Annotated in this window: 51 protein-coding genes and 1 tRNA gene (2 of these 52 running past the window's edge); 30 read left to right on the forward strand and 22 right to left on the reverse strand. The window is 47.4% G+C overall.

Annotated elements, in window-relative coordinates:
* Both ACXAFQ_RS08320 and gap read right to left on the reverse strand, forming a co-directional pair.
* On the reverse strand, window positions 1–72 hold the 5' portion of the coding sequence (locus tag ACXAFQ_RS08320; RefSeq protein WP_474819889.1) for a D-hexose-6-phosphate mutarotase. Its footprint begins 780 nt before the window's first position; the window shows 72 of its 852 coding nt (coding positions 1–72); the start codon lies at window positions 70–72; the stop codon falls past the left edge of the window.
* A 125-nt stretch (window positions 73–197) separates the two neighbouring features.
* The gene (gene gap / locus ACXAFQ_RS08325; RefSeq protein ID WP_474819893.1) at window positions 198–1,193 is read right to left on the reverse strand and encodes a type I glyceraldehyde-3-phosphate dehydrogenase; all 996 of its coding nucleotides are present in this window, start codon (window positions 1,191–1,193) and stop codon (window positions 198–200) included.
* 243 nt (window positions 1,194–1,436) lie between these two features.
* Between gap and malQ the strand changes: the two genes are divergently transcribed.
* The 13 genes from malQ to ACXAFQ_RS08390 all read left to right on the forward strand — a co-directional run bounded on the left by malQ (window position 1,437) and on the right by ACXAFQ_RS08390 (window position 19,029).
* The gene (malQ, locus tag ACXAFQ_RS08330) at window positions 1,437–3,644 is read left to right on the forward strand and encodes a 4-alpha-glucanotransferase (protein ID WP_474819897.1); all 2,208 of its coding nucleotides are present in this window, start codon (window positions 1,437–1,439) and stop codon (window positions 3,642–3,644) included.
* Between the two features lie 51 nt (window positions 3,645–3,695).
* Window positions 3,696–5,864, forward strand: coding sequence for a 1,4-alpha-glucan branching protein GlgB (gene glgB / locus ACXAFQ_RS08335; protein ID WP_474819901.1), 2,169 nt, complete (start codon window positions 3,696–3,698; stop codon window positions 5,862–5,864).
* 14 nt (window positions 5,865–5,878) lie between these two features.
* Window positions 5,879–7,954 (forward strand): glycogen debranching protein GlgX, encoded by a 2,076-nt coding sequence (gene glgX, locus ACXAFQ_RS08340; RefSeq protein WP_474819906.1) that lies wholly within the window; start codon window positions 5,879–5,881, stop codon window positions 7,952–7,954.
* Between the two features lie 138 nt (window positions 7,955–8,092).
* Window positions 8,093–9,640 (forward strand): NADP-dependent phosphogluconate dehydrogenase, encoded by a 1,548-nt coding sequence (gene gndA / locus ACXAFQ_RS08345; RefSeq protein ID WP_474819910.1) that lies wholly within the window; start codon window positions 8,093–8,095, stop codon window positions 9,638–9,640.
* A 21-nt stretch (window positions 9,641–9,661) separates the two neighbouring features.
* Window positions 9,662–10,063: a peptide-methionine (R)-S-oxide reductase MsrB gene (gene msrB, locus ACXAFQ_RS08350; RefSeq protein ID WP_474819914.1), complete on the forward strand. Its 402-nt coding sequence runs from the start codon at window positions 9,662–9,664 to the stop codon at window positions 10,061–10,063.
* Window positions 10,064–10,535: 472 nt separating this feature from the next.
* On the forward strand, window positions 10,536–11,981 hold the full coding sequence (locus ACXAFQ_RS08355; protein WP_474819916.1) for a glyceraldehyde-3-phosphate dehydrogenase: 1,446 nt from the start codon (window positions 10,536–10,538) through the stop codon (window positions 11,979–11,981).
* Between the two features lie 218 nt (window positions 11,982–12,199).
* On the forward strand, window positions 12,200–13,327 hold the full coding sequence (locus ACXAFQ_RS08360; RefSeq protein WP_474819918.1) for a M14 family metallopeptidase: 1,128 nt from the start codon (window positions 12,200–12,202) through the stop codon (window positions 13,325–13,327).
* A gap of 50 nt (window positions 13,328–13,377) precedes the next feature.
* Entirely contained in the window at window positions 13,378–15,042 is a 1,665-nt protein-coding gene (locus ACXAFQ_RS08365; protein WP_474819921.1) for an alanine/glycine:cation symporter family protein, read from the forward strand.
* A 119-nt stretch (window positions 15,043–15,161) separates the two neighbouring features.
* Window positions 15,162–15,491 (forward strand): hypothetical protein, encoded by a 330-nt coding sequence (locus ACXAFQ_RS08370; protein ID WP_474819925.1) that lies wholly within the window; start codon window positions 15,162–15,164, stop codon window positions 15,489–15,491.
* Window positions 15,488–15,778 carry a YeaC family protein gene (locus ACXAFQ_RS08375; protein ID WP_070124213.1) on the forward strand — a complete coding sequence of 97 codons (291 nt, stop codon included), beginning with the start codon at window positions 15,488–15,490 and terminating at the stop codon, window positions 15,776–15,778. Before ACXAFQ_RS08370 ends, ACXAFQ_RS08375 begins: the two co-directional genes overlap by 4 nt.
* On the forward strand, window positions 15,768–18,563 hold the full coding sequence (locus ACXAFQ_RS08380; RefSeq protein WP_474819930.1) for a DUF349 domain-containing protein: 2,796 nt from the start codon (window positions 15,768–15,770) through the stop codon (window positions 18,561–18,563). The genes ACXAFQ_RS08375 and ACXAFQ_RS08380 overlap by 11 nt, the downstream gene beginning before the upstream one ends.
* On the forward strand, window positions 18,563–18,781 hold the full coding sequence (locus ACXAFQ_RS08385; RefSeq protein WP_474819934.1) for a hypothetical protein: 219 nt from the start codon (window positions 18,563–18,565) through the stop codon (window positions 18,779–18,781). The genes ACXAFQ_RS08380 and ACXAFQ_RS08385 overlap by 1 nt, the downstream gene beginning before the upstream one ends.
* A complete protein-coding gene (locus ACXAFQ_RS08390; RefSeq protein WP_070124207.1) occupies window positions 18,781–19,029 on the forward strand; it encodes a hypothetical protein in 249 nt (82 codons plus the stop codon). The genes ACXAFQ_RS08385 and ACXAFQ_RS08390 overlap by 1 nt, the downstream gene beginning before the upstream one ends.
* 120 nt (window positions 19,030–19,149) lie before the next feature.
* Here ACXAFQ_RS08390 and ACXAFQ_RS08395 read toward each other — a convergent pair whose 3' ends face one another.
* Window positions 19,150–19,986 carry a DUF2797 domain-containing protein gene (locus ACXAFQ_RS08395; protein ID WP_474819942.1) on the reverse strand — a complete coding sequence of 279 codons (837 nt, stop codon included), beginning with the start codon at window positions 19,984–19,986 and terminating at the stop codon, window positions 19,150–19,152.
* Window positions 19,987–19,998: 12 nt separating this feature from the next.
* Window positions 19,999–21,009, reverse strand: coding sequence for an asparaginase (ansA, locus tag ACXAFQ_RS08400; RefSeq protein ID WP_474819946.1), 1,011 nt, complete (start codon window positions 21,007–21,009; stop codon window positions 19,999–20,001).
* Between the two features lie 247 nt (window positions 21,010–21,256).
* On the opposite strand from ansA, the gene ACXAFQ_RS08405 reads away from it, so the two are divergent.
* Genes ACXAFQ_RS08405 through ACXAFQ_RS08415 form a run of 3 tightly spaced genes read left to right on the forward strand, consistent with a single transcriptional unit; the run spans window position 21,257 to window position 23,992 of the window.
* Window positions 21,257–22,075, forward strand: coding sequence for an SAM-dependent methyltransferase (locus tag ACXAFQ_RS08405; RefSeq protein ID WP_474819950.1), 819 nt, complete (start codon window positions 21,257–21,259; stop codon window positions 22,073–22,075).
* Window positions 22,059–22,265, forward strand: a complete 207-nt coding sequence (locus ACXAFQ_RS08410; RefSeq protein WP_474819954.1) for a hypothetical protein — start codon at window positions 22,059–22,061, stop codon at window positions 22,263–22,265. The genes ACXAFQ_RS08405 and ACXAFQ_RS08410 overlap by 17 nt, the downstream gene beginning before the upstream one ends.
* Window positions 22,266–22,270: 5 nt before the next feature.
* Window positions 22,271–23,992, forward strand: a complete 1,722-nt coding sequence (locus tag ACXAFQ_RS08415; protein WP_474819956.1) for a GGDEF domain-containing protein — start codon at window positions 22,271–22,273, stop codon at window positions 23,990–23,992.
* A gap of 72 nt (window positions 23,993–24,064) precedes the next feature.
* Here the strand turns inward: ACXAFQ_RS08415 and lipA are convergent, their stop codons facing one another.
* The 13 genes from lipA to ACXAFQ_RS08480 all read right to left on the reverse strand — a co-directional run bounded on the left by lipA (window position 24,065) and on the right by ACXAFQ_RS08480 (window position 37,056).
* Complete coding sequence (lipA, locus tag ACXAFQ_RS08420) at window positions 24,065–25,027, reverse strand: lipoyl synthase (protein WP_474819960.1); 963 nt, start codon at window positions 25,025–25,027, stop codon at window positions 24,065–24,067.
* Window positions 25,020–25,604: a lipoyl(octanoyl) transferase LipB gene (lipB, locus tag ACXAFQ_RS08425; protein WP_474820367.1), complete on the reverse strand. Its 585-nt coding sequence runs from the start codon at window positions 25,602–25,604 to the stop codon at window positions 25,020–25,022. Before lipB ends, lipA begins: the two co-directional genes overlap by 8 nt.
* Window positions 25,605–25,676: 72 nt before the next feature.
* The gene (gene ybeD, locus ACXAFQ_RS08430; RefSeq protein ID WP_070124191.1) at window positions 25,677–25,940 is read right to left on the reverse strand and encodes a DUF493 family protein YbeD; all 264 of its coding nucleotides are present in this window, start codon (window positions 25,938–25,940) and stop codon (window positions 25,677–25,679) included.
* An 85-nt stretch (window positions 25,941–26,025) separates the two neighbouring features.
* On the reverse strand, window positions 26,026–27,222 hold the full coding sequence (locus ACXAFQ_RS08435; RefSeq protein ID WP_474819964.1) for a serine hydrolase: 1,197 nt from the start codon (window positions 27,220–27,222) through the stop codon (window positions 26,026–26,028).
* Between the two features lie 169 nt (window positions 27,223–27,391).
* On the reverse strand, window positions 27,392–28,243 hold the full coding sequence (locus tag ACXAFQ_RS08440; protein WP_474819967.1) for a septal ring lytic transglycosylase RlpA family protein: 852 nt from the start codon (window positions 28,241–28,243) through the stop codon (window positions 27,392–27,394).
* 3 nt (window positions 28,244–28,246) lie between these two features.
* On the reverse strand, window positions 28,247–29,362 hold the full coding sequence (rodA, locus tag ACXAFQ_RS08445; RefSeq protein WP_474819970.1) for a rod shape-determining protein RodA: 1,116 nt from the start codon (window positions 29,360–29,362) through the stop codon (window positions 28,247–28,249).
* Window positions 29,359–31,272: a penicillin-binding protein 2 gene (gene mrdA, locus ACXAFQ_RS08450; RefSeq protein WP_474819973.1), complete on the reverse strand. Its 1,914-nt coding sequence runs from the start codon at window positions 31,270–31,272 to the stop codon at window positions 29,359–29,361. Before mrdA ends, rodA begins: the two co-directional genes overlap by 4 nt.
* Window positions 31,273–31,274: 2 nt before the next feature.
* Window positions 31,275–31,745: a 23S rRNA (pseudouridine(1915)-N(3))-methyltransferase RlmH gene (gene rlmH, locus ACXAFQ_RS08455; protein WP_474819978.1), complete on the reverse strand. Its 471-nt coding sequence runs from the start codon at window positions 31,743–31,745 to the stop codon at window positions 31,275–31,277.
* Window positions 31,746–31,833: 88 nt separating this feature from the next.
* Window positions 31,834–32,151 (reverse strand): ribosome silencing factor, encoded by a 318-nt coding sequence (rsfS, locus tag ACXAFQ_RS08460; protein ID WP_070124181.1) that lies wholly within the window; start codon window positions 32,149–32,151, stop codon window positions 31,834–31,836.
* Window positions 32,152–32,215: 64 nt separating this feature from the next.
* Window positions 32,216–33,268 (reverse strand): DNA polymerase III subunit delta, encoded by a 1,053-nt coding sequence (holA, locus tag ACXAFQ_RS08465; RefSeq protein ID WP_474819985.1) that lies wholly within the window; start codon window positions 33,266–33,268, stop codon window positions 32,216–32,218.
* A 9-nt stretch (window positions 33,269–33,277) separates the two neighbouring features.
* Window positions 33,278–33,796, reverse strand: a complete 519-nt coding sequence (locus ACXAFQ_RS08470) for an LPS-assembly lipoprotein LptE (protein ID WP_474819987.1) — start codon at window positions 33,794–33,796, stop codon at window positions 33,278–33,280.
* Window positions 33,796–36,402, reverse strand: coding sequence for a leucine--tRNA ligase (gene leuS / locus ACXAFQ_RS08475; RefSeq protein ID WP_474819991.1), 2,607 nt, complete (start codon window positions 36,400–36,402; stop codon window positions 33,796–33,798). Before leuS ends, ACXAFQ_RS08470 begins: the two co-directional genes overlap by 1 nt.
* Before the next feature lie 117 nt (window positions 36,403–36,519).
* Window positions 36,520–37,056 carry an SRPBCC domain-containing protein gene (locus ACXAFQ_RS08480; RefSeq protein WP_474819996.1) on the reverse strand — a complete coding sequence of 179 codons (537 nt, stop codon included), beginning with the start codon at window positions 37,054–37,056 and terminating at the stop codon, window positions 36,520–36,522.
* Between the two features lie 276 nt (window positions 37,057–37,332).
* On the opposite strand from ACXAFQ_RS08480, the gene ACXAFQ_RS08485 reads away from it, so the two are divergent.
* Both ACXAFQ_RS08485 and ACXAFQ_RS08490 read left to right on the forward strand, forming a co-directional pair.
* On the forward strand, window positions 37,333–39,738 hold the full coding sequence (locus tag ACXAFQ_RS08485; RefSeq protein WP_474819998.1) for a Lon protease family protein: 2,406 nt from the start codon (window positions 37,333–37,335) through the stop codon (window positions 39,736–39,738).
* Window positions 39,739–39,757: 19 nt separating this feature from the next.
* A complete protein-coding gene (locus ACXAFQ_RS08490; RefSeq protein WP_474820001.1) occupies window positions 39,758–40,843 on the forward strand; it encodes a DUF2891 domain-containing protein in 1,086 nt (361 codons plus the stop codon).
* 47 nt (window positions 40,844–40,890) lie between these two features.
* Here the strand turns inward: ACXAFQ_RS08490 and ACXAFQ_RS08495 are convergent, their stop codons facing one another.
* Both ACXAFQ_RS08495 and yhbY read right to left on the reverse strand, forming a co-directional pair.
* Window positions 40,891–41,685 (reverse strand): SDR family NAD(P)-dependent oxidoreductase, encoded by a 795-nt coding sequence (locus ACXAFQ_RS08495; protein WP_474820004.1) that lies wholly within the window; start codon window positions 41,683–41,685, stop codon window positions 40,891–40,893.
* A 91-nt stretch (window positions 41,686–41,776) separates the two neighbouring features.
* A complete protein-coding gene (gene yhbY / locus ACXAFQ_RS08500) occupies window positions 41,777–42,073 on the reverse strand; it encodes a ribosome assembly RNA-binding protein YhbY (protein WP_474820008.1) in 297 nt (98 codons plus the stop codon).
* 459 nt (window positions 42,074–42,532) lie between these two features.
* Between yhbY and ftsH the strand changes: the two genes are divergently transcribed.
* The 7 genes from ftsH (at window position 42,533) to ACXAFQ_RS08535 (ending at window position 48,403) form a co-directional block, all read left to right on the forward strand.
* On the forward strand, window positions 42,533–44,482 hold the full coding sequence (ftsH, locus tag ACXAFQ_RS08505) for an ATP-dependent zinc metalloprotease FtsH (RefSeq protein WP_474820013.1): 1,950 nt from the start codon (window positions 42,533–42,535) through the stop codon (window positions 44,480–44,482).
* A gap of 97 nt (window positions 44,483–44,579) precedes the next feature.
* Window positions 44,580–45,422 carry a dihydropteroate synthase gene (gene folP / locus ACXAFQ_RS08510; RefSeq protein ID WP_474820017.1) on the forward strand — a complete coding sequence of 281 codons (843 nt, stop codon included), beginning with the start codon at window positions 44,580–44,582 and terminating at the stop codon, window positions 45,420–45,422.
* Between the two features lies 1 nt (window position 45,423).
* Complete coding sequence (gene glmM / locus ACXAFQ_RS08515) at window positions 45,424–46,767, forward strand: phosphoglucosamine mutase (RefSeq protein WP_474820022.1); 1,344 nt, start codon at window positions 45,424–45,426, stop codon at window positions 46,765–46,767.
* 94 nt (window positions 46,768–46,861) lie between these two features.
* Complete coding sequence (tpiA, locus tag ACXAFQ_RS08520; protein WP_474820027.1) at window positions 46,862–47,608, forward strand: triose-phosphate isomerase; 747 nt, start codon at window positions 46,862–46,864, stop codon at window positions 47,606–47,608.
* 10 nt (window positions 47,609–47,618) lie between these two features.
* Window positions 47,619–48,014: a preprotein translocase subunit SecG gene (gene secG, locus ACXAFQ_RS08525; RefSeq protein ID WP_474820031.1), complete on the forward strand. Its 396-nt coding sequence runs from the start codon at window positions 47,619–47,621 to the stop codon at window positions 48,012–48,014.
* Window positions 48,015–48,025: 11 nt separating this feature from the next.
* Window positions 48,026–48,110, forward strand: a tRNA-Leu gene (locus ACXAFQ_RS08530).
* A gap of 134 nt (window positions 48,111–48,244) precedes the next feature.
* A complete protein-coding gene (locus ACXAFQ_RS08535; RefSeq protein WP_070124117.1) occupies window positions 48,245–48,403 on the forward strand; it encodes a YqaE/Pmp3 family membrane protein in 159 nt (52 codons plus the stop codon).
* 10 nt (window positions 48,404–48,413) lie between these two features.
* On the opposite strand, the gene ACXAFQ_RS08540 is transcribed toward ACXAFQ_RS08535, so the two are convergent.
* Window positions 48,414–49,721: a DUF2254 domain-containing protein gene (locus ACXAFQ_RS08540; RefSeq protein ID WP_474820034.1), complete on the reverse strand. Its 1,308-nt coding sequence runs from the start codon at window positions 49,719–49,721 to the stop codon at window positions 48,414–48,416.
* 4 nt (window positions 49,722–49,725) lie between these two features.
* On the reverse strand, window positions 49,726–51,348 hold the full coding sequence (locus ACXAFQ_RS08545) for a diacylglycerol kinase family protein (RefSeq protein ID WP_474820038.1): 1,623 nt from the start codon (window positions 51,346–51,348) through the stop codon (window positions 49,726–49,728).
* 134 nt (window positions 51,349–51,482) lie between these two features.
* Between ACXAFQ_RS08545 and ACXAFQ_RS08550 the strand changes: the two genes are divergently transcribed.
* A complete protein-coding gene (locus tag ACXAFQ_RS08550; RefSeq protein ID WP_474820042.1) occupies window positions 51,483–52,019 on the forward strand; it encodes a DUF2878 domain-containing protein in 537 nt (178 codons plus the stop codon).
* Between the two features lie 4 nt (window positions 52,020–52,023).
* On the opposite strand, the gene ACXAFQ_RS08555 is transcribed toward ACXAFQ_RS08550, so the two are convergent.
* The gene (locus tag ACXAFQ_RS08555) at window positions 52,024–52,572 is read right to left on the reverse strand and encodes a hypothetical protein (RefSeq protein WP_474820047.1); all 549 of its coding nucleotides are present in this window, start codon (window positions 52,570–52,572) and stop codon (window positions 52,024–52,026) included.
* Between the two features lie 469 nt (window positions 52,573–53,041).
* Between ACXAFQ_RS08555 and ACXAFQ_RS08560 the strand changes: the two genes are divergently transcribed.
* The 4 genes from ACXAFQ_RS08560 to ACXAFQ_RS08575 form a co-directional block, all read left to right on the forward strand.
* Window positions 53,042–54,040, forward strand: a complete 999-nt coding sequence (locus ACXAFQ_RS08560; RefSeq protein WP_474820050.1) for a DNA topoisomerase IB — start codon at window positions 53,042–53,044, stop codon at window positions 54,038–54,040.
* A gap of 511 nt (window positions 54,041–54,551) precedes the next feature.
* Entirely contained in the window at window positions 54,552–55,661 is a 1,110-nt protein-coding gene (gene proB / locus ACXAFQ_RS08565; RefSeq protein WP_474820053.1) for a glutamate 5-kinase, read from the forward strand.
* On the forward strand, window positions 55,658–56,905 hold the full coding sequence (locus tag ACXAFQ_RS08570; RefSeq protein WP_474820058.1) for a glutamate-5-semialdehyde dehydrogenase: 1,248 nt from the start codon (window positions 55,658–55,660) through the stop codon (window positions 56,903–56,905). The genes proB and ACXAFQ_RS08570 overlap by 4 nt, the downstream gene beginning before the upstream one ends.
* Window positions 56,906–57,008: 103 nt before the next feature.
* Window positions 57,009–57,671, forward strand: partial view of a mechanosensitive ion channel family protein gene (locus ACXAFQ_RS08575; RefSeq protein WP_474820062.1) — the 5' portion only. 228 nt of this gene lie beyond the right edge of the window; the window shows 663 of its 891 coding nt (coding positions 1–663); its start codon is at window positions 57,009–57,011; the stop codon falls past the right edge of the window.

The raw sequence follows: 57,671 nt of genomic DNA on the forward strand, positions 1-57,671 counted from the left end.
AAAAGCGTTGTCTACCTGTAAAAAGGTGATACCCGATGATTCTTCGACAGAAATTGAGTCACAAATACTCACGCTTCGTCTCCTTGCCAATAATTAATTCCAACTTGCATTGTGCATGGTAAAAGAAAAAGGTGCGATAGTTAATCGCACCTTTTTTGCTTTTTATTTCATTGTTTTACCCGTCTAACGGGAAAGTATTACTTGGAAATGTGCTGAACCAGATCCAGAACTTTATTTGAGTAACCCCATTCGTTGTCGTACCAAGATACAACTTTCACGAAAGTGTCGGTCAGTGCGATACCTGCATCTGCATCGAATACAGAGGTACGTGCATCACCGAGGAAGTCATTCGATACCACGGCATCTTCTGTGTAACCTAAAATACCTTTCAGCTCACCTTCAGACGCCGCTTTCATTACAGCGCAGATTTCTTCGTAAGTCGCAGGTTTTGCCAGGTTAACTGTCAGGTCAACAACGGATACGTCAGGCGTAGGTACGCGGAATGCCATACCAGTCAATTTACCGTTCAACTCAGGGATTACCTTGCCTACAGCTTTTGCTGCACCGGTAGATGAAGGAATGATATTCTGGCCAGCGCCACGACCACCGCGCCAGTCTTTGTGAGACGGGCCATCTACGGTTTTCTGTGTTGCTGTGGTTGCGTGTACAGTGGTCATCAAACCGTCAACGATACCAAAGTTATCGTTCAGTACTTTAGCTACAGGTGCCAGACAGTTAGTAGTACAAGACGCGTTAGATACGATTTCCTGACCCGCGTATTCTTTGTGGTTAACACCCATAACAAACATTGGCGTGTCATCTTTAGAAGGCGCAGACATTACGACTTTCTTCGCACCCGCTGCTAAGTGAGCAGAAGCGGTTTCTTTGGTCAGGAACAGACCGGTTGATTCAACAACAACGTCAACATTTACATCATTCCAGGCCAGATCAGCTGGGTTTCTTTCTGATGTAACGCGAATTGTTTTACCATTTACGATTAACTGATTATCGTCTACCTTTATTTCACCATTAAAAATGCCATGGGTAGAATCATACTTCAGCATGTAAGCGATATAGTCTAAGTCGAGCAGGTCGTTGATAGCAACAACCTCGATGTCGTCACGCTGCTGTGCAGCGCGCATTACCAAGCGACCAATGCGCCCAAAGCCATTGATACCGATGCGTATAGTCATGTCATACCTCTGTTGTAAGTTGGTACAAGTGTAAATAAATTACGTAAAGTATGGATCAAAATGGCATAATTGGCAAAGCAAAATGCGCTATTTTGTTGCAAAATTACAACTATGAACTATGCAAACGTATTCAGTTTCTTCGAACACAGTCTTTATTTGATAATGCAAAAAAATGTGCGTTGACACGAATGTCCGGCATTTGCCGTACAAACCTCAACGCTAGAAAAACAGAAAAGGACACGAATGACAAATCCCGTTTTACAACGACTGGTTGAGATGCGAGGCATAGAAACCCACTATACCGATGCGTGGGGAAAGCCGGCCGCTATTTCAGCGTCAAGTCAGGCCAAATTATTGAATGTACTGGGTTACGACACCAGTAACGAACTCGCAATTGAAGAACAGCTTAAAGCAGAGGCCAGAAAGATCTGGCAAACACCGCTTAATCCTGTTCAGGTACTACGCCAATCTGAAACCTTATCTTTCTCAATTCGGTTACCCATAGAATTGGTAACCGACACTTATACTGTAAACCTCAATACAGAAGATGGGCAGACATTCGTCCACAGTTTTGTGCCGGTTGACGAAACACTGGCGCACGTGGCTGAGCTAGATGACGTTGAGTTCCACGAATACATTATTGCGTTACCGTTTGATGTGCCTCTTGGTTATCACGACCTTGTCCTCTTGGTGGAAGGGGATGACGAGCCTCTGTGTTCCATGCGAATTATCATGGCGCCGAACAAATGCTTTATTCCTGAAGCCATCGAAAAGGGCAAGAAAATCTGGGGCCTTAGTGTGCAACTTTACTGCGTGCGTAGTGAAAAAAACTGGGGCATGGGCGATTTTACCGATCTGGCAAACCTCACTGCTAAGGCCGCGGAATCAGGCGCCGAATTTATCGGATTGAACCCCATTCACGCGTTGTACCCGGCCAACCCTGATGCTTGCAGCCCTTACGGACCGTCTTCGCGCCGTTGGTTAAATTACTTATACCTGGATGTGACTGCATTGCCTTATTTCGATGACGAGCATGTTCAGGCGGTGGTAAACACTGATGATTTTCAGCAGCAACTGGCAGCAGCCAGGGCCACTGATTTTATTGACTACGCTGCCGTAGCCGGTTTAAAACTGCCTGCACTCAGTGCCGTTTTCGATATTTACTATGAAAAGCATTTAAAGACCAACACGAAGCAAAATCGCGAATTTAAAGCCTTTGTTGAAGCGGGTGGCGAAAGCCTAGATATGCTGGCGGTGTACGACACGCTACAAGAAAAATTGGCAGAAGAAGGTAAACCGTCTTGGGGCTGGCCTGTGTTCCCGGATGAGTTTAAGGAATACCATAAACCAGAAGTAGCCGCGTTTAAAAAGAAAAACAAAAAACGTGTCACTTTCTTCTTGTTCTTGCAATGGCAAGCTGCGATTCAGCTTCAAGCCGCCAGCGATGTGGCCGTAGCCTCGGGTATGTCAGTGGGCTTGTATCGTGACCTTGCAGTCGGGGTGAGCGAGGGAAGTGCGGAAATCTGGGGTAATAAAGATCTCTATTGTGTGGGTGCTTCTGTGGGCGCGCCACCAGACATTCTTGGTCCATTGGGTCAGAATTGGGGCTTGCCGCCAATGGACCCCCACAAATTATACGAGCAAAAGTACCAGCCATTTATTGATTTATTTGCCTCTAACATGGCAGGTTCAGGGGCATTGCGTATAGACCACGTGATGGCACTATTGCGCTTGTGGTGGGTTGTGAAAGGCGATCACGCGAAAGATGGCGGCTATGTGTATTATCCGGTAGACGATTTGCTGGCCATTCTGGCGCTGGAAAGCCACCGTAATCAAAGCTTAGTGATCGGCGAAGACCTGGGTACCGTACCTGAAGAAATTCGAGAAAAATTGGCAGATAACGGGGTACATTCATATCGCGTATTTTTCTTCGAACAGGCTGAAGACGGCGGCTTCTTCTCTCCCTCCCATTATCCGGTGCAATCAATGTCGACATTGACCACTCACGATATGCCAACACTCACCGGTTTTTGGCATTGTCTCGATTTAGAAATGGGCAAAGAGTTGGGGCTGTATCCTACCGATGAAATTCTGTCTCAGTTGTACACCGACAGACACGAGAATAAACAAGCGATACTGGATACCCTCCATGGTCATCATTCCATTAGCGAAAATATCAGTCGGGATGTGAACTATACCGGTATGAGCACAGAATTGAATCGTGGCATGCAATTGCATATGGCAAGTGGTTCAAGTGCGTTACTGAGTTTGCAATTAGAGGACTGGTTGGAAATGGATAAGCCTGTTAATGTACCCGGTACGTTTAATGAATACCCTAACTGGCGCAGAAAACTCACGCAGACGCTGGAAAGTATTTTTAATAATCAGGACATTACTCATCTTGCCCGTCAACTGACAGAAGTCAGAAAACAGGCCAGTACAGATAAGTAAAGCGGTCCGGGATCTGTCGGCTTTTGCCGGCAGATTTTAAAGGAGTAAGTAATGGTAGTAGAGCAGCAACTGGCACAGGCTCGATGTAATTCACCTTTTTCCGTACTGGGTCCACAGAAGACCGACAACGGTCTTATTATCACCGCTTTTATCCCCGATGCTGATAAGGTTGCCGTCCGCAGTATCAAATCAACTAAACTGCTCGGCACACTCGACCGGCAGGGCGATTCCGATTTATTTTCAGCGCCCATCCAGGGACTTAAAGAAGGGCAGCGCTATGAACTGGTGATCAGACGTACAGGCCAGGACCACATCGTAGCTGACCCTTATCAGTTCACCGATGAAGCGTATCACGCTGTTCATTTTATCGATCATGAGCCGGCAAACCTCTACAAACAGGCGGGTGCCCAGCTAAAAGTCATCGATGAAGTGGACGGTACGCGCTTTGCCGTATATGCCCCTAATGCAACTGCCGTTTCCGTCATCGGCGATTTCAATCGCTGGGATGGTCGTTGTCATCCTATGCAAAAAACAGACATCGGTTACTGGGTGTTGTTTATTCCAGGCGTAGGCGAGGGCGAACGTTACAAATATGAGCTTAAAGATGGTTGGGGCAACCCGTTACCACACAAGGCAGATCCACTAGGGTATTCTGCTGAGCAATATCCTTCACACGCGTCCCGAGTATTTAATCACGACAACTATGATTGGCAGGATGATGCCTGGATGCAGGCGCGTCAGAACGAGAAGTATCATTCGCCGATGAGTGTGTACGAAGTGCACCTGGGCTCATGGAAGCGACCAGCAGAGGACAGTGGTGAACGCTATCTGAGCTATCGCGAACTGGCTGAAACACTGATTCCTTATGTGCAGGACATGGGGTACACGCACCTGGAACTATTGCCTGTTTCTGAATTTCCTTTTGACGGTTCCTGGGGTTATCAGCCGGTTGGATTATATGCACCTACCAGCCGCTTCGGTTCCCCTGACGATTTCAAATTTTTTGTCGATAAATGCCATCAGGCAGGCATTGGTGTCATTGTCGACTGGGTGCCTGCGCACTTTCCTGAAGATGCCCATGGCCTGGCCCGTTTCGATGGTAGTCACGTTTATGAGTACGACGACCCGCGTAAAGGTTGGCATCCAGACTGGAATTCCTGCATTTACGATTTTGGCAAAGACACAGTACGCCAATTTTTGGTGGCGAATGCGTTGTTTTGGGCTGACAAATTCCATATCGACGGTTTACGGGTTGATGCGGTGGCGTCTATGCTTTATCTCGACTACTCGCGCAATGAAGGGGAGTGGATCCCTAACATTCACGGCGGCAACGAGAACTACGAAGCCATTAGTCTGCTGCGTTGGATGAACGAGGAAGTGTACAAGGCGTATCCTGGTATCATGACCATTGCTGAAGAGTCTACCTCGTTCCCGGGCGTGTCCAGACCGGTCTCAAGTGGCGGCCTGGGTTTCGGTTTCAAATGGAATATGGGCTGGATGCATGATTCACTTCACTATATCAGCAAGGACCCGGCTTACCGTCGATACCATCATGGCGAAATTACCTTTTCAATGGTGTACGCCTTCGATGAAAACTTTGTGCTGCCGATTTCCCACGACGAGGTTGTTCATGGCAAAGGCAGTTTGATTGGTAAAATGCCAGGTGATGAGTGGCAGCAGGCGGCCAACCAACGTTGTTATGCAAGCTTTATGTTCGGACACCCGGGTAAAAAGCTGAACTTTATGGGCAACGAAATTGCCCAATCTCGGGAATGGAATCACGACAGCCAATTGGATTGGTGGTTACTCGAGTTTGAGAAACACCGCGGTATTCAGTCGCTGTACCGTAAACTTAATCAACTTTACCGTCAGTATCCCGCTCTGCATGAACTCGACCACAGTCACGAGGGCTTTGCCTGGATTGACCATAATTATGCTGAACTGAGCATGCTGTCTTTTGTTAGAAAAGCAAAGTCGAGTTCGCAGAAGGTGTATGTGGTGAATAATTTCACGCCTTCACCTCGTGAAGCTTTTCGAGTGGGCGTGCAGGATGCGGGTGAATATCAACTTATTCTCAATTCAGACAGTAGTGCGTTTTGGGGAAGCGACTTCCCGGTGGCTGAAAAAGTAACAGCGCAAGCGGTGCCGTGGAACGATCAACCCTATTCAATTGAAGTTAACCTACCGCCACTCGCAACACTGTATTGGCTATTTGATTAGGAGAACCTGGCAAGGTGCAACAGGAATCTTTCGGCAGTAACACGGTTACAACAGGTTCACCTTCACCCTTAGGGGCGACACTTACCGGCAGCGGCTGCAATTTTGCCGTTGTCAGCCCAGATGCGCGGGCGGTGGTGCTGTGTCTTTTTCAAAGCGACACCGAAGAGCTTGTGGCGGAAATCCCCATGGCTGCGAAAACCGGACAGGTTTGGCATTGTGAGGTTGAAGGGATAGGTGAACATCAACATTATGCATATCGGGTAGAGCGGGGAGAAGATGCGCTGCATCACGTGACCGCAGAGAAGCTGCTCATCGATCCTTATGCACAAAAGCTGAGTCGTCCCATTCACTGGAATGCCAGACATTACGAGCATGACTCCCAGTTTATGGTGCCCAAATGTGTTGTGGTCAGTCACGATAATGGTGAACGGCCAGCAAGGCCGAGTTATCAGCCTCATGAGCGCATCATTTATGAAGCGCATGTGAAAGGGATGACAAAATTACATCCCAATGTGCCTGATGAAGATAAAGGAAAATATCCCGGCGCTGCGCACCCTGATGTCATACAACATCTTGTGGACTTAGGTGTGACTACGGTGCAGTTTATGCCCTTGTCTACGTTTATGCCTGAGCCTTACATCACCGAAAAGGGAATGACTAACTATTGGGGCTACAACCCGGTCAATTATTTTGCCCCTGAACCGCGTTATGGAAAAGCAGATGCGGTAAGAGAGCTCACAGCCATGGTCGATGCCTACCATAAAGCAGGTCTTGAGGTGATCGTCGACGTGGTTTACAACCACACTGCAGAAGGCGGAGACGGCGGCCCAGTGTTGTCGTTTAAAGGTCTGTTTCCTCATCAGGCGTATCTTTACGAGCAAACCAAAGCCGGCGCGATTGTATACAGTAACCATTCTGGTTGCGGAAACACGGTTAACACGTCAACGCCCATTATGATGACGATGATCATGGATGCCATGCGTTATTGGGTAGACGTTATTGGTATCGATGGTTTCCGTTTCGATTTAGCGGTTTGCCTGGGGCGTGACCCGCAAAACTTCTCGGCACAATCTGGTCTGTTAAAAGCCATGGCGCAAGACCCAATATTAAAAGATATCGTGCTGGTGGCCGAGCCCTGGGATATTGGTCCTAACGGCTATCAATTGGGCGCGTTTGCAGCACCGTGGCTGGAAGTTAACGACCGGTATCGCGACACCGTGCGCGCTTTCTGGCGTGGCGATCATGCGTTAACGGGAGAATTTGCCACCCGATTAATGGGCTCCAGAGATATTTTCCACAAAGGATTCCGCCCCATTTACACCTCGGTGAATAATGTCACTTACCACGATGGTTTCACGCTGCATGATATGGTGAGTTACGTTGAGCGGCACAATGAAGCGAATGGCGAAAATAACCGAGACGGTCACGGGCACAACCTGTCGGCCAACTATGGTGTAGAAGGGAAAACCAGTGACGAAGCCATTTTGCAACTGCGTGAGCGACAAAAGCGCAATTTGTTCGTCTCACTGATGTTGTCTCAGGGTATTCCGCATATTTTGGGCGGCGATGAGTTGAGCAAAACGCAAAACGGTAATAACAATGCCTATTGCCAAGATAACACCTTGAACTGGTACGACTGGGCACTCAACAAACGCCAGTCTGACTTTTTACATTTTTGTCAGTACGTCACCGGTCTGCGACGGGAAAGCACCTTACTGTCGAACTTGTTGTTAGATGACGATGAATACCAGCGTACCAGCAATGTATCGGCGATTCGCTGGTACAAACCCGATGGCCAGGATAAAGAGTCTGAAGACTGGCAGTCGCCAAACAGTCAGGCTTTCGGTGTGGAAATTCGCGGTACAACGCAAACCGATGACAGCGGCGAACACTGGTTCCTGTGTTTTAACGCCAGTACTCAAGACAAGCGCTTCAATTTGCCAACCCTTTCTCCCAAAATGGCCTGGGAATTAGCTGTCGATACACGCTATGTTTCTTTAGCGGAACAGCCTGATATTTGTATTCAGCGGGTGTTTCTGCAAGCGGCCCGAAGTGTGGCGGTGTTCAGAATGACACAAATTGTGCCGTGAACAGGTTTACTGGTGTTTAGGGAATAGGCAAACAGTCTTGTTTACACAATAAATCAACGAAAAAAGCGCTTCTTATAGTGTTCGTGCGTATAACGGGTGGTATGATCCGCAGCCATCTGTAACCTGAGGTGACACCCAATGCAAAAAGAAGATGGAAAACACACTGATCCTAAGTGTGATATTGGTTTTATTGGTTTAGGCGTAATGGGCGCCAACCTAACGCTTAACCTTGTTGATCATGGTTTTCGCGTAGCGTGCTTCGATCTGGATCAAACCAAAGTCGACGCCATCATTGCCAAAGACGAAGAAGAGCGTGGCGATTTGCCAGCCCGAGTTGAAGGTTGTAGCTCGTACACAGAATTACTCAGTAAGTTAAAGTCACCTCACATGGTAATTCTGTCTGTGCCTGCTGGTGAGCCGGTAGACCACGTTTGTTCGCACCTGATTGATGCGGGCATACAGGCCGATGACATTGTCGTCGATACGGGTAACAGTCTTTGGACTGATTCCGTAGAGCGGGAAGAGAAGTATAAAAGTAAATTCATCTTTTTCTCCACCGCTGTGTCAGGCGGTGAAGTCGGTGCCCGTTTCGGACCGTCACTTATGCCATCAGGCAATCCTTATGCCTGGACACGATTAGAACCCATCTTAAAAGCGATTTCAGCGAAGGTTGATGCACAAAGTGGTCTGCCTATCGAATCTTTCACGCCGGGTGAACCGGTAACAGAAGGCGAACCGTGTGCCACGTATATTGGCCCAGTGGGTGCTGGTCACTATGTGAAAATGGTGCACAACGGTATCGAATACGCCGATATGCAGCTCATTTGTGAAACGTATCAGGTTATGCGTACCGCTTTGCATATGTCTGCAGCAGAAATTGCTGAAGTGTTCCGTCGCTGGAATAAAGGGAAACTGAACAGCTACCTGATTGAGATTAGTGCGGAAGTGCTTGAACAGCTCGACCCTGAAACGGGTGAACCGCTGGTAGATGTGATCCTCGACAAAGCGGGTCAAAAAGGCACCGGCTTATGGACCGCAGTCAGTGCGCTACAAGTAGGTAGCCCGGCGCAAACGATTACCTCAGCAGTATTTGCTCGCAGCCTTTCAAGCCTTAAAGATGAGCGTGTCGCTGCCAGTAAGGTATTGCAAGGTCCCGATGTGAAGCCGCTTTCTGATGAAGAGAAATTTGTGGCCATCGATAAGCTGGAATATGCGCTGTACTGTTCAAAAATCTGTGCATACGCTCAAGGCTTCCAGTTAATGGACGTTGCTTCGAAAGAACATGGCTGGGAACTGGATTTTGGCGGTATTGCAAAAATCTGGCGCGCGGGTTGTATCATTCGCGCAGTATTCTTGCAGTCTATTGCCAAAGCGTACGAAAACAACGAAGAACTGGCTAACTTGCTGCTTGATCCATTCTTTGCCGAGCAAATCACTGAATATCAATCTGATTGGCGTGAATCACTGGCGCAGGCCGCCTTGGCAGGCATTCCATGCCCAGCAATGATGTCAGCATTGAGTTACTACGATTCTTACCGCACCGCAGTGCTACCTGCGAATCTACTGCAAGGCCAACGCGACTATTTCGGCGCGCACACTTATCAACGTGTTGATAAGCCGGCAGGTAAGAAGTTCCACCTTGATTGGAGTGATCCAGCAAGGCCTCAGGTTGCTATCAAAAAATAGATTAGCTAACCGGAGTGCATCATGACAGACAATACAGACTGGAAAAAAACGCTTACCGACGACGAGTATCATGTTACCCGTCAGGCGGGAACAGAGCGCCCGTTTACCGGTGTATTGCTGAATGAGAAACGCCCCGGTGAGTACTTGTGCAAGTGTTGTGGCGCAGTGCTATTTACTGCAGATGCAAAATTCGACTCACATTGTGGTTGGCCGTCCTTCGACCGACAATCTGATGATGAGAACGTTGAGTATCATCAAGACAATAGTCACGGTATGCGCCGCACCGAAATTGTTTGTAAGTCGTGCAAAGCCCATTTGGGCCATGTATTTCCCGATGGCCCTACCGAAACCGGCCAGCGTTATTGCGTGAACTCGTTGTCTCTTTCGTTTAAAACTGAAAAGGATGAGTTAATACGCGGCTAGCACACTTCACTTGTGGTTAAAAAATAAACGCCGCTTATATCATAAGCGGTGTTTTTGTTTATGGGATGTCCATAAATCTAAAAAATACAGAAAATTACCATGAAAGTTGTTTTCAGAAATTTTGTAACTGCTAGAACAGCCATTTTCTTTATAAATTGATCAATCAACGCTTTTCACGTTGTTTTCCTGTCTGTAATCCTACCGTTTTAAAACTGCTACCTAATTTGCTGGATGAAGATTCTTGCTGCCTGTTGGGAAGAATTCCATTTATTGTTGGAAACTTACCAAAGAAATTGACGAGAGAACAAAAAAATCTATATTTCTGAAATTTTTCAACAGTTTGGTTATCGGCACACCTTTCCATAGAATAGCTGTCGTTCATGCAGAGAACGAATTTAACACCTTGTGTACCCTACACCTTACACAGCCTGCATGAGCACTCTGGTTAAATTATATTGGCGAAGGCAAAGGCATGAATCAACAGTTTGAACAGGAATTGCAAAGCAGCTGGCAGGAGCGTCAGGAATACGCTGAAATGATGTTGCCACTGGTAGGTAAACTCTACAGAAACCATTCAGTGGAAGTATCAGTCTACGGTCGTTCATTACTGGGCGCGAGCGTGATTGATATCATTAAGGCTCACCGTAAGGTTCGTCTTCATGAAGGCATCAAGCTGCGTTTACGTGAGAGCTTTCCAATCCTAGAAGCCCTTACCACTATGTCTCTGGCGCCATCTCAAATTGACATTGGTAAGCTTGCATTCGATTTCAATTACGGCAGCGCGGTGGATCAAAAAGATCTCGATGCCTATCTGGCTGAAAAATTGGGTGACGTGGTCAATGAAGACGACGAGCAAGTGCCACAAGATGTGGTGCTGTATGGCTTTGGACGTATCGGTCGTTTACTTGCCCGTTTGCTTATCGAAAGACAGGGTAAAGCGAACAAATTGCGTTTACGCGCCATTGTTGTCCGTGGTGGTAAAGAGGGTGACCTTGAAAAGCGCGCCAGCTTACTGCGCCGTGACTCTGTGCATGGCCCATTCAATGGCAGTATTACCATTGACCACGAACGCCAAGCAATCAAAGCAAACGGCTCATTTATTCAAATTATTTACGCTAACAGTCCTGATGAAGTGGATTACACCAAATACGGTATCAACGATGCCATTGTTGTTGATAACACGGGTATGTGGCGTGACCGCGACGGTTTAGGTATGCACCTGAAGTCGAAAGGTGCGGCTAAGGCGCTACTGACGGCGCCGGGTAAAGGCGATATCAAGAACATCGTGCATGGCGTGAACCACGAAGATGTGTTGGCTTCAGATACCATTCTATCTGCTGCGAGTTGTACCACCAATGCGATTACGCCAGTACTGAAAGCACTGGACGAAGAATATGGTATTGAGTCAGGTCATGTGGAAACGGTACACAGTTTCACTAACGATCAAAACTTGATTGATAACTACCATAAAGCTGACCGTCGTGGCCGAGCTGCACCACTTAACATGGTTATCACCGAAACCGGTGCTGCAAAAGCCGTGGCGAAAGCCTATCCCAAGCTGGCTGGCAAACTCACAGGCAATGCGATTCGTGTACCTACCCCTAACGTATCGATGGCGATTTTGAATCTGAACTTGAAAACGTCTACCGATAAGTTAGCCGTTAACGAATTTCTTCGCGACACTGCGCTGTTTTCTACCTTGCAACATCAAATTGATTACACCGCAAGTAAAGAAATTGTCTCTACCGATTTAGTCGGTTCACGGGCTGCCAGTGTGGTGGATTCGCAAGCGACCATCGTGGCTGAAAATCGTTTAACCCTGTACGTATGGTACGACAACGAATTTGGCTACAGCTGTCAGGTTCTTCGCGTAGTACGTGACATGGCGGGGATCACTTTCCCAACGTTACCTGCATAAGTTGTAACGCAGGCGTTATTACCGGTGCTGCCATTTGGTTGCACCGGTTTTTTTATGCCTGGTGTACAAATGGCGAGGTATTCTTATTCCATGGTCTGCCCAATGAGCGAACTGCGCAAAACTCAGACAGAATAGTCGTTGCAGGGATGTTAAACGTGGTATTTACAAGGCCGTCTATGCTAAATTAAGCGGCAAAAATATAAGGGCACGACAGTACCATGCATATCTCCAGTCAATTCGACAGCGGCAACATTCGCGTAATCAAAGCCGACTCTCCAGACAACATCGTTCTGGGTATCAACAAAGACAATCAATCCGATTTCTACCAGTGGTTTCACTTCCGTTTGTTTGGTGACGTGTTTGAAACACACAATATTACTATCTCTGAACTAGCGAAGTCTGCGTATCCCGGTGGTTGGAAAGATTATGATGTACTGGCATCCTATGACCGTCAGACCTGGTTCCGTGTAAACAGTGTATTCGACGGCGATAACCTTACGTTCAGTTTCACTCCCGAACAGTCTTCCGTTTATTTCGCTTATTTCATTCCCTACAGCTACGAACGCCACCTCGATCTCGTTGGCGACGCGCAAATGTCGCTGCGCTGTGAACACCGTTTCCTGGGCGAAACCCTCGACGGTCGTGATATGAATCTGCTGGTTATTGGTGAAGAAGAGCCCACGAAAAAGAAAATTTGGATCACGGCCCGCCAACATCCAGGAGAAACCATGGCAGAGTGGTGTGCTGAAGCCCTTATTTATCGTTTGCTTGATGAACAAGACGGGCTTGCCAGACATTTGCTCGATGAAGCCGTTTTCTATGTTGTGCCGAATATGAATCCAGATGGTTCTGCAAGAGGCCATCTGCGTACCAATGCGGTAGGAACGAACCTGAACCGCGAGTGGGCCACGCCGTCGGCGGAAAAGAGCCCGGAGGTATTGTACGTATTGAATACCATGGCTGAAACCGGTGTGGACATGTATCTGGATATCCACGGCGATGAGGCACTGCCTTATAACTTTGTCGCTGGCAGTGAGGGTATTCCGTGTTACTCAGAGCGACTTGCGCATCTTGAAAATACATTCAAATACGCATTGCTGTTGGCCACACCTGAATTCCAGGACGAGTTTGGTTACGCGAAAGACCAACCTGGCCAGGCAAACCTGACTGTTGCGTCAAATGCGGTAGGCGAGAAATTCGACTGCCTGGCTTACACGCTCGAAATGCCTTTTAAAGATAATAAAAATTTACCGGACCCAGTTTATGGCTGGTCCGTGCAACGCTGTCGTCAACTCGGTGAAGATTTACTCGTTGCCGTGCGTGCGGTAGTGTCACAGCTGCGATAATAATAATCACGCAACATACATAACAACAAAAGTATTGAGGGGAACTCGTCTTGGAAGGCTTGTATAATTTTTTAACGTCACTTGATGGCATGCTTGGGGGCGCTCCATGGTTCCCCTTCGTACTGCTTGGGGTTGGTCTATTTTTTACGGTTTATCTTAAATTTCCACAAATCCGTTTCTTTAAACATGCTTGGTTGGTGGTAACCGGCAAGTATGACAAAGACGGCGAGGAAGGGGATACCACACACTTCCGTGCACTAACGACTGCACTGTCTGGTACTGTGGGCACAGGTAATATTTCCGGTGTGGCGTTTGCCATATTCTTGGGTGGTCCGGCAGCACTGTTTTGGATGTGGGCAACCGCCTTTTTGGGTATGACCACAAAATTTGTGGAAGTCACCCTGTCGCACAAATACCGTGTTAAAACGGAAGACGGCACCATGGCGGGTGGTCCTATGTATTACATGGACCGTCGTCTAAACATGAAATGGTTGGCAGTGGCGTTCGCTATCGCCACCGTTGTCAGTTCTTTCGGCACGGGTAACCTGCCGCAAAGTAATGGTATTGCGCAGAGTATTGAAGCGACATTCGGTTTTGACCCACTGGTAGTGGGCAGTGTACTGGGTATCTTACTGGCCTTGGTTATTTTAGGTGGTATTCAGCGTATTGCTGCTTTTACCTCTAAAATTGTTCCTATTATGGCGGTTATTTATCTGATTGGTGCCCTTGCCGTTATTTTCGCGAATGCGGAGAACATTGGGCCATCTTTCGCTGCGGTTATTGGTGATGCATTTTCCGGTTCAGCTGCTGCGGGTGGTTTCCTTGGGGCATCATTAGCCTATGCATTTAACCGTGGTGTTAACCGTGGACTGTTTTCTAACGAGGCGGGTCAGGGCTCGGCGCCAATCGCGCACGCCGCGGCACGCACCAGCGAGCCGGCATCGGAAGGTATGGTGTCACTGCTGGAGCCTTTCATTGATACCATTCTGATTTGTACTGTCACCGGTCTGGTTATTTTGTCGTCCGGTGTGTGGAAAGAAAAACACCAGAATGTCTTCGATCGCTCAGACATGTACTTTGTTCAAGGTGTTTATGCAGACGACAATCCAGCTGACAAAGAAGCGCTGTACAAGTACCTCAACGATATAGAGGGCAGTGGTGTTGAGAACTACACCGGCCCTATTTCGGTGGTTAACGGTACCGCGGTAAGTGAAGGTTTTACGCTCATTAATGCCCGTTCAATTGCTGAAGATGTGAGTTATTCCTTAGGCGATGAAGATGCCTATACGGGAACACTTCAAATTAAAGACGGCAAGCCAGTAAAAACCAACCTTGAAGTATCTGGTAAATCATTGGTGCATTCGGCAGCACTCACTACCATTGCCTTTACCCGTGGCTATTTCGGCAGCTTTGGTCAGTACATTGTGTCTATTGGCTTGATGTTGTTTGCCTTCTCTACAGCAATAGCCTGGTCGTACTACGGCGACCGTGCCATGACTTATCTGCTTGGGCCACGCTCTGTGATGCCATACCGAGTCATTTACGTGGCAGGCTTTGTGTGGGCATCGTTTTCAGATACCACACTGGTATGGGCATTATCGGCTGTAGCGATTGTTGTTATGACACTGCCTAACCTGTTTGGTATAGTAATGCTAAGCAAGGAAATGAAGCAGACGGTTGATGAATATTGGACGCGGGTCCGCGACGATAAGTAAAGTCAGCCAGATAACGAAAAAGGGCACGTTGGTGCCCTTTTTTGTACAATGCGTTTGTCATCGACGACTGAACAACATGACGAAGATGTAAGCAGCAAAATAAACGTACAGGAGCAATAATGGCATTAACAGATTGTCCAGCGTGTAATAAGAAGATTTCAGATAAATCCGACGTGTGCCCGCATTGCGGATTTCAGGTAGGCGATGCCTCTGCTGAAGATATTCTGAGAAAACAGAGTCTTCAGCGTTACAAAAAACATCAGAGTATTCAGAACCAGTCTTTGCTGGCCGTTCTGCTTTTTGTCGCAGGGTTCCTCTTTATGTATGTGGGGGGCACTAAACCGGGTGATATGCAGCATAACATTGCAATAACCGCCACGGTCATCGGCTTTGTGTGGTATGTTATCAACCGTGTCAGATTAGTTATTGTGAAACGATTTAATTCATGAATATAGATGCATTACTCTCAGCCATGACACCAGAGGTGTACACGCGCCTCCGTCAGGCTGTCGAAACCGGGAAATGGCCTGATGGCACAGTGTTGTCAGAAGAACAACGCGAAAGTTGTATGCAGGCCGTATTGCTTTATCAATCAAAAATTGAAAAATCCTCTGAGCACATGACGGTGAATGAAGCCGGTGAAATTGTGCACAAAAGCAAAAGAGAGTTCCGCGAAGCACTTCAGGCGGAACAAGATGAAAACACCATAGCCCGGTTCAGTCAGGATGATATTTAGTCGACTATTTTCACCCGCGCACAGCAGTCCCAATCCAGAGAAACGTATACAGGCTATCGCCAAATTATCACCGGAAAAAGCGACAGAACGCGCCACCTTGCACGAGCTTGCGTTTAACGATGATGACTGTGATGTCAGCCTGGCCGCATTAGAGAAACTGGATTCTTTTCCGCTTTGGCTAAAAATGTCGCAGACGGCGAATGATGCAAAACTTCGGCGTCGTGCTGTTAGTCGGGTTGAGGATGTGGTTGGCGACCCTACCAGTACCGAAATTTCAGCCGAGGAAAAAGCCGAGTACCTGATCAAGCAGGCACCGGTTGAACTTGTAAAAAAAGTGCTGGAATCCCAGCAGAATGCGTCACTCGGTGACGATCTCGTGTTGTCATTATTGGCAAAAATTGGGCGTAGTGATTTCACGCTACAATTTTACAGTCGTCATGCCTCTGCAGGTGTGCAACAGCAAATCATTAATGATGCAGCAGATATCCCATTTTTAAATAAGTTGTTGAAAAAAACCAATGATGCAGCGTTGAGTCAGCGCATTAATGACAAGCTTTCTTTGCTTACTGAAGCGGCAGACAAGCCGAAACAACTTGAACAGGCTTACACGCTGACATTATCCAAGCTGCAAGCCCTGACCGACCGACACGACTTCAACGATGTTGATGCACGTCTGTCTGCTTGTCGGCAAGAAATGGCAGCGCTGGATGAACACCTTGATGTGTTCAATGAGGACGTTCGTTCTACATTGATCGAAAAGCGGGAACGGCTGGAAGACAAAGTCAGTCGCCATCATCATAAACTGGAAGCTGTGTGGAAAGCAGAATCCGCTGCCCGTGAGGCCGAGGCGTCCCGTCAGGCATTCTTACAGCAGGTAGACGATGCTACAGCAAAGGTGAAATGGTTATATACCGAACGCCTGTGTGAAGCTAAGCTACAGGATGTTGAGTCGGTAAATGGTCAGGTACGCGACCTTGAGAGCACCTTAACCCATTTTGCGAGTAATCCTGATATGCGGGAATATCGTCAACTGCAACAAACTATCTCTGATCTCATTACCCAGCTAGACATGTTTTCTGCCCAGCAGCAAATTGCGAAACGTTTGCTGGATGTGCTTAAACGCGCAGAAGCACTTAGCACCGAAACCTCCGGGCCATTGCCTGCTGATGAATGGCAGGGGTTGAACAAGCAGTGGGCTGAATCAGACAATTTAGTCTATCCGGTCAGCGCTAGCTGGCGTAAGCGGTGGGGAGCGGTATCGCGTAGCCAAAAGCAACACGAAACAGCAGCCCGCGCACAGGCCGAGCAAGGCTTAAAGCAGTGTCGTCGGTTATTGTCGCTAATCACAAATCTTGTCGATTCTGGGCGTTTTCGTGCTGCCATGAGTCGTTTCAGTGAGCTGGAAACCGCTTACCAATCGTTAGACGCACGCGGGCAGGAACAACTCAGCCGACGCTATAGTCAGGTTAGCGAGCAAATTTCCCGTCTTGAAGGCTGGCAAAGTTATCTGGCCGCGCCACGTAAACCCGCCATGTTGGAACAGGCACAGCAGTTAGCAGCCAGTCCGACTGACGATATTCCAGCCCGTGCAGAAAATATCAGGCAGCTACGCCAACAGTGGCAATCACTTTCTGTTGGACAGCCAAAAGACGAGCAGGACCAGGCTTTCGATAACGCACTTGAAGCAGCCTTTGCGCCGTGCCGTGAATTCTATGCAGAACAAGAGCGTCAACGGGCTGAAGCTGCTGAAGTCCGTGAAGTATTAATTCAGTCGCTTAGCGCGCTGTCTTCACAGGAAGATGATATTGCCGCTATGTCCAGGCAGCTTGAAAAGCTGAAACAGCGCTGGCGAGATGCCGGTACAGTAGAAAAAGGTAAATATACCCGCCTTAAAAAGCGTTGGGATAAGGCACTTGCGCCGATTAACGAACGTGTAACCGCTTGGTTTGCTGATAACCGCAGTAAAAAGCAGGCGGTGATCGATGAAGCCAAAGCCCTTGCCGAGAGTGATGATTTGCAACAAAGTGCAGCCAGAGCACAGGAATTGCAGCAGCACTGGAAGACAATAGGGCATGCCGGCAAGCGTTATGAAACGCGTTTATGGCAAGCGTTTAAAGAGGTAAACGACAAGCTCTTTAACGAGGTGAAATCTATTCGACAAGCGCAGCAGAAGCAACAAAGCGATGAAGTGGAGCGTTTACTCGAGCAGATTAAAACCATAAGCCGCTCGGTGCACCAACAGCCTGAGGCCGTTGATGCCGCACTTGTGCCGCTCATTGACACCATGAAAACATTGGACAGCCGCAAGCAGGCTGTGATCCAGCAACGGATTGATAAGCTCCGCCGTAGTGTGGACAGCCAATTGCAAGCAAATGCGCTGGACGATCGACGGGGCGCAATAATTGCGCTGGTTGAAGTATTATCGCTCTGGTCTGATGGTTCTGTGAAACCACAGGATGCCGAAAGTTGGGACGCGCTGCCCAAAATATGGCGGTCGGCGATTTCCGGCAATACGACACAACCCGCAAATAGCCGTAGTTGGTATGCCCATGTTCTTGAAATTCAGCTAGACATCCCCGCTACTGCAGCATTGATGCAAGAGCGTCGAGACGTTCAGTTGTCATTAATGGCTGCCCGTTTGGAAAGGGGTGACGAAGATTCTTTCTCTGATTCTGTCGCTAATTGGTTAGCCTGTGGCGTACCGCAAGCTGATGAGTTGCAACGAATGGCGGTTATCCTAAGTACCGTGCAGGAAAATGCAGTGGTACTGAAGGGAGTGCGTTAATGCTGGTGCAAGTAGAGTTTGTTTTTGAGACCGAGCCCAATGCCTACCGGTTTTTAAACACAGTAAAACACTTCGATGCGAAAGAGTTGGTGGTAAAACGTGGTCGAAGTGCGCAGCATGTGCTCATCAAATATCGCTACGCCGATGGCAGTTTTGATGACACTGCAGCAAAACTCGACGATATTGCCCGGGAGATGAGTGGCGAGGAGTGTCATTAATGGCGGATTTTCACTTACAGGCACTGAATGAAGCCGGTCAGGGCAATTGGCAGAAATCTCATGATATGGTGGAAAACTTTGATGATGCCTTTTCCTGTCTGATACATGGGTTTCTGCATCGTCAGGAAGGTGATATGCCTAACGCCCGATACTGGTACAACAGAGCAGGGCAAAGTATGCCGAACAACTCGCTGGATGATGAATTTGTGCGTATCTACGAATTAGTCAGTGCGGAAGATGGATTGTAAAACGAAAAAAAAGCGACAGTGATTGTCGCTTTTTTCGTATACACAGCTTCGATTTATGAGGCTACAGTAATTCCTGACGGAAAATGACCACAGGATTAGCCAGAGAGACGAAAATCGCTCTTAAACGGAAAGCGTTGCCTGATAACCTGAATATTTTCTGATATTAATGACCCGATCTTCGTCGAGCATTAAATACTGCCCTTTGATACCAGTTAGTACACCGGTAAACGCAGGGGTTTTATCCAGGTTAATCGATTTAATTTTCACCGGGTAGGTCTCTACGGGGTAGTTAATCTCTACGGCCGGCGTCGCCGCCTCGCTTACTGCATCCAGTCCATGTTGCTGGCGGATCTCATCAAGGCCCGCATCAATTTTTTCCAATAACGTTGTTTTTAATGCCTCAAGATCCTGCAGTTCCGGCGCACCTTTTAACATGGTTCGCCAGTTCGTTTTATCACCAATATGCTGTTTGCACAGGGTTTCCACCAAGCCACTGGTAAGCCGGTCTTTCACTCTTAAGAACACCAGTGCTTGCGATGCGCCTTGATCCATCCAACGACTCGATACGGCATCGCTGACGTGGCGGGTAATACCCACTTTCAAATTGCCGGTGTTGGCCAAATACACAAAATGATCACTCAGGCAGTGAGCTTCGCCCCATTCCGGTTCGCGGCAGGTACCTTCATGATAGTGGCAGAGTTCAGGTTTAATAATGCAACTGTCACACTGTGCAAGGGTGATTAAACAGCGGTAGCAGTAGCCCTGATTGAAACTCTTTTTGGTTTTCTTGTCGCAATGTACGCAACGAATTTCACCTGCTGACGTTAGCGTTATCTCGCTGCCAATCAGGCTGTTCATGTCAACGCGGTGGTCACCAATGGGTAGGGTGTATTGCACTTGGTGTTCGTCATTCACGGAGACTTTCATTCTGCTCAAAGAGCCAGTGTATTCTTGCATGCTTGCGTTTTCTTATCCGTCGCTAAGTTCGCCACGCAAATTCGTGGTGAGCTTTTGTTTGATTTCTTCATAACTGAAATTCTGGCTCAGCAGGTAATGCAGTTTGGCCAGAGCCGCTTCAGGTGTCATATCACTACCAGATAACACACCTACTTCTCGTAGGCTGTTACCCGTGGCGTAGCCGCCCATATTCACACGACCGCGCAAACATTGCGTGCAGTTGAGCACCACAATTTCCCGTTCGGCAGCGTATTGCAATTGTTGCAGTAACGCCGGTTGTTGCGGAGCATTACCCACACCATAGCTAAGCAAAATTAAGGCGTTGACGGGCTGTTGAAGGGTGTTTTTAATCACCTCAGAAGCAATACCCGGATACAAGCTGACTAAGCCAATGGGTTGTGATTTTACCTGACAGACTTTTAGTGGCTTGGTTGTGGGTTCCGCCAGTTTGCCTGCTTTAACCCGGATATTAATGCCAGCTTCAAGCAGAGGGGGGAAATTCGGCGAGTCGAAGGCATTAAACCCGTCTGCGTCTACCTTGCGGCTGCGGTTTCCGCGTAGCAGGCGGTTATTGAAGAACAGACCAACTTCAGCAATAGGATAATTTGCTGCAACGAAAAGCGCATTTAGCAGATTAACCTGGCCATCAGAACGCAGCTCTGCCAACGGAATTTGCGATCCCGTTACAATAACCGGTTTCGAGAGGTCTTCAAGCATAAAGCTGAGTGCCGAGGCGGTGTACGCCATGGTATCGGTGCCATGCAGAATGATGAAACCGTCATACTTATCGTAATTTACGGCAATATCGTCGGCGATGCGTTGCCAGTCTGAAGGGTTCATGTCTGATGAATCAATCAGGTTGTCGTATTCATGAAGGGTGTACAAGGGCATTTCCGGGCGGTGGAATTCTGGCATGTTTTCCAGTGTTTTTCCTAAGAACCCTGAAGCCGGTACATAGCCCTGTTTAGAGGGTTTCATACCGATGGTGCCGCCGGTATAAGCGATATACATGTGTTTTCTCATGACGTACTCCTGATAATCCGGCGTATTGTAACAGCCCTGATAGGCAAGTCATCAACTTGCTGGCTACTCAGACAGGGTTATTCTGGATCACATCTTTGTTCAATTTTATGCCAGCGAGGGCATTTGTCACTTGCCCAGCGCAAATAGTCCGGCATAATTAGGGCTATTCGGTCGGCTAAGCATAAAAATAAATGGCCAGATCAGAACCGATGAATATAGATAATAAATAAGCAGTACGGTTGTTACCATGCAAAGTAATACAGGAAGTTTAGTTTGTGTCGGCCCTGGTATGACGTTGGGTGCGCACATGTCCGCCCGTTGTCGTAGTCATATCGAGCATGCCGATGTGGTGTTCACCAATTGCCATCCTATTATGGAGCGCTGGTTGGCGACCATGAATAAAGACACCCGCTCACTGCAGTCATTGTACGCAGATGGAAAAGACCGCAGAGTGACTTATCAGGAAATGGTTAAATTGATCATGACTGAAATTCGCAGCGGTAAGTCTGTGGTGGGGGCGTTTTACGGTCATCCTGGCGTGTTCGCTCAAGTACCTCATACCGCCATCGCGCAAGCCCGAAAGGAAGGGTTTTCTGCGCATATGGAGCCTGGCATTTCTGCAGAAGATTGTCTTTACGCCGATATGGGGATTGACCCGGGGGCTTATGGCAGTCAGCACTTTGAGGCCAGTCAGTTAATGATGTTCGAGCGTGTTATCGATACATCTGCCTATCTGTTCCTATGGCAAATTGCGCTTGCCGGCGATTTAACCATTACCGCAAAAACGTCGAGTGCAGCGCAGCGACAAGTGTTGGTGTCGATGTTAACTGAACATTACGGCTACACCAGCGATCACGCTGTGGCGCTCTATGAATGTCCTACCTTAATTACCGATAAAACGCGCATTGAATGGATACCCCTTAATTGTCTTCCAGAGGCAAATCTTACTTTGGTGACCACCTTGGTGGTGCCGCCATGTAAGAAGCTCACTAAAAACACCGCCATTCTGGATAAATTACATCAATTACAACAGCAACAAGGAAGCACACATGACAAAAGCAATTGAAATTCTGGCATCATTGGCAAACGACACAACGCGTTCTGTTGACGACCTCAGCGTAGATGAGCTAAACAGCATTGCCGCACTAAAAGCAGAGGCCGCAGAAATGAAGCCAATAATGACAATAACAGAGCCAAACGAGCCCACAGAGCCAACGCCGGACCCTGAACCGGAAAAGAACCCCAAGGTTGCCTGAACCCAATGAAATACTGGTTAGTTGTTTTTTTAATCTTCACATCGACAGCATGTTTTGCTGTCGACGACCATGAAAGATTACGACATATAGAATCTTTGGCATTGTCTGACTGGGAAACTGCCAAGGTGCTGCTTGCTGATCTTGATGAAAAACAACTATCAGGTTCAGATAGAGATTTTTACGATTATTTATCTATCTATTTCACTACCAAAGACATTCCGTTTGAAACCTTGTCTGAGAACTACAAAAGACTCTACGATAAATTGCCCCCCGGTGAAGCCAGGATCAAATTAGCTAAATCGTTGCTTAGTTTGTCGGCGCATTTAAGTGAATGGGATTACGCATTTGCACTTTCTAAAGATGTAGAACAACAATTAGAAACTATTGATGACCCCAATCTTCTGGCTGCTGGTTGGAAGGGAATGCTTGTATTTTATAATACGGCAGGTTTACGCCAACAGGGAGAGTCTATGGTCATAAAGATTCTCAACAGTACTGTTGCCGACAGCAAGCTACGATGTTTTGCGAGAACAATGCGTGCCGAAATGAACCTCGAGGTAAAAAAGGCAACCGAGTTGCAGTTCAACGAAGCCATCGATAGCTGTAAGCGTGCCGGCGAAACCTTCTTTATTGCATTTAACTTTGTTCACTTGCTCGACTTCTATGTAACGACGGCCGAATACAATAAAGCCAGGATCATTGAAAGAGAAGCCAATTGGCGTGTGGATGAACTCAAATTTGCGCCTTTATCTGGCAGCTTTTTACTTTCACAAGCGGAAATGCGACTGGGCGAAAATCGAATTGATGAAGCCGAAGCCCTGGCGATTCAATCCATAAACAGTAACTCGCAAGGTGAGTATAAACAGGGTGTAAAAGGCGCTTATCGCATTCTGATAGACATTTATCAGGACAGAAAGGACTATGAAAAAGCCTACCAATATTTACTGTTAAAACAGGACATTGAAGCACTGCTTACGTCGGAGCAAAGTATTCGGGAACTGGCGTACCAAAAAGCCACCTTCGATGTGAAAGCCAAAGAAAATGAAATTCTCTTACTAGACAAACAAAATAAACTGCTTCAGGCGGAAGCGCTTTATTCTGGCCAGAAAATGAAAACCACCATGCTGGCGTTAGCAATGGTATCCGTTGTTGGGGTGGCGCTGTTATTTTGGAGTTACCGTAGTAGAAAGTTAACCCGCAAATTGCGTTATCTCGCCACCCGAGACAGCCTCACCGGTTTATATAATCGTGGCTTCTTTAGTGAAAAAGCCGTTACGCTACTTACACAGGCGCAGAAATCGGGTCAGCCAGTTTCTATGTTACTGCTCGATCTTGATCTGTTTAAGAGTGTGAATGACACCTACGGTCATCAGGTGGGCGACTGGGTATTACGTGAAGTTGCTGCTTCACTGTTAAGAGTGTGTCCTAAGGAAGGGATCGTTACCCGAATGGGCGGTGAAGAATTTGGCTTAATTGTAACGGGGCTCTCTGCCAAAGACAGTTTTCAGTTGGCTGAGCGATGCCGACAAGACATTGAAAAAATCGACTCGAGCATTTCAGGACACAAATTCAAAGTTTCTGCGAGCTTCGGTGTTAGTACAAGCTTGCAAGTAGGATACAGTTTGGACAATTTGTTTTCTGCTTCAGATTTGGCACTGTATCAATCGAAGCGATTTGGCCGGAATCAAGTTTACGAATACAACAGTAATCTAACGCAGTTTGGTTAACACCGAATAATCCTAACCAATAAAAAAGAAACCCGGCAGATGCCGGGTTTTGTGTTTGTAGCAGGCGATAAATTATTTAACTTCTTTACCGGCAGCTTGTTGGTCTGCGTGGTAGCTTGAACGCACCATAGGGCCACAGGCAGCGTGAACGAAACCAATGTCTTTAGCGTAATCGCCCAGCGCATCAAATTCGTTAGGGTGCACGTAACGTTTTACGGGATAGTGGTGACGTGACGGTTGCAGGTATTGCCCTAATGTCAGCATGTCTACATCGTGGGCACGCAAGTCCCGCAGCACACCTTCAATTTCTTCGTTTTCTTCGCCCATGCCCATCATCAAGCCGGACTTCGTTTTCACATCAGGGTGTTGCGCTTTGAATTTCTTCAGCAAGTCCAACGACCATTGATAGTTTGCGCCGGGACGACACTCGCGATACAAACGAGGGATGGTTTCCAGGTTGTGGTTGAATACATCTGGTACGCCATTTTTAAAGATTTCCAGTGCGCGGTCCATACGACCACGGAAATCCGGAACCAGCACCTCAATAGTTGTGGCAGGGCTGTGTTCACGAATGGCGTTAATGCAGTCGACAAAATGCTGCGCACCGCCATCACGAAGATCATCCCGGTCTACGGACGTAATTACCACGTATTTCAGCTTCATTTCAGCAATGGTTTTCGCCAGCTTTTCTGGTTCTTCAGCGCTAGGCGGAAGGGGTTTACCGTGGGCCACATCACAGAACGGACAACGACGGGTACAGATATCACCGAGGATCATAAAGGTTGCCGTGCCGTGATTAAAACACTCAGCCAGGTTGGGGCAGGAGGCTTCTTCACACACAGAGTGCAGTTTGTTTTTACGCAGTGTCTGTTTAATCTCGTCGATGCGATCTGTCGTACGTGGCAGCTTAATCTTGATCCACGACGGCTTACGCAACATTTCTTCCTTTTCAGTAGGAATAATGGTGATAGGAATGTGTTTTACTTTCTCATCATCGCGGAGCTTAACTCCGGCTTTAGGACGTGCGTTACTCATCAAAACCTTCTTTATTTATGACCTCGCTGATATTCAATATATTCAGCAGGTGTTGCGTCAGGGCAGGGCCGGCATCACTGAGTGATTGGGGGCCTGACAGACGCGCAGTATCAATCATTTCCATACCGGCATAACCGCAAGGATTAATTCGATCGAACGGCGCTAAGTCCATATTAACATTGAGCGCCAGTCCATGAAACGAGCAGCCTTTACGAATTCGCAATCCTAACGAACAAATTTTTCGTTCATCCACATAAACGCCGGGGGCGTCTTTTTTGGCGTACGCAGTAATATTGAAGTCGGCCAACAAAGCAATAACCGCATTTTCCATCGCTGTGACCAGTTCGCGTACGCCCAATTTGCGACGTTTTATGTTCAACATCAGGTACATAACTTGCTGGCCTGGGCCATGGTACGTAACCTGACCGCCGCGGTCCACATTAACAACCGGAATGTCACCGGGCATCAAAATATGTTCAGCCTTTCCTGCCTGCCCCTGGGTGAATACAGCATCATGCTCAACCAGCCAAATTTCATCGGTATCTTCACTGCCTCTTTCATCAGTGAAGCGCTGCATATCGTGCCAGATAGGCTCATACGGACGTCGGTGTAGTTGGCGAACAATCACCGGGTAGGATGGTGCTATCACTTACAGAACAACCCGTACCAGTTCAACTTTCGCCAATTCAGTGTAAATGGTTTCCATGTGTTCTTTACTGGTTACCTTTACACTCACCGACACCGAGTGATAATTACCTTTGGCACTGGGTTTTACTGTCGGTGAATAGTCACCAGGCGCATGGGTTTGCAAACAGCTTACTACCATTTGCGGTAAATCTTCGTGGGCAACGCCCATCACTTTAAAAGTCTGGAAACAGGGAAAGTCCAGCAATTCATCGAAACGGGTATCCATTACGACTTCCTTACATCTTCAAATAAACAAAACGGCCAGATTATAACAATCTGGCCGCTTATGAACTAGCACAACCTGTTGGTGGTTATTCTTCACCCCAACCAAGCTGCAGCATCAGGTAATCATAAGCACGGTCGAAGAAGCCACCTTCGTTAACTTCTTGCAGCGCTACAAGCGGGTACTCCGCCACATCTTCACCATCGAGTTGCAAATACAGCTTACCTACAACCTGACCTTTCGCGAGCGGTGCTTCGAGTTTCTTATCGAGTTCGAAGTTTGCTTGTAAATTCGACGCCTGACCTTTAGGAATGGTAATGGGGGTAGATTGGTTAATTCCAAGGTCTACCGTTTCACGGTCACCCATATAAATGCGGTGCGATACAAAGCTATCACCGGCTTTGTAAGGTGTTACCGTTTCATAGAAGTCGAAACCGTAGCGCAGCAGTTTGCGGTTTTCTTCGTTACGGGCAGAAATGCTTTCTGTTCCCATGACCACAGAGATAATGCGACGGCCATTTTGCTTTGGATCAACCGCAGAAGTAATGAGGCTGTATCCCGCATCTGAAGTATGGCCGGTTTTAATGCCATCTACGTCCAGGTTACGATCCCACAGCAGGCTGTTACGGTTGTGCTGTTTGATGCCGTTATAGCTGAATTCTTTTTCACTGTAGATATCGTAGATTTCAGGGGTTTCTGAAACCAGTGCCTGAGATAGCAGCATCATATCGCGGGCAGTAACATAGTGCTCAGGGTCGTGCAGACCGTGGCTGTTTACAAAGTGAGAGTGCGTCATACCTAAAGATTGCGCGTATGCGTTCATCATGCTGGCAAACGCGCTTTCTGAACCGGCTACATGTTCTGCCATGGCCACACAAGCGTCGTTACCTGACTGAATGATAATACCGCGAATCAAATCAGAGGCTTTTACTTCAGTGCCTACTTCGATGAACATTTTGGAAGAATCCGGGAAATTCTTTGCCCATGCATTTTTAGAAATTGGCACCATGTCGTCCATGCTGATATTTCCGGCTTCCAGTGCTTTACCAATGACGTAGGTAGTCATCATTTTGGTTAGACTGGCAGGGTAGAGTTGCTCGTCAGCATTCTCTTCGGCAATCACAAAGCCCGTTTCGTTGTCCATCATAATAAACGCTTTCGCGTTCACTTTTGGTGGCGGTGGAATGACAACCTTTGCCTGAACTTTGGCAACAAAGGTCATGAGCAACATGAGGATCATGGCGGTCATGAAAGTCGGTTTAGCGCGGTTTATAGTTTTATGCATGGGAATTTCAATTACCGTTTTTATATTTAAGACAATCTTGAGAATTTTAACGTAAGCGTTCCGCTTGGACTAGGTTTTACCCAAAAAGTTTACCGAAATACAGCGCTCGTCGATGGATTCCACAGGAATAACACTGAATTGCCAGATGAGCGCCACATTTGCTGAATACTCACAATGCCGCGCCCACTGAATAGGCACCCGGATAACCATTTTGTTTTAAGTCATCGAGCAGCATGCGGGCTTGGAAGCGGTCAGCTAATGGGCCAAGTCGAAGCTTATACACGTTATCAACAAGGGGAATTTCAGCAGGAACCTGATAAAGCTGAGATAAGACCGTAGACACACTTTTTGCTCGCTCTGCGTCGCTAACCGCGGCCACCTGAATATACCAACCTTCTGGTTCTGTGATTTCTTCAGGCTCTGGCTCAACGGGCAGGGGAACAATGCCGGCATACTCCTGGTAAGAAACCGTTGGTTGGTTGCCTACCGTGACCTGATTATTCTTATCAAAATGGATGACTTCCAGTTTCACTTGCGCCGTACCATGCTGTTGGTAGTCGAGCTTTTTCGCGGCGGCGTACGATAAATCAATAATACGGTCGGAGTGGAATGGGCCTCTGTCGTTCACCCGCACAATGGCAGTTTTACCGTTGCTCAGGTTGGTGACCTTTACATAAGAGGGCAGCGGCAGCGTTTTGTGTGCCGCCGTCATAGAAAACATATTGTAGGTTTCGCCATTGGATGTGAGGTGGCCATGAAATTTCTGGCCATACCAAGACGCTTGCCCGGTTTCGACGAACCCTTTACCGGTTAACAGCGGGAAATAGCGCTTACCCAGTACCTCATAAGGACGGGAATTCCACTCGCGATAAGGCTCATACTGAGGATCAGCATCGATGTAGTCCGGTTCGTCGTAGACAAACGTGGGAGCCGAATCACTGTGCTGAGCATAGCGACCGGATGACTGGCAGCCCGTTACGAGTACTGCCAGAATAAGCAATAACCAATTTTTAGCGCACATAGTTTATCGGGATAAGAATCTTTTTTGTGTACCGATTGCCATCAGAATGCCAAAACCTGCCATCAAAGTCACCATTGATGTTCCGCCGAAACTCACCAGCGGCAGGGGCACGCCGACCACAGGCAATAATCCTGACACCATGCCCATGTTTACGAATACATAAACAAAGAAGGTGAGGGTGATAGAGCCTGCTAATAACTTACTGTAGGCGTCCTGCGCCCGATTGGCAATAATCAGCCCGCGGATAATGATAAACAGGTAAATTGCCAGCAGTGCGAGTACGCCAACCAGGCCAAATTCTTCACTGAAAACCGCAAAGATAAAGTCGGTATGGCGTTCTGGCAGAAATTCCAGTTGTGACTGAGTACCTTGCAGCCAGCCTTTGCCTTCGAGGCCGCCAGAGCCAATGGCAATTTGTGACTGAATGATATGGTACCCAGAGCCCAGAGGATCAGATTCGGGATTCAAAAATGTGGTAACCCGTTGTTTCTGATAATCCTGCATCAGGAAAAACCACATAATGGGCGTAAAGCCCCCGGCGAGGGCGGCCACAAACCCGATCAGTTTCCAACTCATTCCGGCAAGGAAAATGGCGAAAATCCCGGAGCTGGCAATCAACAGCGAAGTACCTAAATCAGGCTGTTTGGCAATTAAAATGGTGGGTACGATAACTAGAGCGAAACCAATACCAATCTGCATGAGTTTGGGCGGTAGGGTAAATTTGCTGATGTACCAGGCGACCATCATCGGCACGGCCAATTTCATCAGTTCCGAGGGCTGAAAACGCACAAATTTTAAATCTAGCCAGCGCTGTGCACCTTTGCCCACATCACCAAATAACAGTACAGCTATTAGCATGAGCAATCCTGCGATATACGCGTACGTCGATAAGCGTCGGTAGGCCATGGGCGGCACTTGCGCCATTACAAACATGACGCCCATGGCAATACCCAAGCGGGTGAACTGTCGCTCCATCTGGCCCATATCCTGACCGGATGCTGAGTAGAGGGTGTACAAACCCACCACCATCAACACCAGCAAGCCAAGCAGTAACCAGCCGTCAATATGTAAGCGTTCCAGCAACGTCGATTGATTTTGTTTTAACTGGGTACGTTTCACTGGCCTACCTCCTGGCCTTGCTGCTCAGGGGGAACATAATCTGGGTCCATAAAATCCCGTTCGCGAAAGAAAAAGTCGATAACATGACGGGCTACCGGGGCCGCATTTGAGCTGCCTCCACCGGCGTTTTCTACCACAACGGCAACGGAGACTTCCGGATGTTCAAATGGCGCAAACGCCACATACATAGCGTTGTCACGAAGGTGCTCAGATACTTCTTCTTCTTTGTAAGACTCGTTTTGGGCGACCGAGAACAGCTGGGCCGTACCCGACTTCCCGCCCGACTGATAAGGTGCGTCGGAAAAAGAACGGCGGCCCGTACCTTCTTCGTCGTGATTCACTTTATGCATTGCTTCGAGCATTAAATCCCAGTTTTTCTTTTCCTTTACAGCAATCGGTCGCCAGGTTTTCAACGGTTCTTCAATGACCTCACCCTTATCGCCCATAAAGCCCATAATGATTTGCGGCACGTAGCGCTCGCCATGATTAATCAGTGTATTAATGGCCTGATTCAGTTGGATGGGAGTGGCAGTCCAGTAGCTTTGGCCTATGCCCACAGGAATGGTGTCACCGATATACCAAGGCTGATTAAAGCGCGCTCTTTTCCAGCCTCGACTCGGCATATTGGCATCTGACTCTTCGTACAAATCCACACCCGTATATTCGCCGAAGCCGAATTCAGACATGGACTCGCTAATTCTATCGATACCGAGTTTGTAGGCTAAGTCGTAGTAGAAGGTGTCACAGGATTGCATAACGGCCCGCACCACATTTACCTTGCCATGGCCCCACTTTTTCCAGTCTCGCCACACGTGTTTTACATTGGGTAACCGGTAGCGACCGGTGTCGTTAATGGTGGTTTTCGGGGTGATCACGCCATCTTCCAGACCCACCAGACCCAACAGTGGTTTAATGGTGGACGCGGGGGGATATTGTCCTTGTGTCGCACGGTTGATCAGCGGGCGATCAGGTGAATTTAATAGCGCACTGTAGTTTTTACTGCTTATGCCGTGAACAAATAAGTTGGGGTCGTAACTTGGGCTTGAGTACATGGCCAGTACACCGCCTGTTTGTGGCGAAGATACCACCACGGTACCGCGTTGCCCATTGAGGGATTTTTTCGCCGCCAACTGAAGTGCTAAATCAATATTTAACACAATGTCTTTGCCGGGGACGGGGGGATCAATACTCAATGTGCGGATGATGCGCCCCTGACTGTTTACCTCTACCTGCTGGTAGCCAACCTGACCATGCAGTTCTTCTTCATGATACTTTTCAACGCCAAGCTTTCCGATGTCGTAGGTGGCAGCGTAGTTGGCTTCTTGTCCTGCTTCGACAAGCTTCTGTAAGTCCTTTTTGTTGATTTTCGCCACGTAACCTAACACATGCGTGAGGGTTTCACCGTAGGGGTAGTAACGGGAAAGACGCGCCTCCACAGACACACCGTCATAATGATGTTGTTGTGCAGAAAATAACGCCACTTCCTGTTCACTTAACTGGGTTCGCAGGGTGATGGGTTTGAATCGACGCTGGCCGCGATAGGTTTTTTGAAAATTCTCACGCTCTTCTGGCGTGATGCCCATGAGCGAGGTGAGGCTATCTAACGTCGCTTCCAAATCGTCGACTTCTTCCGGGATAATTTCGAGGCTAAATACCGGGCGGTTTTCAGCCAGCAAAATGCCATTTCGGTCGTAAATAAGGCCGCGATTTGGGGCAATGGGTAATACCTTGATACGGTTGCCGTTCGATCGTGTCTGGTACGCATCGTGTTTTTCTACCTGTAAGACATACAGATTACTCACTACAATGCCGAGCATGGCTATAACGATAAGCAGCGAAACCGCAGCCCGGCGGGCAAACAGGTTAGCTTCAGCTGAGTGATCACGAATAGCCTGACGTTTACGGGCCATGGCTACTCTCTGTGGTAAGGGTGATTTTGAGTGACTGACCAGGCGCGGTACAGGCTCTCAGCAACAATGATGCGCACTAATGGATGGGGAAGGGTGAGATTCGATAAAGACCAACGCTGTTCAGAAGCCGCAATGCATTCTGGCGCCAGACCTTCAGGACCACCAATTAATAAGCTGACATCCCGGCCGTCCATTTTCCAGGCGTCGAGTTGACGCGCGAGTTGCGGGGTATCCCAGGGTTTACCGGTCACTTCCAACGTTACAATGCGGTTGCCTTTGGGTATTGCAGCCAGTGTTGCTTCGCCTTCTTTTTGCAAAATACGAGGTATATCGGCATTTTTACCCCGTTTGCCGGCAGCGATTTCTGTAAAACTCACCGGCATATCGGCAGGAAAGCGTCGGATAAATTCATCCACACCTTTGGTTACCCAATCCGGCATTTTCGTTCCGACTGCTACAATCTGTATTTTCACCGTTCTACAACTTCCCGGTTTTTCGTTAGCTACTGAAAACAACGAGCAAAAACAAAAACGGGAAAATGCTTTCCCGTTTTCGTTAAGATTAACCCCAGAGTTTTTCTAACTGATAGAAATCGCGGGCTTCGTCTTGCATCACGTGAACGATAATGTCGCCTAAATCTACCAGTACCCATTCACCGGTTTCTTTACCTTCCACGCTTAACGGAGCGTGACCGGCATTTTTGGTTTCAACATGCAGATTATCTGCGATGGCCATAACATGGCGCTTTGAATTACCGGAACAGATGATCATCAAATCGGTAATTGATGATTTACCGCTTACATCAAGTTCGATGATGTCGCGGGCCTTCATGTCGTCAATCTTATCTAACACGAATTGTTTGAACTGATTACTGTCCAAAAGTTCTCCTCAAATCACACAAAAATTAGTTTTTGGTTACATCTAAACTATAGCGAAGTTTAACTTAAATCCCACCAGTAGGCGAAAGGGCATATTCCATTACCGGCAGGTGACCTAGTGGTACGCCCATAAACAGCATACAAAGATGCGCAAGTTTTACGTAGGGACGTACAACGGTGTTTTGCTTAAAGGCGAGATCAGCTTGTTCGAGTTCCTGGCGAATGTGCTTCATCTGCGCGGGTGTAAGCCTATTCAACGCCGACTGGTAAACCGCCTGGCGGTTTTTCCATATGCCCAATTTCATCCACTGAATTTGTTGCCCCGATTTTAACTGGTCCTGTAATAGGGTTAGCGTTTGCCATTCCCGCACCAGCGCCCAAATCAAAATATTCGGCTCAATACCTTCACTTTCCAGGCGATAGAGCATCTTAATACAACGCTGCTGTTCTCCACCTAGCATGACATCCACCAACTGAAACACGTTAAAACGGGATTGATCCACAATCGCCGCTTCCACTTGTTCTGGGGTGATGGTTTGCCCTGAAAACACTAACGACAGTTTTTGAATTTCCTGACTGGCCGCGAGCATATTGCCTTCACACATGTCGGCAATCATGCGAACGCACGCTGCATCTGCGTTAAGTTTAGCTTGCTGAAGTTGCTGCTGAATCCAACTGTTGAGGTTGTTGCCTTCGAGGGGATAGCAGATACTGTGCACGCCAATGTCGTCCAATACCTTGAACCACTTACCTTTTTGAACGTCTTTTCCAATGCGAGGACCGTGCACCAAAAGCAGTATGTCCTGGCCCAGGTTGGGCGCAATGGCTTGCAAGGTTTGACTGCCTTCGGTGCCTGGTTTACCGGTTGGCAATTCCAGCTCTATTAATTGCTGAGAGGCAAATAGTGACAACGATTGTGTTGACTCAATAAGCTGACTCCAGCTGAAGCCACTATCGGCAACAAACACGGTACGTTCGGTAAAACCTTCCGCTTTGGCTTTTTCCCGCAGCGCTTCAATCATTGAAAATTTCTGTTGTGGTTCATCACCAAACAGCAGGTAGCAAGGCTTTAAACCTCGCTGTAATTCCTGATTAAAACGGTTGGGGTAGACTTGCATAATGCGCCGTTATTCCGCGACAGCGCGGGTTGACTGGCTGGCTATACGTCGAATAATCTTGTCGGCAGCCTCTTCACGCATCTCGCTGAGTACCAATTCGAGTTCTCTGGACTTTGCAAGAACCTGCTGAGGATCGTCCTGATAGTCTCGAAGCACTTCAAAATAGGCGGGCAGGGGCGCTTTACCGGGGAACGTCACAGTGTAACGTACCCCGTAAATCAGCTCATATTCCGCTACCTGACCAGTAGCAAACAACGATAGCAGTCGGCGTTCTAATTGTTCAGGCTGAATATCAATGAGCACCGCCATATTTTCAGAAGGGCTGTCTTTCAGGTTGCCACCTTTCAGATTATAAACTGACAGTTGCTTTTTCAGTGCACGGGCAAGCGGCGCATGGGACTGCGCGGATGTCACTGCCACATAGTTCACCGTGGGCGGCAAGGTTTCGTTGCCGCGTAGGTGGAAGCCACAGCCGGTAAGTACCAGCGTGGCAGCAGCGAAAAACAGACCTCTGACTAGTGCTTTCATTAGTTCGCCACAATGTTCACAAGTTTACCGGGAACAACGATTATTTTACGCACGGTTTTTCCATCGATAAATTGTTGTACGTTTTCCTGAGCCAGCGCATCGGCCTCGATGGCGTCTTTCGCGGCATCAGCGGCGACAGTAATTTTCGCACGCACTTTACCGTTAACCTGTACCACGATGAGTTTTTCATCTTCCACCAGGGCTTTTGCGTCGGCTTGTGGCCAGCCAGACTGTTCAACCGGCGTGGTATGACCCAGTGCCTGCCACAGGCTGTGACTGATGTGTGGTGTGATTGGGTTAAGCAGGCGAAGCACTGATTCAATTGCTTCGCGCATGACGGCGTGGTCTGTGTCGCTTTCTTGTGGTGCTTTTTGTAGGTGGTTAAGCAGTTCCATCACCGCTGCTACAGCCGTGTTGAAAGTTTGACGACGACCTAAATCATCAGACACCTTAGCGATGGTCTTATGCACTTCACGACGCAGTGCTTGTTGATCTTTTGATAGAGCAGAAGCATCTACCGCAGCTGGGCTGTCACACGCTTCTAGGTGTTCATTAACCAGCTTCCAGATACGTCGAAGGAACCGGTTAGCCCCTTCAACACCTGAGTCTACCCATTCCAGTGTTTGCTCTGGTGGCGCGGCGAACATGGTGAACAGACGTACGGTATCGGCACCGTATTGGTCGATAACAGCTTGTGGATCGATACCGTTGTTTTTCGATTTCGACATTTTGGTCATGCCGCCATGCTCAACCGGCGTGCCGTCTTCTGTCAGCCAGGCCTTAACAATACGCCCTTTGTCGTCTTTCTCGGTGGAAACGGCCAGCGGTGAATACCAGGTTTTCTTGCCGGCTTCGTCTTCACTGAAGTATGAATCGGCCAGTACCATGCCCTGACACAGCAGGCGCTTAAACGGCTCGTCAGAATCAACTAAACCTTCGTCACGCAATAACTTGTGGAAGAAGCGTGAGTAAAGCAGGTGAAGAATGGCGTGTTCGATACCACCTATATACTGATCAACCGGCAGCCAGTAGTTTGCCTGGGTAGGATCGAGCATGGCATCGCCATTTTGCGCACAGCTGTAGCGAGCGTAGTACCACGACGATTCCATAAAGGTGTCGAAAGTGTCAGTTTCACGGAGCGCTGGCTCGCCATTAAACGTGGTTTTCGCCCACTCCGGATCGGCTTTAATCGGTGAGGTAACGCCATTCATTTCAACGTCTTCAGGCAGTACCACCGGTAACTGGTCTGCCGGAACCGGAACACTTTCACCGTTTTCCAGGTTCAGCATGGGAATAGGCGCACCCCAATAACGCTGACGGCTTACGCCCCAGTCGCGCAAACGGTAGTTAACTTTACGTGTGCCACATCCAGCAGCTTCCAGCTTATCGGTAATGGCGTTAAACGCGTCTTCAAATGCCAAACCATCAAATTCGCCAGAATGAATCAATGTGCCTTTTTCGGTATAAGCAGATTCAGCCAGATCACACGCGCTCTCAGCACCTTCCGCAGGAGCAATAACCTGTTTAATCGGTAAGTCGTACTTGGTGGCAAATTCCCAGTCGCGCTGGTCGTGGCCAGGTACTGCCATCACTGCGCCAGAGCCGTAACCCATCAGCACGAAGTTGGCTACCCACACTGGCACCTCTTCACCCGTTAATGGGTGAATGGCTGTCAGGCCCGTATCACAACCTTTCTTCTCCATCGTGGCCAGTTCCGCTTCTGCCACTTTGGTGTTTTTGCATTCTTCAATAAATGCCGCCAGCGCAGGGCTATTCTTTGCAGCAAACTCAGCAATTGGGTGCTGCGCCGCAACGCCAACGTATGTTACACCAAAAAAGGTGTCTGGACGGGTGGTGTAAACGGTCAGTTCTTCCACATCGCCAGCCGGCGTGGTCAGCTTAAAGGTGATTTCTGCGCCTTCAGAACGGCCAATCCAGTTCGCTTGCATGGCACGAACCTGATCTGGCCACTCTTCCAGTTTCTCCAGATCAGCAAGCAGCTCTTCGGCGTAATCGGTGATTTTGATAAACCACTGCGGAATTTCTTTTTGTTCTACCAGTGCACCAGAGCGCCAGCCACGGCCATCGATAACCTGCTCGTTAGCCAGTACAGTTTGGTCAACCGGGTCCCAGTTCACCGTTGCATTTTTCTTATATACCAAGCCTTTTTCATACAGGCGGGTGAAGAACCATTGTTCCCAGCGGTAGTAATCTGGTTTACAGGTGGCCACTTCACGGTCCCAATCGTAACCGAAACCCAGCGACTTAAGCTGACGTTTCATGTATTCAATATTTGAATAGGTCCAGTTAGCGGGCGCGGTATTGTTATTAATGGCGGCATTTTCTGCAGGCAGGCCAAAAGCATCCCAGCCCATAGGTTGCAGTACATTTTTACCCTGCATTCGCTGGAAGCGGCTTATTACGTCACCAATGGTGTAGTTCCGCACGTGACCCATGTGCAAACGTCCACTTGGGTAGGGAAACATGGACAGACAGTAGAATTTTTCTTTGTCGTTATCTTCTACAGCTTTGAATGATTGGTTTTGATCCCAGTATTGCTGGACATCTTGTTCAATTTGTTTGGGATTGTAATGATTTTCGGCCATTGTGAATAAGGCTTCCGCGTTGGTAGTAAACTCTTCGTGATTAGCCGCATAGAATAACCCACGGCCATAGACGCCCACAATAGTCAGGCGGTCTTTTTATCCTTATCTGGTGGGAATTTAGTCAGTTTCGTCTGGTTGAAGGAAATCAGCGAGGGCCTGAAGCTGTAATCCCTGCACATGATCGACTATCGGCGCGAGTTCAGCGTATCCGGAATCCGTGTATCCTTGAACATGATAGCGCAGGGCGATTGTGGTGGCGCCGGGTACATCCTTCGATTTGCCAAATTGCCAGTCTAGTGCACCGTACATGCCCATGCCTTGAAGTGGGCCGAGGCCTCCGGTCATACGCAAGGTTTTTACCGGGTCAACAAATACCACACGCATATGCTCTGCCGACCGCGCATCGCGGGTTTCACAAAAGCAGCCTCCTGCAGTGGCCGCTAGGGAGAACGTACCATTCCACCAACTGTGGTCTTTGGGCCACCATTTATCGACATCATCGGTAAGGGCATGCCATGACTGCTCGGGCGTCGCATTTACCGTCACCGTGTTAGATACCACAAAACCATTGTCAGCTACCGATTCCAGGCTCGCGTTGGCAATTGGTGCAAGAAATAAAATAAATATGAAAAAAATTCCTGCTACAGCCTTCATACATTGTCCCTCTTGGTGAGTTTTGTTGGTTATTTAATCTTATTTTTTGACATTAAAGCGCAAAAGTAGCGCTGATTCATCACGATTTTGACCTGAGTGGTGAAAATAATCACTTTTGGCCGGTTTTTGGTTTGACAGTGGGGATCTTTCGCGCTTCACTAGCCTTAAAATTGTGTCTGAACGTATGTGTAGCAAGGTGTTGCTGAGCCGGAACGAAAAAATTCCGGTCGACAGGTAAGTTCAACCGAAATATAAAATGAACACTAGCAGGAAGTTATGACCGACTCGAGTACGCCACGCGCAGTGCAAGCATTGCAAGCACCCTCTCTTTCTCCCGAATTGAATCGTCGGCAAATTAATCAAGCGCTCAAAGATAGCGAAGCAGTCAATACCTCTTTCATCGGCCAGGAACGGGCGAGAGAAGCCTTGTCTTTTGGGCTTGGTGTGAAAACCCGAGGATATAATCTTTATGTAATGGGCGAACCCGCCACGGGCCGTTTTACCCTGGTAAAAGATTATATTGAACGACAGGTGGCAAGTTTACCGGCGCCTGAAGATTGGGTTTACCTGAATAATTTTGATGAAGAACGTGAACCCGCGGTACTGAGAATGGCACCGGGTGAAGGAAAAGCGTTGGTGAAAGACATCAGTAATCTTATTGATGATTTACTTGATACCTTTCCTGCAGCTTTCGACAATCCTGGCTATCAGCGTCAGAAGTCGGCCATTTCCCGGGATTTTGAACGCCGATACGATGAAGCCATTGATGCCGTTGAGCGTTACGCACAGGCCAATGATGTGGCGCTATACGACGAATCAAATGCTATCACCTTTGCTCCCATTGTTAACGGTAAGCCCATCACCGATGAAGAATTCGCCGTACTCGACGATGAAAAGCGCCAGTATTTTTACGATTTAATTGCCGATTTAGAAAATCGGCTGAGCGAGAGCTTATTAGGATTACCCGCCTGGAAGCGGGAAAGTTCTGAACGGGTACGCCAGCTTAATAAAAAGACAGCTGAGCAGGGGATTCGCCCGTTGCTCAAAGTCCTAGAGCACAAATACGCGGGCCAACTGGGTGTGTTGAAAACCTTGCGGCATATGCGTTCTCATTTGGTCGATACCATCGTGTCTTTACTGGCCGAAGAAAGCAAAGACGAAAAACCTGATGAACTGGACCGTCGCCTGTACCTGGAAGAACTTTATTTACCCAATGTGCTGGTTGGTCATCAACTCGAAGATGGTGCGCCGGTTGTCTACGAGCCAAATCCCACGTATCAGAATCTGTTTGGTAAAATTGAATATACTAATCTTCACGGCAGTGTTTATACCAACTATCGGATGATTCGTGCGGGAGCAATTCACCGCGCTAACGGGGGTTATCTACTGCTCGATGTGGATCAGGTGATTGAACAGCCCTTCGTGTGGGACGCATTGAAATTGGCGATTAAATCCGGTTCTATAAAAATGGATTTACCGCAACAAGATGTGGGCATGGTGAATGCCATTACATTGAACCCGCAACCGGTTGATCTTGATGTAAAGGTGATCCTGCTCGGTTCCCGTGATCTGTACTACACATTGCAGGATTACGATGACGAGTTTGATGAGCTTTTCCGGGTGCTGGTGGATTTCGATTACGAAATTCCGGTAACCCGCCAGTCTGTCTTCGATTTTGTCGGCAAGGTTCGTCATCAGGTTGAGCAAATCGGTATGACGGGCATTTCTTCTAAAGCTATGTACCGACTGGTGGAATACTCATTGCGCATGGCAGAACATCAGCAAAAATTTTCTGCCCACTTTGCCGAAGTTATCGAGCTCATTAATGAGGCGCACTATTTTGCATCTCAACAGCAAAATACCCACCTAGAACTGGATCATATTGAAATTGCGCTAAATGCGAAAAAACGCCGCACTGGCCGGGTAAGTCATGCGCTATTAAATGATATCAAGGAAGGCCACGTATTGATTGCTACGGAAGGTAAAGCGGTGGGTAAGGTGAATGGCCTGACGGTGCTGGAAGTGGGAGGAACGGCATTTGGTACGCCCGCTCGTATCACAACCACCGTTTATGCAGGGGCAAATGGGGTGGTGGATATTGAACGTGAGGTAGAATTAGGGCAGCCAATTCACTCTAAAGGTGTGATGTTGCTAACGGGCTATCTCGGCAATAAATACGCCCAGCACTTCCCGCTAACGCTGTCTGCCAACATTGCCCTTGAGCAATCCTATGGTCATATCGATGGTGATAGTGCCTCGCTGGCGGAACTCATAGCACTGATCTCGGCCCTCACTGAAATACCCGCTACCCAATCACTGGCCGTGACAGGTTCAATTAACCAGTATGGTGAAGTGCAGGCCGTGGGCGGCGTTAATGAAAAAATTGAAGGGTATTTCGACCTTTGCTTGCATCGTGGCCTGACCGGCGATCAGGGGGTTGTGATCCCGGCATCCAATGCAATTAATCTCGTGCTAGATAAAGCGGTGATTGATGCAGTGAAAAAAGGGCAGTTTCATATTTATACCGTGGCAACGGTGGATGATGCTATTACGCTGCTCATGCAGAAAGAAGCGGGCACAATGACTGCCAGAGGCCGCTATAAGAAGAACACGGTTAACTACCATGCGGTGAATCGCCTTTACAATATTGCCCTCATCGTGAATGGTGGAGACGATGAATAAATAATAACAAGGAACATTGATGTCATTGAAATTCTGGACCCGCGCTTTTGTTGTCACTTCTGCGTCTGTTTGGTCCACCTTAACGTTTGCAAACACCCCATCGTTAACTGTTGAAGAAGCCAGCCGTCTAGCGGCTATGCCTTTACATTGCACCCAGGTTGAGTACCCCAATAAACTCAACCAGGTGCTGGCTGACGACCAATACCTGAAGGGGCCCAAAGCGTTGCATCCCGCCTTTTACGGGTGTTTTGACTGGCATTCGAGCGTGCACGGCCATTGGATGATAGTAAATTTGCTGCGTCATTTCCCCACGATCAGTGAAGGGCCGGCAATTCGTGAAATCCTCAAAACCAACATAACACAAGCGAACATTGAGCAAGAGGTGGCTTATTTCCACACGCCTGAAAACGCCAACTATGAGCGCACTTATGGTTGGGCTTGGTTATTGGTGCTGGCTGCGGAACTTCATCAATGGGACGACCCGTTAGCCAGAGAGCTGGAAACGAACCTGGCTCCGCTCACCACATTGATGGTGGAAAAGTTCGAGGGTTTTCTACCTAAATTAGTTTACCCCATTCGCACTGGGGAACACCCCAACACGGCGTTCGGGTTATCACTGGCTTACGACTACGCTCAGGTTGTGGGTGATAAAGAACTTGCCGCTTTAATCACCCATCGTGCCAGCGATTGGTATGCGACTGATAAACAATGTCCGCTGTCATGGGAACCTAATGGGTTTGACTTTCTGTCTCCTTGCTTTGAAGAACTCAACTTGATGCGCAAAGTCATGGATGAGAAAACATTCTTAACCTGGGCTGACTCGTTCTTACCTCACTTGCGTGACAAAGCGTTTACACTGGCACCTGCAAAAGTGGGCGATCGTAGCGATGGTAAGCTGGTACATCTTGACGGTTTGAACTTCAGTCGTGCGTGGACGTTCTACGGGATGGCAAAAGCCTTTCCAGCCACTTATGGTCATTTAAAAGCGGTGGGCGATACCCACGTTAATTCTGCATTACCTTCTGTAGTCGACAACAATTACCAGGGAACGCATTGGTTGGGTAGCTTTGCGGTGTATGCATTGCAACAGCGTGAAGGGCTTTAGCACAGTCGAAAATCAATATAAGGAAAGGGGAAGGTCATTCCCCTTTTTTATTTCGGTGGCATACGTAATGCGCCGTCCAATCTGATGGTTTCCCCATTAATGTAACTATTCTCAGCAATATGCATGACCAAGTGAGCGAATTCTTCAGGCAAGCCCAGCCTTTTCGGGAAGGGCACATTGGCAGCAAGTGCGCTCTGCACCTCCTCTGGCATTGCAAGAAGCATGGGGGTTCCCATTATTCCCGGCGCGATAGCGTTTACCCGAATTGCGCTGGCGGATAAGTCGCGCGCCATGGGGAGCGTCAAGCCGACAATCGCCGCTTTGCTGGATGCGTACGCGGTTTGGCCTATCTGACCTTCATAGCCAGCAATAGACGCAGTGTTAATAATGACACCTCGCTCACCTTGCGCATCAGGTTGTTGTGCTGCCATTGTCTGTGCTACCAACCGGGCCACGTTAAACGTACCAATAAGGTTAATATTAATCACATTGGTAAAGTGAGACAGGGCGACCGCTTCACCGTCACGATTGAGCAAACGTTTTGCAGGTGCGATGCCTGCACAATTAACACAAAGGTTAATGTGTCCGACTATTTGTTTAAATTCAGTAAGTGCACCGGCAACCTGATGTTCATCACAAACATCAACGGCAAAAAAATGTGCGAGAGGGCCCAGTTTTGCTGCGGCTCCACTACCGGCATCCTGGTTGATATCGAAAAGGGCGACACGATAGCCATGTTGACACAGTCGTTGTGCAGTTGCGAAACCTAGCCCTGAGCTGCCACCGGTAATAACAGCTGCCATTGGCGTTGTTTCTGAAGGGGGATTAACTTTTTCCACCATATTGAGTCCTGATAAACGTTTACGTTAACGTAAGTTTACCTCGGACCAATATGTTTACAAAGTTGTTACAAATGATTCAGCGAAAACAGAATTATTGTTTTGGCAACTGAATTTTACGCTCTTCGCTTGGACGGAACAGAATAAGTACATGGCCAATAGCCTGTACCTTTACAGACTCGGTCTCTCGAATGATGGCGTCCATGATGAGTGCTTTTTCTTCTTTGTCGTCTGTCGGCACTTTCACTTTGATCAGTTCGTGATGTGAAAGGGCATGGTCAATTTCAGCCACAACGCCCTCAGTGAGTCCATTCGCGCCGAGTTGTACGACAGGTTTCATAGAGTGGGCCAGGCCCTTGAGGAATTGTTTCTGTTTATTTGAAAGTTTCATTTATTCGGATTTCTTACAATTAAAAATAGGTTACGTCTTGAATTTACGTATTCTAACGCCATCTTCGACACAATCCCAATGACATTCCTCCGGAATGCCAAAAAATAAGCAAACGGTGCAGATGTTAAGCTGTTTTAGCGGATGTTTATGGGAAAGTTGTGATAATGAAGTCTTCTTAATCTGACTTTTGAACACAATGGGCGGTCAGCACGTAGTGATTACGATGTGATCAGCTTAATTCACCTTGCACGTTTGACGCCTCGGTTTCGCTGTGTATTAGGTGGCTACAGGCATTATTTTGTAGTAGGCTGTAATTTGACGAAGTAAGGATCGCATTTCGTACGGAAACAAAGGGAAGGCAAAGCGTTATGGTAGAGCATTTGCTTATTTATCAAAGCGTGACGGGCATTTAATTGTCATTAGTCCCCGGATGTTCCGGTTTTTTTAGAGGTTAATAGCTTGAGCGATATGGCAAAAAATTTAATTTTATGGTTGGTTATCGCCGTTGTCCTGATGTCGGTTTTTCAGAGTTTTTCTCCTGGTGAATCGACAAAAGACCAAACGGATTACACAACATTCCTGAAAGAAGCGAATCAGGGAAATATCCGTGAAGTTCGTATCAACAGTGATGCGAAGGAAATTCGCGGTACCAGACGTAGTGGCGAATCTTTCGTTACCTATATCCCGTATTTTGATGACCAGCTTATTTCTGACTTGGTGAAGAAAGATGTGCGTGTATTAGGTGTGCCACCTGAACAGCCTTCTATTCTTACTTCCATTTTCATTTCATGGTTCCCCATGTTACTGCTTATCGCCGTGTGGATTTTCTTCATGCGTCAGATGCAGGGCGGCGGTGGCCGTGGCGCCATGTCATTCGGCAAGAGTAAGGCGCGCCTGCTTGGTGAAGATCAAATTAAAACGACGTTTGCTGATGTCGCAGGTTGTGATGAAGCCAAAGAAGACGTGGTAGAGCTGGTAGATTTCCTGCGCGATCCTTCCAAGTTCCAGAAACTAGGCGGTAAAATTCCTAAAGGCGTACTAATGGTCGGTCCTCCGGGAACCGGTAAAACGCTGCTGGCGAAGGCCATTGCAGGTGAAGCGAAAGTACCGTTCTTCTCTATTTCTGGTTCTGACTTCGTTGAAATGTTTGTGGGTGTGGGTGCCTCGCGTGTTCGTGACATGTTCGAACAAGCGAAGAAAGCCGCGCCTTGTATCATTTTCATTGATGAAATCGATGCCGTAGGTCGTCAGCGTGGTGCTGGACTAGGTGGTGGTCACGACGAGCGTGAGCAAACCTTGAACCAAATGCTGGTTGAAATGGATGGTTTTGAAGGTCACGAAGGTATTATCGTTATTGCCGCGACCAACCGTCCTGATGTACTTGACCCTGCATTATTGCGTCCTGGTCGTTTCGACCGTCAGGTAATTGTTGGTCTGCCGGACATCCGTGGACGTGAGCAAATCCTGAAAGTACACATGCGCAAGGTGCCAATTGGCGACAATGTGGAAGCGGCGGTTATCGCTCGTGGTACACCTGGTTTCTCCGGTGCTGATCTTGCCAATCTGGTTAATGAAGCGGCCCTATTCGCAGCTCGTGCGAATAAACGCTTGGTTGCCATGGAAGAGTTCGAAAAAGCAAAAGACAAAATCATGATGGGCGCAGAGCGTAAGTCTATGGTGATGTCTGAGAACGAAAAAGCCATGACGGCTTACCACGAAGCGGGTCACGCCATTGTGGGTCGTTTAGTGCCAGAGCATGATCCTGTTTATAAAGTGTCCATTATTCCTCGTGGCCGTGCATTGGGTGTAACCATGTATCTGCCTGAGCAGGATCGTGTTAGCCATTCTAAACAGCATCTTGAAAGTATGATCTCAAGTCTGTTTGGTGGTCGTATTGCCGAGCAAATCATCTATGGCGATGACATGGTAACAACAGGTGCGTCAAACGACATTGAGCGTGCAACCGAAATTGCTCGCAAGATGGTGACGCAGTGGGGTCTGTCTACCAAAATGGGCCCAATGTTGTACGCAGAAGATGAAGGTGAAGTTTTCTTAGGCAAGTCAATGTCTAAAGCTTCCCACATGTCTGATGACACGGCTCGTGCCATCGACGCTGAAGTGAAGTCTTTCATCGATTCTAACTACGACCGTGCATACAAAATTTTGGAAGAGAATATTGATATTCTGCACTCCATGAAAGATGCACTAATGAAGTATGAAACCATCGACGCCAAACAAATTGACGATCTGATGGCACGCCGTGACGTTCGTCCACCTTCTGATTGGGATGATCGTGCGCCGAAAGGTGGCGATACGCCTCCAGGTGGAAAGCCTGCTCGCGAGGGTGAAATTACCGATGATGGTTTAAATAAACCCTCGGTAGGAAAGCCCGGCGACCTGCCAAGCTAAAAAGCTAAAAGCGCCAGTTTCTACTGGCGCTTTTTGTTTTACCCCCACAAATCCTCTTGTGTTTTCCTGAATATATTCATAATGATAGATATACGTTATGCACTTTAAACATACCGAAATAGACCTCTCTCTTGCCCGTGTAATGGGTATACTCAATGTCACACCGGATTCCTTCTCTGATGGAGGAAAACACAATACGGTTGAAAAGGCCTGCGCCCACGCGCATGCCATGGTAGAAGCCGGTGCAACCTTTATTGATATAGGGGGCGAGTCTACTCGTCCTGGCGCGCCAGAAGTGTCTGAGCAAGAAGAGCTGGATAGAGTGATACCGGTAATTGAAAGATTAGCGGGTCAAACCGAAGCGGTAATTTCTGTAGACACCAGCAAAGCTGCTGTAATTCGTGAATCGGTTAACGCCGGGGCAGGGTTAATTAATGACGTTCGCGCTCTGCAGGAGCAAGGAGCACTTGAGGTTTCAGCGGCAGCGGGTGTGCCTGTGTGTTTGATGCATATGCAGGGACAACCTGATTCAATGCAGGCATCGCCGGAATACACGGATATTGCAGATGAAGTGATCAATTTTTTGCTTGAGCGGGTAGATGCTTGCAATCAAGCGGGTATTGATGATGCAAACATTATCCTCGACCCTGGTTTTGGTTTTGGTAAAACCCTGGACCATAATTATCAGCTGCTGGCTGAAATGCACCGTGTTCAGCATTTAGGTTACCCGCTATTAGTGGGAATGTCGCGAAAATCAATGATAGGTCAGTTGCTCAATAAGCCGACTGAACAGCGTCTGGCAGGGAGTCTTGCATTAGCAACGATTTCGGCACAAATGGGCGCAAAAATTATTCGTGTTCACGATGTAGAAGAAACCGTGGATGCGATAAAAATAGTAAACAAGATTCAACAAATTCAAAAGATAATCCAAGGAGCCTGAAATGGGTCAGCGCAAATATTTTGGTACAGATGGTATTCGGGGAAAGGTAGGGGAAAGTGCTATCAACCCTGAATTTGTCACCAAATTGGGCTGGGCTGCCGGAAAAATACTGGCGGGTCACGGTACGAATAAAGTGCTTATCGGTAAGGACACGCGAATTTCTGGTTACATGCTGGAATCTGCGTTAGAGGCTGGTTTGTCAGCAGCCGGTATTAATATAGGCTTGTTAGGCCCGATGCCAACACCTGCTATTGCCTACCTCACTAAAACTTTCCGTTCCGAAGCGGGTATCGTAATTTCTGCTTCCCATAATCCTTATTATGACAATGGAATTAAGTTCTTCTCCGCTGATGGTTATAAACTGGATGATGATATTGAGCTGGCTATTGAAGCCATGATGGATAAGCCAATGACTTGCGTGGCTTCCAATCAGTTAGGTAAAGCCACGCGGATCAACGACGCGGCAGGTCGCTATATTGAATTCTGTAAAGGGTCATTTCCTTCTGACTTGTCTCTTAAAGGCATGAAGATTGTTGTCGATTGCGCCCATGGTGCCACTTACCATATTGCGCCAAATGTGTTGTCTGAGCTCGGTGCTGAAGTCATCGAAATTGGTACCAAGCCCGATGGGTTGAATATCAACGACAAAGTTGGCGCTACCAGTATGAAGGCCACCGTTGAAAAAGTACTGGAAACAGGAGCCGACCTTGGCTTTGCCCTCGATGGCGACGGCGACCGTATTATGTTGGTTGATCACTTAGGTAATGTGCTTGATGGTGACCAAATCCTTTACATCATTGCCCGCGACGCACTGAAGTCAGGTCGATTGTCTGGTGGTGTAGTGGGAACACTTATGAGTAACCTGGGTCTTGAAGTCGCACTGAGCAAACTGAGTATTCCATTCGCCAGAAGTGCGGTAGGCGACCGATACGTCATGGAGTTGCTGCAACAAAAAGGGTGGGCAATTGGTGGTGAGAATAGCGGTCATGTGCTTAACCTCAATATTGCATCAACAGGTGACGGTATTGTCGCAGGCCTTCAGGTTATCACCGCGATGTTGCGTTCAGGTATGGACTTGCACGATCTTAGTGGTGGCTTCGAGAAGTTCCCACAGAAACTGATTAACGTGCGCTATGAAGAAAGCGCATCGAATCCCCTCGAAAACCAGGCTGTCAAAGACTCGGTAACAGAAGCCGAAGCATCACTGGGTAAATCCGGGCGCGTATTGCTGCGTAAGAGTGGTACAGAACCGTTGATCCGGGTTATGGTTGAGTCTGATGATGAGATGCAATCTCTGAAATGGGCTGAATTTATCGCCGATGCTGTACGTAAAGTGGCCAATTGATTGATTCATCGAAAATAATGTGTTTTTGGGACTTGTATAATAGAGCGGGAATCGTTAATATCACGCCCGCTTCGAGACAGGGCTAGGTCTTATTGTGAATATGAACAAAAGAAAGCTTCTGGTTGCAGGCAACTGGAAAATGAACGGAACCCGTTCTTTAGTAAAAGAATTTATCAAAGAGTTTGATACTAAAGTTTTATCCTTAATGGATGTAGCATTATGTCCACCGAGTATTCTGATAGCGGAATTCTCAGAGGGTGAAATCCCAGTTGGAGCTCAGGATGTAAGTGCTTGCGACAACGGTGCTCACACAGGTGATTTATCCGTTTCAATGCTCAACGATTTTGAGTGCAAGTATTGCATCGTTGGCCACTCTGAACGCAGAGATGACCACGGCGAATCGAGTGAATTAGTGGCTGAAAAGGCGGCTAAATTAATCGAAGCAGGTATAACACCCATTATTTGTTGCGGTGAGCCGCTCTCAGTAAGAGAAGCGGGCAAAGTTAACGAGTATGTGGAAGCGCAGCTTAAAGCCGTGTTCGACCGCATTCCGGTATCGCAACTCGGTGATGCAGTTATTGCTTATGAGCCTATCTGGGCCATCGGCACAGGTGTAACGGCATCGCCACAGGAAGCGCAGGATGTTCACGCATTCATTCGTCAGTTTATCGCTTCCTACGATGGTAAGCTCGCTGATTCCATGCAAATCCTGTATGGTGGCAGTGTAAAACCAGATAACGCGAAAGAGTTGTTCGGCCAAGCTGATATAGACGGTGGTCTTATTGGTGGCGCGAGCCTCAAAGCGAAAGATTTTAATGCAATCTGCCAAGCGGCATATTGACGAGGATATTATGTTATACGAAGTGCTTTTAGTCGCTTACCTGATTGTAGCGCTGATGCTTATTGGTTTCGTTCTTATCCAACAGGGTAAAGGCGCAAACATGGGGGCTTCATTCGGTAGTGGCGGTTCAAACACCGTATTCGGTTCAAGTGGTTCTGGTAATTTTATGACCAAAACAACATCGATACTGGCTACGCTGTTTTTTGTACTGAGTTTATTTTTAGGTAACATCACTGCAAATGCAGAAAAACAAGGTGATAGCTGGGATGATTTAGAAGTTCCAGCCGCTGAACAACAAGCGCCAGTGGCTCCTGTTGATGATGTACCTGCTGTAGATGCTTCAGATGTTCCTGTATCTGACGTACCAGCAACGGATAGTGCTGAAAGCGATATCCCAAGTAATTAATTAACGATTTTGCGGAAGTGGTGGAATTGGTAGACACGCCATCTTGAGGGGGTGGTGACTTCGGTCGTGCGGGTTCAAGTCCCGCTTTCCGCACCAAATTAAAAAACCCGGCTGATTAGCCGGGTTTTTTTATGCTTAAAATTCGAGTGCTGGTAAATTACTGACATTGTGGCATTAATCTCGCTACTCCTTGCTGTAAGACGTTAATTTACTAACAGAAAGGGAAAATTATGGATATTCTTCGCATTTTATTGTCAATTTTACTTCCTCCAGTAGGCGTATTCCTTCAGGTAGGTATTGGTGTGCAGTTCTGGATTAATATCCTGCTTACCTTGTTGGGTTATATCCCAGGTATTGTGCATGCGGTGTATATTATCGCTACGCGCTAATCTTACTTGATTAGACGGTTTCAGCGGCAGCTACTGCTGCCGCTATATTGGCCTTATCTTTTACACTTCTTAATTCCGGTGAGATAAGCGAATTAATTGCATCCACTTGAGTCTCTATCATCTCTGAGCATGACGCTGGCAACTGTTTTCTTAATGTTCGAAGACACGTTAACAAATGAAGCATCACATCTACATGGGAACTTCCCGCCTGCCGAATTTGATCAAAACACGTATTGAACACCGACGAGAACGTATAGGTTCTTCTCTTCATCCAAATATCGTTATCCGTATTTATAATCGCTTCATTGGGAAATTGTTGCTCAGCCAATAATATGAGCGCAGACGTGAGTCGGTCTGAACATGACATCGCGGTTATCGGATCATTAATGCCAGGGGAGAGCGCTCTTAATGCTATTTCGACAAGCTGCTTGATTGAAAATTCAGGATCTTGCAGCGAAGTTCTTCGGCTCCCTGTGACAATACAGGAACGGTAAAAACTGATGTGCTCGTCCGATAATGTCTTGCTGCTGTGTACAAGAATAACGGTTTGGCCCGGGACCACAAAGTCACCACCACGCACTTTAACTTCAACGCCGATCACATCGTCGTTCGTCGCCAATAAATTGTCGTAATCGATAGTTTGCACATAGCCACATTCATCAAAGCTAATGGCGTGTTGCTCATCGCCATTTACCAGCATTCCTGGAGCCACGTTGTGTATGTTGTTTTGACTCTCGGTCATTTTGAACAGACTATTCAGATTACTGGTAAACTCGCAATAACAGCGACTTATGATCTCGTCTACCTGAATGAACCTGGCAATATGGTGAATATAAAAAATCAATATTAGGGTATCGAGCACGCCAATTGCCAACACGATGATTGACAACGTCGACGACACCAGCATGTCTGTTTCTGCCACACTGATACGATGCAGGGCACTCAAGCAGAATATGAAGGTTGAAGTGAGTGCACCAAGTACTATCTGGGTAGCGCGGTCATCCATGAAGGTTTGTAACAGGCGAGGGCCAAATTGAGACGAGGCCATGGTAAGTGCCACCAGCGTCATGGAAAAGGCAATACTGGTGGCTGTGATGATGGCAGAGGCAATCGCTGAAATGAGATCGCTTGCGTCTTCTGCTGCAATATGGGGAATGTAATTTTGGTATAAGGTGTCTGGGATGTACGCAGGTACATAGCTGATGCACAAGTAGCCTACCAGAAAAGCTACGGTAATCATCCAACTGGGGATAAACCAATAACTGGCTCTTATCCCTTCCCATCGTGCCTTGGCAAAACTCGCAATCGGTTTAATCATATGGCTAGCTTTCCTGACTTGTCAGCACAGTGAGATTGCCGGCGCATACAATTATTTCCAGCTTATTGGCTTCACGGATTTCGCCATCAATGGCGTACTTAGCTTTGTCTGGCAAGTTAACGACCAATTTCTTCACTTGCTTGTGCTGAATACGTTGGGATTGCTTTTTATTTTCCGCATTGCTGAAGACCAGCTCAGCGAGAGATAAAAATTGTGTTTCACTGTCTTGCTGTGGCGTTAGCCAGGTGATATCCAATTTACCGTCTGTGACGTCAGGTTCGTCTCCGCCTTGTGCTAATGCGGTAGTAATAGGAGCGGCGTTAGCGACCACGAAGCTCGGTGTCTGAATGATGTTCTTAGTTTCATCATCAAAACATACTTCCAGCGACATGGTTTCGTTTGCCGAAATGGCATCCCACAGTCCGCGCAGGTAAGCCATTTGGCCACCTTGATTTTTCTCTTCCCTGTCAGCTGAAGCAATCATTTCTTGTTCAAAACCGACGGCAGCGACCAGGAGCATGAGTTCGTTGTTGCACAGGGCCGTGTCGATGTTTTGCGTATATCCTTCGATGATGACATCACAGGCTCTCTGGATAGGAATGATTTTGCTAATGTAACCATGGAAAACCTGACTTAAGGCATTGGCAGTGCCCAGTGGAATAACGCCCAATGTCGCCCGGTTATCAGCACACACACTGGCGACTTCCGTCACTGTGCCGTCGCCACCACAGGCGACAATAATAGCTGTACCTTGTTTCACTGCTTGTTCAGCCAGATCCCGTGCTGAGATGTCTGGCGTGGTTTCTTTTACACTCACAATGAAATGGGGATTTAGCTGGGAAAGAATATACTGCCTTTCCTGCCCCCATTTGCCACCACCGGAAACCGGATTGGCGATAAGACACAGGGTTTTTGTGAGCTTTAGACGTCCACCTTCTTTGATTTGCTTCAGTGCTGACAGTTGACGCTTATTTAGTCGTGCGGTCTGACGAATCGACTGGATTTGATTCATTGCGTCGAGCACAGAGAGCGTGTTGTCCCGGGCAAGCAAGTAAGCCGCTACGGTCATTACTGAGCGGCCTCGCCCTAACGCGCAATGAACGACCACTTTTCGACCTTCTGCAACATGTTGCTGTATCCAGTTGATGGCAGTATTAAGCTGCTCAGGCGTGGGGCTGGTATGATCGAGCACCGGTAAGTTGAGGTACTCGCAGTCATATTGATAGGCCGACCAGTCCAGGCCATCAAACTCTGCGGTCACATCAAGAATGGCGGTTACACCTTCTTGTTGCAGCGATTCAATGTCTTTACCAAATAATCGGCAGGCGAGGTAGAGATTTTCGTCTATCTTTTGAACCGCAGGGACTTTGTCGTTTTTTCGCGCCCAGGCATTGTAGGCACCGGTCCCAAGCAAAAATGGAATGAATATCCAACGTACATAAAACGGTATAGAACCATCTTCACGTTTACGAAACAGACCAGGGTAGTTAAATAAATAGGCAAATGAGACAGCGGTGAGTGAAAACGCGCCCCACCAAAGTAATAATGACACGACTATAATGGGTGACCATATCGCCAATGCGATACAAAGCAATGCGCCCAGTATGTAATACTTCACCATTTTCACTCACAATCTCCTTATACTATGATGTCGAGACGACGCCTGAACTTGTGTGGTTTAATTTCGTAGATAGTAAGAATACGTAATAGGCCGAATTCGGATTGATACCGGTCAGTAAAGTCATCAATGGTGGGCAATCTATGGGGCATTCAACCCTTACGAAGATAATTAACTTTATTTGGTTTCAAACGATTTGGTTCTTGGCCATCCTGTTCGAGGATGCGTATTTGTTGATTATTTTGTCTCTGTTGGTACTACATATCGTATTCAGTAAACATAAATTAGAAGATACCTTGTTAGGTTTGGGGATCGGATTATATGGCTCACTCGTCGATGGTGTAATGTTGCAAAGTGGACTGTTCGCATTCTCTAACCAGTTCGCCTGGTTTATTCCATACTGGCTGGTAACCCTATGGATTGCTTTTGGCATGATGTTGCGAGTTAGCCTTGATTACCTTCAAGGGCGCTATGTCCTTGCAGCCGTTTTAGGAGCGATTTCAGGTCCGCTAAGTTACGTCGCGGGGGAGCGACTTAACGCTGTTACGTTTCCCCAATCAACGCTGCTCACAGTTACCGTATTATCAGTTGTATGGGCGATGACTGTGCCTCTGTGGCTATGGATAAATGCAAAAATTACCTCGACGTTTGCGCCTAAAAAGCAAGAGAGCCAAGGCTAAGCCGCTACTGTGCTGCTTTAATCACAATATTGCTGTGGCCACCGAGTAATTTACGAATGTGAAGGGAAGACTGGTTTTTCTTCAAATCTATAATTAACGCGAATTTTTTTCTTCTCACCGCTGAACGTACTGTTTGAATGATTTCATCACGATCAGGGCGTAAGCCAAGCAGACCTGCAATGAATAGGCCGATAAACAAGCCAGGGCTGATTAGTGCAATAAACGTGAACATGGGGTTATTTTGGGTTAGTTCTGGGCCGAACATAACCAGTAGCATCGCAGCGATTAAACCTGCGATTACGCCACCAGTGCCTAGTAAGAGGTGAGAACGCCATAAACTCTTACCAATTTTTTCACTTTCCTGCTCTAGTTTTTCATTGAAGTGAGGGTCGAGGGGGTGAATAAGGGTAATTTGATCTGCGCTAATACCGGCATCTTTAACGGTCTCCACCGAGCTATCTGCTTCGCTTTGACTATCGAATACCGCTGCCAACTGATCGTGCTTTGAATTCATAATTGCCTGTACTTCGCTCCAGGTTGCATTATTACTCATCGCTAACTTACCTCGCTTTCTTTCTCTCGTTACATCTTAATTCGGTACTGTCTCAACCGAACGTGCTTCAACCGAACGCGTCTCGGTGATTTCCTCTCTGCTAGACGATTTCTCCAATCTAGCGTGACTCGTGTCAATTGATTGCAACACATTGCAGTGTAAATCTACTTGTGCACTTAAAATCTATATATCTGTCTTTCAATCTTCATTCCATTAATGTAAGTATCTGGTTTGTATCAATAAAGTTCATGGTTAACTCTTGCTTACGTAAAGATTCACTAATATTCATGAAGAATTTTCGTCTTTGATGAAAAAAATTCATGGTCATTGAGGGGCAGTGACATAGCGAAAAACCACCGCCAATGAGAGAAGCCGCGGAAAAGCCGGGCACTAAAGTAGTACTGGCTATTGGTGCTTTATTTGCTTAACACTGCCAGGGCAAATCAATTCGGTATGAAGCTGTATAGGTATGGTTGACGACACATTAAGAATTCGACGAACGAAACAGGGTAAGGGGTTTAGCTATTACTATGTGAGTGGTAGAAAGCTAGCTAATCAGCGTGCCTTAAAGCGAATTAATAAACTTGCGATTCCACCGAATTGGCAAGATGTGCGCATCGCCCACGAAGCGACTGCAGATCTACAAGCTACGGGTTACGACATAAAAGGTCGCAAACAATATATCTATCATCAAAACTGGCAAAAAACTCGTCAGAAAGAAAAGTTCAATAAGCTCATTCAGTTTGCCGATGTGCTCCCCGATTTCCGCAAAGCCTGCTGGTCTCTGGTAGCTGTGCCGGGTTGGAAAAAGGAAAAGAGCCTGGCACTGGTTTGCCTGATGCTCGATCACACAGGGCTTCGAGCTGGCAACAAATATTATACCCAGCAGAATCAAACCTTTGGTTTAACCACGTTGCGGCGCCAACATTTAGATAAAGAAGGCCAAAGTGTATCGTTTAGTTTTACCGGTAAGCACGGTAAAGACCGTCATGTGAATATATCCGATCCCAGATTAGCAGAACTGGTTTGCGACAGCGCGCAGGCCCAGGGTTACGCTATTTTTCGCTATAAAGATACTGATGGACGTTGGCAGGATGTGGATAGCGGAGACGTAAATCAATTTATTCATTCACACGCCGGCGAAGAATTTACCTGCAAAGATTTTCGCACATGGGGCGCATCTCGATACGGTGTAGCATCTTTGCCCGACATTGAGCAAGTTTACCTTGGTAACAAGCGTCGTCGATGGGATACCACATTCGTGAAACATATTGCCAATATGCTGGGAAATACACCTGCAATTTGTCGTCAATATTACATTCATCCGAAGTTAATTAGCACCTTTGAAAACGAAAAAAAGCGGCAAGATGCTCTCATTGAACTCGATGGGCTTAAGTCGAAAAATTCAGCGGCGCATACGTCGTTGAATCAGCTTGAAAGGTATCTTACTCAAATTATTTCTGGCTAGTGTCGTTAAATGAAATTGTGAGATGAAAGGTCGGCATGAAACAGTTAGTCCGTTGTGTGATTGAACTTTTATTGCAAAGTAAGCGTAGTAAAAGTAAATCGATGAATTATTATTGGTTTATTTATCAAGCTGTTGCCTTTGATGTTTCACAGTTATTGTAATTCACACGTTTTGGCTGAATTTAAGCAGAAAAGTAAGCAAAAGCTAATCTAATAAATAATTCGACTTGAAGTTATTGCGGAATCTTTGTTATAGTTAGAACTCAAATTAATTGGTTAGCAAAAACAGGCGCCTTGAAGCGCCTTTTGTTTTGTCTTTGAAAAATGGCGTTGCGAAGCGCTGAGATGAAACAGGTTTTCCGCAACGAAATTACGATATCCGACTATAATTATCGGGCTCTAATTCATTTAATACGTGCGCAGCAATCAATTAACGAATTCAGCGAGTAGACGTGATGTTTTCAGGGCACTACGGCTACTAACGCACCAACAAACTTAAGGTAAAATTTTTTATGGTACGCAAAAATTGGAATCGCATTGTAATTAAGGTAGGCAGTGCGTTAATTTCTCCGAATCGTAAAGGCTGTAGCAGTCATTATCTGCTGAGCATTGCCCAGTTTATTGTTAAATGCCGTGCAATGGGAACGCAGGTGGTATTGGTATCTTCAGGTTCCGTCGCGGCGGGTGCTCATCAGTTCCCAGATGGCGAGCGTTCAGACATTACCATCAAGAAAGCGATGGCGGCCGCGGGTCAGACAGAAATGATGGCGACCTGGGACCGACTGTTCGATTTTCCGTCAGCGCAAATGTTACTGACACATGCCGATTTACGAGACAGAGAACGTTATATCAGTATTCGTGAGACGATTTTTAGCTTACTGGAGCATAACATTCTGCCTATCGTGAATGAGAATGACACGGTGACCACAGATAAACTGAAAGTGGGTGATAACGACAATTTATCAGCAATGGTAGCGGCCGCTGCCGATGCCGACGCGCTAATCATTTGTTCTGACGTTGATGGTCTTTACGACAAAAACCCGCACGCTCACGACGATGCAAAAATGTTGTCGACAGTGAAGCATATCAACGAAGACATCTATAAGATGGCGGGGGGAGCTGTAGAGGGCGGTGTAGGTACTGGCGGCATGCGCACTAAGATTGAGGCCGCTGAGAAAGCCGTTTCACATGGTATAGATACATTTATTATTAACGGGTTTACTGAGTTGACCTTTAATATGTTGTTGCAGGGTGAAAATCCCGGTACGCACTTTATTGCTCATGAGAAGCCGATGGCTGAAAATGTGCACTGGATGCGTCATACAACACGGGCTCAGGGTGAAGTTATTGTCGACAGTGAGTTTGCGCCAGTATTGTCTGAAGACGCAGAGTCATTGACGAGTAAAGAAATTGTCGACGTTAAAGGTGAGTTTTCAGTGGGAGACACCATCATCGTCAGAAAAGACGATGGGACGAAATTGGTGAAAGCGCGCTCTAATTATAGTAGCACCTTGCTCAACTTTATCGCCAATCAAGAAAATGATGAATTCTCGTTAAAGTTTGAACAGAAAACGGGCCCCATCATTTCGAAAAAGAATTTAGCAAATCTGGAGAAAAAATGAGTTTAATTACGACATTAGCAAAGAACGCCAAGCAAGCCGCTCAGAAACTGGCAGTGCTTGATGAAAACGCCAAAAATGCGGTACTTGAAGACATGGCCGCGGCAATTCGTGCTAACAAAGAGTCGATTAAACAGGTAAATACAAAAGAAGTTGCACGAGCTAAGGAAAATGGCCTGGATGACGCAATGATCGACCGCCTGACTCTTAACGATGAACGTATCGAAGGCATGGCTGAAGGCATTGAAGTGATTATTTCCCTTGATGATCCTGTGGGTCAGGAGCGCGTGGTAGGCACTCGCCCGAACGGCATCGAGATTAAGAAAATGCGTATTCCGCTGGGTGTTGTGTGCATGATTTACGAAGCACGCCCCAATGTGACTGCCGATGCTGGCGCCCTGTGTTTCAAATCGGGTAATGGTGTCATTCTTCGCGGCGGTAAAGAAGCGTTAGATACCAGTCTGGCTATTTCGGGATTACTTCAGGATGTGCTGGAAAAGCATAATTTGCCACGTGAATTGATCAGTGTTGTTCCTGATCCTGACCGTGCGTTAATGCAAGAGCTTATGGAGCAGCGCGACTACATCGACGTGATTATTCCCCGTGGTGGTGAAGGGCTGATCAACTACGTAACCGATAATTCTAAGGTACCGGTTATTCAGCACTTTAAGGGTGTGTGTCACTTGTATGTAGACAAGGACGCCGATCTTGAGAAAGCGATGAATCTGCTGCTCAACGGTAAAACCCAGCGTACCGGTGTATGTAATGCATTGGAAGGACTGGTAGTACACGAAGCCGTAGCGGGTGATTTTCTGCCACAAGTAGCGAAAGCGTTTGCAGAACACGGTGTGAAGGTTCATGTAAACGAGAAAGGGGCACAGTATTTTGAAAACGCGGATGTCATTGCTGAAGACGCCTACGGTGAAGAATACTTAGGGCTCGAAATTGCAATCCGTGTGGTAGATGATTTCGATGCCGCGATTCAGCACATTGCTGATTTTGGCAGTAATCACACCGAAGTGATTTGTACCGAGAACAATATTGCGGCTAATTTCTTTCAGCGCGCAGTAGATGCATCGGTCGTGATGGTTAATGCGTCATCGCGCTTTTCAGACGGTAGCCAATTGGGTCTTGGTGCTGAGATTGGTATCGCAACCACCAAATTGCATGCCTATGGTCCAATGGGACTGGAGTCGTTAACTGCGGAAAAATTCCTGGTAAACGGTACGGGTCAAATCAGGGAATAATTTCACTGGTCTGCATTGTACAAGCAGCAGCGAGTTGCAATAATGAGAAACACCGGCTTTGGCCGGTGTTTTTTTTTGTTAATCCTTAGGTTACCCAGGCTTTATGATAGATATCAGCACCGAATATCAGGTGTGGTGGCAAACGGTTGTCGACTTCACTGAATCCCAAAAACTCCTTAGTTCAGCATTGCTGGTATTTGTTTATATGCTGGTGAAGCGGGGTGTTTTATGGTTGCTGAAAAAGCGAAGCCGCACTACGGGAGAAGATAAACGCCATTCAATAAATATTATTGAACAGCTGGGTAACGCCGGACTGCTGGTGCTCATTGTGATGATATGGGCCTCTGAAATTCAGAGCCTAGCTATCTCCATTGCGGCTTTCATGGTTGCGATTGTGTTAGCAACACGAGAATTTATTCAGTGTTTCATGGGATTTATTTATTATCTCGGTGCAAGGCCGTTCCGCGTTGGCGACTGGATCGAAATGAATAATATCCGCGGCGAAGTGGTAGAAATGGACTGGGCAAAAACCACATTGCTGGAAGTCGACCCTGAATCCCATGTTTACACAGGTAAGCATTTGTACGTACCGAATAGTCAGCTTGTCACGCAGTCTGTGAGAAACCTGAATTTCTTGCGTCGATATACCTTACACAGCTTTACCTTGGTAATGGAACCTGAATCCAACCCTTATGCGCTGATGCCTGAATTTAAGGCCAGAACGTTGAAGCATTGTGAACACTTCCGTGAGGTTGCAGGCCGCTAT

Source organism: Alteromonas sp. ABH2_165 (genome assembly GCF_056159945.1).

Bases quoted from the DNA above. Each gene is read 5' to 3' on its own strand.
- gap (WP_474819893.1), bottom strand. From the start codon at position 1,193: ATGACTATACGCATCGGTATCAATGGCTTTGGGCGCATTGGTCGCTTG.
- malQ (WP_474819897.1), top strand. From the start codon at position 1,437: ATGACAAATCCCGTTTTACAACGACTGGTTGAGATGCGAGGCATAGAA.
- glgB (WP_474819901.1), top strand. From the start codon at position 3,696: ATGGTAGTAGAGCAGCAACTGGCACAGGCTCGATGTAATTCACCTTTT.
- gndA (WP_474819910.1), top strand. From the start codon at position 8,093: ATGCAAAAAGAAGATGGAAAACACACTGATCCTAAGTGTGATATTGGT.
- msrB (WP_474819914.1), top strand. From the start codon at position 9,662: ATGACAGACAATACAGACTGGAAAAAAACGCTTACCGACGACGAGTAT.
- ACXAFQ_RS08355 (WP_474819916.1), top strand. From the start codon at position 10,536: ATGAATCAACAGTTTGAACAGGAATTGCAAAGCAGCTGGCAGGAGCGT.
- ACXAFQ_RS08360 (WP_474819918.1), top strand. From the start codon at position 12,200: ATGCATATCTCCAGTCAATTCGACAGCGGCAACATTCGCGTAATCAAA.
- ACXAFQ_RS08370 (WP_474819925.1), top strand. From the start codon at position 15,162: ATGGCATTAACAGATTGTCCAGCGTGTAATAAGAAGATTTCAGATAAA.
- ACXAFQ_RS08375 (WP_070124213.1), top strand. From the start codon at position 15,488: ATGAATATAGATGCATTACTCTCAGCCATGACACCAGAGGTGTACACG.
- ACXAFQ_RS08380 (WP_474819930.1), top strand. From the start codon at position 15,768: ATGATATTTAGTCGACTATTTTCACCCGCGCACAGCAGTCCCAATCCA.
- ACXAFQ_RS08385 (WP_474819934.1), top strand. From the start codon at position 18,563: ATGCTGGTGCAAGTAGAGTTTGTTTTTGAGACCGAGCCCAATGCCTAC.
- ACXAFQ_RS08390 (WP_070124207.1), top strand. From the start codon at position 18,781: ATGGCGGATTTTCACTTACAGGCACTGAATGAAGCCGGTCAGGGCAAT.
- ACXAFQ_RS08395 (WP_474819942.1), bottom strand. From the start codon at position 19,986: ATGCAAGAATACACTGGCTCTTTGAGCAGAATGAAAGTCTCCGTGAAT.
- ansA (WP_474819946.1), bottom strand. From the start codon at position 21,009: ATGAGAAAACACATGTATATCGCTTATACCGGCGGCACCATCGGTATG.
- ACXAFQ_RS08405 (WP_474819950.1), top strand. From the start codon at position 21,257: ATGCAAAGTAATACAGGAAGTTTAGTTTGTGTCGGCCCTGGTATGACG.
- ACXAFQ_RS08410 (WP_474819954.1), top strand. From the start codon at position 22,059: ATGACAAAAGCAATTGAAATTCTGGCATCATTGGCAAACGACACAACG.
- ACXAFQ_RS08415 (WP_474819956.1), top strand. From the start codon at position 22,271: ATGAAATACTGGTTAGTTGTTTTTTTAATCTTCACATCGACAGCATGT.
- lipA (WP_474819960.1), bottom strand. From the start codon at position 25,027: ATGAGTAACGCACGTCCTAAAGCCGGAGTTAAGCTCCGCGATGATGAG.
- lipB (WP_474820367.1), bottom strand. From the start codon at position 25,604: ATGCAGCGCTTCACTGATGAAAGAGGCAGTGAAGATACCGATGAAATT.
- ybeD (WP_070124191.1), bottom strand. From the start codon at position 25,940: ATGGATACCCGTTTCGATGAATTGCTGGACTTTCCCTGTTTCCAGACT.
- ACXAFQ_RS08435 (WP_474819964.1), bottom strand. From the start codon at position 27,222: ATGCATAAAACTATAAACCGCGCTAAACCGACTTTCATGACCGCCATG.
- ACXAFQ_RS08440 (WP_474819967.1), bottom strand. From the start codon at position 28,243: ATGTGCGCTAAAAATTGGTTATTGCTTATTCTGGCAGTACTCGTAACG.
- mrdA (WP_474819973.1), bottom strand. From the start codon at position 31,272: ATGGCCCGTAAACGTCAGGCTATTCGTGATCACTCAGCTGAAGCTAAC.
- holA (WP_474819985.1), bottom strand. From the start codon at position 33,268: ATGCAAGTCTACCCCAACCGTTTTAATCAGGAATTACAGCGAGGTTTA.
- ACXAFQ_RS08470 (WP_474819987.1), bottom strand. From the start codon at position 33,796: ATGAAAGCACTAGTCAGAGGTCTGTTTTTCGCTGCTGCCACGCTGGTA.
- leuS (WP_474819991.1), bottom strand. From the start codon at position 36,402: ATGGCCGAAAATCATTACAATCCCAAACAAATTGAACAAGATGTCCAG.
- ACXAFQ_RS08480 (WP_474819996.1), bottom strand. From the start codon at position 37,056: ATGAAGGCTGTAGCAGGAATTTTTTTCATATTTATTTTATTTCTTGCA.
- ACXAFQ_RS08485 (WP_474819998.1), top strand. From the start codon at position 37,333: ATGACCGACTCGAGTACGCCACGCGCAGTGCAAGCATTGCAAGCACCC.
- ACXAFQ_RS08490 (WP_474820001.1), top strand. From the start codon at position 39,758: ATGTCATTGAAATTCTGGACCCGCGCTTTTGTTGTCACTTCTGCGTCT.
- ACXAFQ_RS08495 (WP_474820004.1), bottom strand. From the start codon at position 41,685: ATGGTGGAAAAAGTTAATCCCCCTTCAGAAACAACGCCAATGGCAGCT.
- yhbY (WP_474820008.1), bottom strand. From the start codon at position 42,073: ATGAAACTTTCAAATAAACAGAAACAATTCCTCAAGGGCCTGGCCCAC.
- folP (WP_474820017.1), top strand. From the start codon at position 44,580: ATGCACTTTAAACATACCGAAATAGACCTCTCTCTTGCCCGTGTAATG.
- glmM (WP_474820022.1), top strand. From the start codon at position 45,424: ATGGGTCAGCGCAAATATTTTGGTACAGATGGTATTCGGGGAAAGGTA.
- secG (WP_474820031.1), top strand. From the start codon at position 47,619: ATGTTATACGAAGTGCTTTTAGTCGCTTACCTGATTGTAGCGCTGATG.
- ACXAFQ_RS08535 (WP_070124117.1), top strand. From the start codon at position 48,245: ATGGATATTCTTCGCATTTTATTGTCAATTTTACTTCCTCCAGTAGGC.
- ACXAFQ_RS08540 (WP_474820034.1), bottom strand. From the start codon at position 49,721: ATGATTAAACCGATTGCGAGTTTTGCCAAGGCACGATGGGAAGGGATA.
- ACXAFQ_RS08550 (WP_474820042.1), top strand. From the start codon at position 51,483: ATGGGGCATTCAACCCTTACGAAGATAATTAACTTTATTTGGTTTCAA.
- ACXAFQ_RS08555 (WP_474820047.1), bottom strand. From the start codon at position 52,572: ATGAGTAATAATGCAACCTGGAGCGAAGTACAGGCAATTATGAATTCA.
- ACXAFQ_RS08560 (WP_474820050.1), top strand. From the start codon at position 53,042: ATGGTTGACGACACATTAAGAATTCGACGAACGAAACAGGGTAAGGGG.
- proB (WP_474820053.1), top strand. From the start codon at position 54,552: ATGGTACGCAAAAATTGGAATCGCATTGTAATTAAGGTAGGCAGTGCG.
- ACXAFQ_RS08570 (WP_474820058.1), top strand. From the start codon at position 55,658: ATGAGTTTAATTACGACATTAGCAAAGAACGCCAAGCAAGCCGCTCAG.